The sequence below is a fragment of the Helicobacter heilmannii genome, assembly GCF_001283065.1.
GTDB classification, from domain to species: Bacteria; Campylobacterota; Campylobacteria; order Campylobacterales; family Helicobacteraceae; genus Helicobacter; species Helicobacter heilmannii.
Genome location: NZ_CDMK01000001.1, coordinates 1 through 55447 on the forward strand (window position 1 = coordinate 1; position 55447 = coordinate 55447).

At 48.2% G+C, this 55447-nt stretch carries 63 protein-coding genes and 4 tRNA genes (1 of these 67 cut by a window edge); 42 read left to right on the forward strand and 25 right to left on the reverse strand.

Annotated elements, in window-relative coordinates:
* Positions 1 to 40: 40 nt before the first annotated feature.
* From AOG36_RS00005 to AOG36_RS08095, 4 genes are read left to right on the forward strand one after another with little or no spacing between them, the layout of a single operon-like run.
* Positions 41 to 235 carry a hypothetical protein gene (locus AOG36_RS00005; protein ID WP_015107473.1) on the forward strand — a complete coding sequence of 65 codons (195 nt, stop codon included), beginning with the start codon at positions 41 to 43 and terminating at the stop codon, positions 233 to 235.
* Between the two features lie 5 nt (positions 236 to 240).
* The gene (locus AOG36_RS00010; RefSeq protein WP_015107474.1) at positions 241 to 1140 is read left to right on the forward strand and encodes a hypothetical protein; all 900 of its coding nucleotides are present in this window, start codon (positions 241 to 243) and stop codon (positions 1138 to 1140) included.
* A complete protein-coding gene (locus AOG36_RS00015) occupies positions 1140 to 2255 on the forward strand; it encodes a hypothetical protein (RefSeq protein WP_015107475.1) in 1116 nt (371 codons plus the stop codon). Before AOG36_RS00010 ends, AOG36_RS00015 begins: the two co-directional genes overlap by 1 nt.
* The gene (locus AOG36_RS08095; RefSeq protein ID WP_084815775.1) at positions 2236 to 2817 is read left to right on the forward strand and encodes a non-canonical purine NTP pyrophosphatase; all 582 of its coding nucleotides are present in this window, start codon (positions 2236 to 2238) and stop codon (positions 2815 to 2817) included. Before AOG36_RS00015 ends, AOG36_RS08095 begins: the two co-directional genes overlap by 20 nt.
* Before the next feature lie 157 nt (positions 2818 to 2974).
* Here AOG36_RS08095 and AOG36_RS00025 read toward each other — a convergent pair.
* A tRNA-Ser gene (locus AOG36_RS00025) sits at positions 2975 to 3065 on the reverse strand.
* A gap of 86 nt (positions 3066 to 3151) precedes the next feature.
* Between AOG36_RS00025 and AOG36_RS00030 the strand changes: the two genes are divergently transcribed.
* The 3 genes from AOG36_RS00030 to ffh all read left to right on the forward strand — a co-directional run bounded on the left by AOG36_RS00030 (position 3152) and on the right by ffh (position 7930).
* Positions 3152 to 3859 carry a 5'-methylthioadenosine/adenosylhomocysteine nucleosidase gene (locus AOG36_RS00030; protein WP_053825315.1) on the forward strand — a complete coding sequence of 236 codons (708 nt, stop codon included), beginning with the start codon at positions 3152 to 3154 and terminating at the stop codon, positions 3857 to 3859.
* A gap of 136 nt (positions 3860 to 3995) precedes the next feature.
* Positions 3996 to 6590, forward strand: a complete 2595-nt coding sequence (locus AOG36_RS00035) for a valine--tRNA ligase (RefSeq protein WP_053825316.1) — start codon at positions 3996 to 3998, stop codon at positions 6588 to 6590.
* A gap of 2 nt (positions 6591 to 6592) precedes the next feature.
* A complete protein-coding gene (gene ffh / locus AOG36_RS00040) occupies positions 6593 to 7930 on the forward strand; it encodes a signal recognition particle protein (RefSeq protein ID WP_053825317.1) in 1338 nt (445 codons plus the stop codon).
* A 229-nt stretch (positions 7931 to 8159) separates the two neighbouring features.
* On the opposite strand, the gene AOG36_RS00045 is transcribed toward ffh, so the two are convergent.
* Positions 8160 to 8603 carry a hypothetical protein gene (locus AOG36_RS00045; RefSeq protein WP_015107483.1) on the reverse strand — a complete coding sequence of 148 codons (444 nt, stop codon included), beginning with the start codon at positions 8601 to 8603 and terminating at the stop codon, positions 8160 to 8162.
* 88 nt (positions 8604 to 8691) lie between these two features.
* Between AOG36_RS00045 and AOG36_RS00050 the strand changes: the two genes are divergently transcribed.
* From AOG36_RS00050 to rimO, 3 genes are read left to right on the forward strand one after another with little or no spacing between them, the layout of a single operon-like run.
* On the forward strand, positions 8692 to 9828 hold the full coding sequence (locus AOG36_RS00050) for a pyridoxal-phosphate-dependent aminotransferase family protein (RefSeq protein WP_015107484.1): 1137 nt from the start codon (positions 8692 to 8694) through the stop codon (positions 9826 to 9828).
* Positions 9828 to 10292, forward strand: a complete 465-nt coding sequence (locus tag AOG36_RS00055) for a phosphoribosyltransferase (protein ID WP_015107485.1) — start codon at positions 9828 to 9830, stop codon at positions 10290 to 10292. The genes AOG36_RS00050 and AOG36_RS00055 overlap by 1 nt, the downstream gene beginning before the upstream one ends.
* Entirely contained in the window at positions 10285 to 11580 is a 1296-nt protein-coding gene (gene rimO / locus AOG36_RS00060; protein WP_015107486.1) for a 30S ribosomal protein S12 methylthiotransferase RimO, read from the forward strand. The genes AOG36_RS00055 and rimO overlap by 8 nt, the downstream gene beginning before the upstream one ends.
* Here the strand turns inward: rimO and AOG36_RS09185 are convergent.
* Genes AOG36_RS09185 through AOG36_RS00095 form a run of 7 tightly spaced genes read right to left on the reverse strand, consistent with a single transcriptional unit; the run spans position 11577 to position 18193 of the window.
* Positions 11577 to 12887, reverse strand: a complete 1311-nt coding sequence (locus AOG36_RS09185) for a glycosyltransferase family 4 protein (RefSeq protein WP_274377866.1) — start codon at positions 12885 to 12887, stop codon at positions 11577 to 11579. The genes rimO and AOG36_RS09185 overlap by 4 nt on opposite strands.
* On the reverse strand, positions 12887 to 13342 hold the full coding sequence (gene bcp, locus AOG36_RS00070) for a thioredoxin-dependent thiol peroxidase (protein ID WP_015107488.1): 456 nt from the start codon (positions 13340 to 13342) through the stop codon (positions 12887 to 12889). Before bcp ends, AOG36_RS09185 begins: the two co-directional genes overlap by 1 nt.
* A gap of 9 nt (positions 13343 to 13351) precedes the next feature.
* Positions 13352 to 13993, reverse strand: a complete 642-nt coding sequence (locus AOG36_RS00075) for a LutC/YkgG family protein (RefSeq protein WP_053825319.1) — start codon at positions 13991 to 13993, stop codon at positions 13352 to 13354.
* Positions 13986 to 15431 (reverse strand): LutB/LldF family L-lactate oxidation iron-sulfur protein, encoded by a 1446-nt coding sequence (locus tag AOG36_RS00080; protein WP_015107491.1) that lies wholly within the window; start codon positions 15429 to 15431, stop codon positions 13986 to 13988. The genes AOG36_RS00075 and AOG36_RS00080 overlap by 8 nt, the downstream gene beginning before the upstream one ends.
* A 1-nt stretch (position 15432) precedes the next feature.
* Positions 15433 to 16164 carry a (Fe-S)-binding protein gene (locus AOG36_RS00085; protein ID WP_015107492.1) on the reverse strand — a complete coding sequence of 244 codons (732 nt, stop codon included), beginning with the start codon at positions 16162 to 16164 and terminating at the stop codon, positions 15433 to 15435.
* Between the two features lie 44 nt (positions 16165 to 16208).
* Positions 16209 to 17330 carry a DNA type IV secretion system protein ComB10 gene (locus AOG36_RS00090; protein ID WP_053825320.1) on the reverse strand — a complete coding sequence of 374 codons (1122 nt, stop codon included), beginning with the start codon at positions 17328 to 17330 and terminating at the stop codon, positions 16209 to 16211.
* Positions 17327 to 18193: a TrbG/VirB9 family P-type conjugative transfer protein gene (locus tag AOG36_RS00095; RefSeq protein WP_015107495.1), complete on the reverse strand. Its 867-nt coding sequence runs from the start codon at positions 18191 to 18193 to the stop codon at positions 17327 to 17329. Before AOG36_RS00095 ends, AOG36_RS00090 begins: the two co-directional genes overlap by 4 nt.
* A gap of 183 nt (positions 18194 to 18376) precedes the next feature.
* Here AOG36_RS00095 and AOG36_RS00100 point away from each other — a divergent pair, with 183 nt between their 5' ends.
* The 8 genes from AOG36_RS00100 to AOG36_RS00135 all read left to right on the forward strand — a co-directional run bounded on the left by AOG36_RS00100 (position 18377) and on the right by AOG36_RS00135 (position 26015).
* Positions 18377 to 19372: a flagellar basal body P-ring protein FlgI gene (locus AOG36_RS00100; RefSeq protein ID WP_015107496.1), complete on the forward strand. Its 996-nt coding sequence runs from the start codon at positions 18377 to 18379 to the stop codon at positions 19370 to 19372.
* Positions 19369 to 19689, forward strand: a complete 321-nt coding sequence (locus AOG36_RS00105) for a hypothetical protein (protein WP_015107497.1) — start codon at positions 19369 to 19371, stop codon at positions 19687 to 19689. Before AOG36_RS00100 ends, AOG36_RS00105 begins: the two co-directional genes overlap by 4 nt.
* Positions 19686 to 20702, forward strand: a complete 1017-nt coding sequence (locus tag AOG36_RS00110; RefSeq protein WP_015107498.1) for a sensor histidine kinase — start codon at positions 19686 to 19688, stop codon at positions 20700 to 20702. Before AOG36_RS00105 ends, AOG36_RS00110 begins: the two co-directional genes overlap by 4 nt.
* Positions 20703 to 20824: 122 nt before the next feature.
* A complete protein-coding gene (gene metG, locus AOG36_RS00115; RefSeq protein ID WP_015107499.1) occupies positions 20825 to 22699 on the forward strand; it encodes a methionine--tRNA ligase in 1875 nt (624 codons plus the stop codon).
* Entirely contained in the window at positions 22699 to 23655 is a 957-nt protein-coding gene (locus AOG36_RS00120) for a hypothetical protein (RefSeq protein WP_015107500.1), read from the forward strand. Before metG ends, AOG36_RS00120 begins: the two co-directional genes overlap by 1 nt.
* Positions 23656 to 23683: 28 nt before the next feature.
* Entirely contained in the window at positions 23684 to 24448 is a 765-nt protein-coding gene (gene cmoB / locus AOG36_RS00125; RefSeq protein ID WP_173380421.1) for a tRNA 5-methoxyuridine(34)/uridine 5-oxyacetic acid(34) synthase CmoB, read from the forward strand.
* Positions 24449 to 24465: 17 nt separating this feature from the next.
* Positions 24466 to 24885, forward strand: a complete 420-nt coding sequence (locus AOG36_RS00130) for a hotdog fold domain-containing protein (RefSeq protein WP_015107502.1) — start codon at positions 24466 to 24468, stop codon at positions 24883 to 24885.
* Positions 24882 to 26015: a glycosyltransferase gene (locus tag AOG36_RS00135; protein WP_053825323.1), complete on the forward strand. Its 1134-nt coding sequence runs from the start codon at positions 24882 to 24884 to the stop codon at positions 26013 to 26015. Before AOG36_RS00130 ends, AOG36_RS00135 begins: the two co-directional genes overlap by 4 nt.
* 28 nt (positions 26016 to 26043) lie before the next feature.
* Here AOG36_RS00135 and AOG36_RS00140 read toward each other — a convergent pair whose 3' ends face one another.
* From AOG36_RS00140 to pyrF, 3 genes are read right to left on the reverse strand one after another with little or no spacing between them, the layout of a single operon-like run.
* Complete coding sequence (locus AOG36_RS00140; protein WP_015107504.1) at positions 26044 to 27003, reverse strand: hypothetical protein; 960 nt, start codon at positions 27001 to 27003, stop codon at positions 26044 to 26046.
* A 1-nt stretch (position 27004) separates the two neighbouring features.
* A complete protein-coding gene (panC, locus tag AOG36_RS00145) occupies positions 27005 to 27817 on the reverse strand; it encodes a pantoate--beta-alanine ligase (protein WP_053825324.1) in 813 nt (270 codons plus the stop codon).
* A complete protein-coding gene (gene pyrF / locus AOG36_RS00150; protein WP_053825325.1) occupies positions 27804 to 28496 on the reverse strand; it encodes an orotidine-5'-phosphate decarboxylase in 693 nt (230 codons plus the stop codon). Before pyrF ends, panC begins: the two co-directional genes overlap by 14 nt.
* Positions 28497 to 28561: 65 nt before the next feature.
* Here pyrF and kdsA point away from each other — a divergent pair, with 65 nt between their 5' ends.
* From kdsA to nusB, 3 genes are read left to right on the forward strand one after another with little or no spacing between them, the layout of a single operon-like run.
* Complete coding sequence (gene kdsA / locus AOG36_RS00155; protein ID WP_053825326.1) at positions 28562 to 29392, forward strand: 3-deoxy-8-phosphooctulonate synthase; 831 nt, start codon at positions 28562 to 28564, stop codon at positions 29390 to 29392.
* 10 nt (positions 29393 to 29402) lie between these two features.
* The gene (ribH, locus tag AOG36_RS00160) at positions 29403 to 29870 is read left to right on the forward strand and encodes a 6,7-dimethyl-8-ribityllumazine synthase (protein ID WP_015107507.1); all 468 of its coding nucleotides are present in this window, start codon (positions 29403 to 29405) and stop codon (positions 29868 to 29870) included.
* Positions 29870 to 30271: a transcription antitermination factor NusB gene (nusB, locus tag AOG36_RS00165; RefSeq protein ID WP_015107508.1), complete on the forward strand. Its 402-nt coding sequence runs from the start codon at positions 29870 to 29872 to the stop codon at positions 30269 to 30271. The genes ribH and nusB overlap by 1 nt, the downstream gene beginning before the upstream one ends.
* On the opposite strand, the gene AOG36_RS00170 is transcribed toward nusB, so the two are convergent.
* From AOG36_RS00170 to AOG36_RS09190, 9 genes are all read right to left on the reverse strand, one after another.
* The gene (locus AOG36_RS00170; RefSeq protein WP_015107509.1) at positions 30268 to 31107 is read right to left on the reverse strand and encodes a YihY family inner membrane protein; all 840 of its coding nucleotides are present in this window, start codon (positions 31105 to 31107) and stop codon (positions 30268 to 30270) included. The genes nusB and AOG36_RS00170 overlap by 4 nt on opposite strands.
* The gene (locus AOG36_RS00175) at positions 31100 to 31942 is read right to left on the reverse strand and encodes a biotin synthase (RefSeq protein ID WP_015107510.1); all 843 of its coding nucleotides are present in this window, start codon (positions 31940 to 31942) and stop codon (positions 31100 to 31102) included. Before AOG36_RS00175 ends, AOG36_RS00170 begins: the two co-directional genes overlap by 8 nt.
* Positions 31943 to 31957: 15 nt before the next feature.
* Positions 31958 to 32056, reverse strand: a tRNA-Sec gene (locus AOG36_RS08445).
* A gap of 73 nt (positions 32057 to 32129) precedes the next feature.
* Complete coding sequence (locus AOG36_RS00180; protein ID WP_015107511.1) at positions 32130 to 33023, reverse strand: outer membrane protein; 894 nt, start codon at positions 33021 to 33023, stop codon at positions 32130 to 32132.
* 153 nt (positions 33024 to 33176) lie between these two features.
* A complete protein-coding gene (rplT, locus tag AOG36_RS00185; RefSeq protein WP_015107512.1) occupies positions 33177 to 33527 on the reverse strand; it encodes a 50S ribosomal protein L20 in 351 nt (116 codons plus the stop codon).
* An 86-nt stretch (positions 33528 to 33613) separates the two neighbouring features.
* A complete protein-coding gene (gene rpmI, locus AOG36_RS00190; protein WP_015107513.1) occupies positions 33614 to 33805 on the reverse strand; it encodes a 50S ribosomal protein L35 in 192 nt (63 codons plus the stop codon).
* Between the two features lie 19 nt (positions 33806 to 33824).
* Positions 33825 to 34337: a translation initiation factor IF-3 gene (gene infC, locus AOG36_RS00195; protein ID WP_053825327.1), complete on the reverse strand. Its 513-nt coding sequence runs from the start codon at positions 34335 to 34337 to the stop codon at positions 33825 to 33827.
* Complete coding sequence (gene thrS, locus AOG36_RS00200) at positions 34334 to 36139, reverse strand: threonine--tRNA ligase (protein ID WP_015107515.1); 1806 nt, start codon at positions 36137 to 36139, stop codon at positions 34334 to 34336. The genes infC and thrS overlap by 4 nt, the downstream gene beginning before the upstream one ends.
* A 12-nt stretch (positions 36140 to 36151) precedes the next feature.
* Positions 36152 to 36277 (reverse strand): beta/alpha barrel domain-containing protein, encoded by a 126-nt coding sequence (locus AOG36_RS09190; RefSeq protein ID WP_015107516.1) that lies wholly within the window; start codon positions 36275 to 36277, stop codon positions 36152 to 36154.
* Between the two features lie 134 nt (positions 36278 to 36411).
* Between AOG36_RS09190 and recA the strand changes: the two genes are divergently transcribed.
* Genes recA through AOG36_RS00225 form a run of 5 tightly spaced genes read left to right on the forward strand, consistent with a single transcriptional unit; the run spans position 36412 to position 40848 of the window.
* Positions 36412 to 37476 (forward strand): recombinase RecA, encoded by a 1065-nt coding sequence (gene recA, locus AOG36_RS00205; RefSeq protein WP_269431078.1) that lies wholly within the window; start codon positions 36412 to 36414, stop codon positions 37474 to 37476.
* Between the two features lie 8 nt (positions 37477 to 37484).
* The gene (locus tag AOG36_RS00210; RefSeq protein WP_015107518.1) at positions 37485 to 37730 is read left to right on the forward strand and encodes a hypothetical protein; all 246 of its coding nucleotides are present in this window, start codon (positions 37485 to 37487) and stop codon (positions 37728 to 37730) included.
* A complete protein-coding gene (locus AOG36_RS00215) occupies positions 37730 to 38314 on the forward strand; it encodes an AMIN domain-containing protein (RefSeq protein ID WP_015107519.1) in 585 nt (194 codons plus the stop codon). The genes AOG36_RS00210 and AOG36_RS00215 overlap by 1 nt, the downstream gene beginning before the upstream one ends.
* A 21-nt stretch (positions 38315 to 38335) precedes the next feature.
* Positions 38336 to 39970, forward strand: a complete 1635-nt coding sequence (gene pyrG, locus AOG36_RS00220; RefSeq protein WP_015107520.1) for a CTP synthase — start codon at positions 38336 to 38338, stop codon at positions 39968 to 39970.
* Positions 39970 to 40848 carry a pseudouridine synthase family protein gene (locus tag AOG36_RS00225; protein ID WP_015107522.1) on the forward strand — a complete coding sequence of 293 codons (879 nt, stop codon included), beginning with the start codon at positions 39970 to 39972 and terminating at the stop codon, positions 40846 to 40848. The genes pyrG and AOG36_RS00225 overlap by 1 nt, the downstream gene beginning before the upstream one ends.
* Here the strand turns inward: AOG36_RS00225 and AOG36_RS00230 are convergent.
* Positions 40840 to 41832, reverse strand: a complete 993-nt coding sequence (locus tag AOG36_RS00230) for a HoxN/HupN/NixA family nickel/cobalt transporter (protein ID WP_015107523.1) — start codon at positions 41830 to 41832, stop codon at positions 40840 to 40842. The genes AOG36_RS00225 and AOG36_RS00230 overlap by 9 nt on opposite strands.
* Before the next feature lie 117 nt (positions 41833 to 41949).
* Here AOG36_RS00230 and AOG36_RS00235 point away from each other — a divergent pair.
* Together AOG36_RS00235 and AOG36_RS00240 are read left to right on the forward strand one after the other, a co-directional pair.
* Positions 41950 to 42026 (forward strand) — tRNA-Ile (locus AOG36_RS00235).
* A 13-nt stretch (positions 42027 to 42039) separates the two neighbouring features.
* Positions 42040 to 42115, forward strand: a tRNA-Ala gene (locus AOG36_RS00240).
* Positions 42116 to 42120: 5 nt separating this feature from the next.
* Here the strand turns inward: AOG36_RS00240 and ruvB are convergent.
* Positions 42121 to 43128 carry a Holliday junction branch migration DNA helicase RuvB gene (gene ruvB / locus AOG36_RS00245; RefSeq protein WP_053825328.1) on the reverse strand — a complete coding sequence of 336 codons (1008 nt, stop codon included), beginning with the start codon at positions 43126 to 43128 and terminating at the stop codon, positions 42121 to 42123.
* A complete protein-coding gene (gene panB, locus AOG36_RS00250; protein WP_053825329.1) occupies positions 43128 to 43934 on the reverse strand; it encodes a 3-methyl-2-oxobutanoate hydroxymethyltransferase in 807 nt (268 codons plus the stop codon). Before panB ends, ruvB begins: the two co-directional genes overlap by 1 nt.
* 55 nt (positions 43935 to 43989) lie before the next feature.
* Between panB and AOG36_RS00255 the strand changes: the two genes are divergently transcribed.
* The 12 genes from AOG36_RS00255 to rimP are packed head-to-tail and all read left to right on the forward strand — an operon-like array spanning position 43990 to position 54583.
* Positions 43990 to 44730 (forward strand): hypothetical protein, encoded by a 741-nt coding sequence (locus AOG36_RS00255; protein ID WP_231630338.1) that lies wholly within the window; start codon positions 43990 to 43992, stop codon positions 44728 to 44730.
* Positions 44705 to 45385, forward strand: coding sequence for an outer membrane beta-barrel protein (locus tag AOG36_RS00260; protein WP_053825330.1), 681 nt, complete (start codon positions 44705 to 44707; stop codon positions 45383 to 45385). Before AOG36_RS00255 ends, AOG36_RS00260 begins: the two co-directional genes overlap by 26 nt.
* A gap of 8 nt (positions 45386 to 45393) precedes the next feature.
* Positions 45394 to 46572, forward strand: coding sequence for an outer membrane beta-barrel protein (locus tag AOG36_RS00265; RefSeq protein WP_053825331.1), 1179 nt, complete (start codon positions 45394 to 45396; stop codon positions 46570 to 46572).
* 9 nt (positions 46573 to 46581) lie between these two features.
* The gene (locus AOG36_RS00270) at positions 46582 to 47919 is read left to right on the forward strand and encodes a M23 family metallopeptidase (RefSeq protein WP_015107530.1); all 1338 of its coding nucleotides are present in this window, start codon (positions 46582 to 46584) and stop codon (positions 47917 to 47919) included.
* Between the two features lie 4 nt (positions 47920 to 47923).
* Entirely contained in the window at positions 47924 to 48526 is a 603-nt protein-coding gene (locus tag AOG36_RS00275) for a septum site-determining protein MinC (protein WP_015107531.1), read from the forward strand.
* Positions 48523 to 49431, forward strand: a complete 909-nt coding sequence (gene lpxC / locus AOG36_RS00280) for a UDP-3-O-acyl-N-acetylglucosamine deacetylase (protein ID WP_015107532.1) — start codon at positions 48523 to 48525, stop codon at positions 49429 to 49431. Before AOG36_RS00275 ends, lpxC begins: the two co-directional genes overlap by 4 nt.
* A gap of 46 nt (positions 49432 to 49477) precedes the next feature.
* Entirely contained in the window at positions 49478 to 49924 is a 447-nt protein-coding gene (locus tag AOG36_RS00285) for a hypothetical protein (protein WP_015107533.1), read from the forward strand.
* 47 nt (positions 49925 to 49971) lie between these two features.
* A complete protein-coding gene (thrB, locus tag AOG36_RS00290; RefSeq protein ID WP_053825332.1) occupies positions 49972 to 50862 on the forward strand; it encodes a homoserine kinase in 891 nt (296 codons plus the stop codon).
* On the forward strand, positions 50852 to 51112 hold the full coding sequence (locus AOG36_RS00295; RefSeq protein WP_015107535.1) for a YlxR family protein: 261 nt from the start codon (positions 50852 to 50854) through the stop codon (positions 51110 to 51112). Before thrB ends, AOG36_RS00295 begins: the two co-directional genes overlap by 11 nt.
* Complete coding sequence (infB, locus tag AOG36_RS00300) at positions 51109 to 53772, forward strand: translation initiation factor IF-2 (RefSeq protein WP_053825333.1); 2664 nt, start codon at positions 51109 to 51111, stop codon at positions 53770 to 53772. The genes AOG36_RS00295 and infB overlap by 4 nt, the downstream gene beginning before the upstream one ends.
* Positions 53772 to 54116, forward strand: coding sequence for a 30S ribosome-binding factor RbfA (gene rbfA / locus AOG36_RS00305; protein WP_015107537.1), 345 nt, complete (start codon positions 53772 to 53774; stop codon positions 54114 to 54116). Before infB ends, rbfA begins: the two co-directional genes overlap by 1 nt.
* Positions 54116 to 54583 carry a ribosome maturation factor RimP gene (rimP, locus tag AOG36_RS00310; protein WP_015107538.1) on the forward strand — a complete coding sequence of 156 codons (468 nt, stop codon included), beginning with the start codon at positions 54116 to 54118 and terminating at the stop codon, positions 54581 to 54583. The genes rbfA and rimP overlap by 1 nt, the downstream gene beginning before the upstream one ends.
* 67 nt (positions 54584 to 54650) lie before the next feature.
* Here the strand turns inward: rimP and AOG36_RS00315 are convergent, their stop codons facing one another.
* Positions 54651 to 54863, reverse strand: a complete 213-nt coding sequence (locus tag AOG36_RS00315; RefSeq protein WP_015107539.1) for a tautomerase family protein — start codon at positions 54861 to 54863, stop codon at positions 54651 to 54653.
* Positions 54864 to 54964: 101 nt separating this feature from the next.
* Here AOG36_RS00315 and rpmE point away from each other — a divergent pair, with 101 nt between their 5' ends.
* Positions 54965 to 55168 (forward strand): 50S ribosomal protein L31, encoded by a 204-nt coding sequence (gene rpmE / locus AOG36_RS00320; RefSeq protein ID WP_006017939.1) that lies wholly within the window; start codon positions 54965 to 54967, stop codon positions 55166 to 55168.
* A 2-nt stretch (positions 55169 to 55170) separates the two neighbouring features.
* Positions 55171 to 55447: the 5' portion of a 16S rRNA (cytidine(1402)-2'-O)-methyltransferase gene (gene rsmI, locus AOG36_RS00325; RefSeq protein WP_015107540.1), read on the forward strand. The gene runs 563 nt beyond the window's last position; 277 of the gene's 840 nt are visible here — the first part of the coding sequence; its start codon is at positions 55171 to 55173; its stop codon lies beyond the right edge, outside the window.

Here is a 55447-nt window from a genome sequence, read left to right on the forward strand (position 1 = left end):
ATATGGCTTTTTGCGCTAAAATGCGGTTTTAAGGAATGCCATGCGCTATCTGCTTTTGATGATCTATACGATCTTGGTCGGGTGTTCTTATCAAAAAACACTCTCCAAAACCACCCCTAAGCCTGCCTTGATCAAAACACTCACAAGCCTACAGCAGACCCTGCAAATAGCCAAACAAGAAGTCTTTAAAGCCCTACGCAAAATAAAGAAGAGATACCCTATAGCGCCTATTTAAGTGCCTTGCAAGATAGCTTAGATCAAGACAAAATATCCAAACTAGCGCGCACAGCTCTAGATCAAGTGCCCTTGTTTCAAACATTTAAAGCCACTAACAAGCACCAAAGAGATTTTTTAGAACAGGTTAAAATATTTGAGAGCATGCACTTACTGAGCATGATGAGCGATGCCCCAGCCTCTCAGATCGCTACAAACTTCTTAGAGTTTCTCAACTTTTTTTACAAGCCTCTTTTTGAGGCCATAAAAGGAGGTTTAAAGATTGATGCCTACTTGCGCCATCTTCAAAAAAATTTAGTGTGCAAGCGTGCCTATAAGGATTGCTACTATGTGCTCGAAAATTATGCTTCTAGCATGGAATATTACGCCTCTTTTAACCCTGGGGGTATTTCTAAGGACTTGATACGCGATGTTAATGATCTCTATGAGGTTTCTAGTGATTTTTTATCTATCTCTGTTACGTGGCTTAAAGTGTATATCGCCTCTATGTTAGATGATGATGCGGGGCGCATGCAAGAGAGGGGAGATTTTAAAAAAGACCTCTTCAACCAAGCCCCACTTGCTCCCCTTAAAGACATTCTCTATCTCTATACGGCGCGCATCTTGCAGGTGATTAAAGACATTGATGCCTATGTAGATTTGCAAGACATCACGCCTGAAATTCTGCAACAACGCCCCACGATTTGCCTTAACCCCAACTATCTAAACCCTGCACTCCAAAAAGAATGCCAAACCCTGTTAGCAAAACCTCAACCTGCGCTTAAGGCACAGCTAGAAGTCTTGAGGGCTTTTTTCATGGATAATTCCCCCTGCGTGGCTTTAGATGCTAACCAGCAACCCCTATTTTTCCACACTAAAGACGCTTTTTGCCAAGCCTTACAAACTAATCTAAAAAAGGAATTTTAATGCGTTTTCTTGTTATTGCCCTCTTGCTAGGGACTTTATTAAGGGCCACAACCCCGCCCGCTTTGCTAGAGATTGCTAAAAAGTTGCACAATACGATGGCAACTGTCATCAATCAGAGTAACACAGACCTTACTAGGAATAATGCCGCCATCGATTCTCTTCTAGTGATTCAAAAGCTCGCCGAGCAGTTTTTTAACCAAGTCCCGCTTTTGCAACGCTTCAAACCCCGCAATGCGCAAGAAAAACGCTTTATAAGCGCGCTAAAACAATTTGAAATGCTCCATCTCTTCGCCTTGATGAACGGTTATATCAATGTGGAGAGACGCAGGCCACCCTTTGCCCAAGTCATTAGCGATTATTTAAAAGTGTTGGACTTTATTTACGCCCCCCTGTTACAAGCACACCAAGAAGGTTTAGATTTAAACAGCTACACGCAAGCCCTAAGCGCACTCCAAAGCGATCCAGCAGACTGGGATAAAATGGTGCAGTATTTCATTGACAACCAACAAATTAGCCCTAAGCCCATGTTGCCTGTCCAAGCCTTTTTTAAGGATTTTAAAATCGTAGAATTGGCTTACCGCTTGATTAGGGGGGAGGATCAGCAAGACCTCTTTGCCCTTTTAGGCGAGTCGCAAGATTGGGAGTATGCCGATCTCTATGCGGCCAAAAAGCTAGGCATCGGCCAAGATAGTGATATTGATGTTATCGTGGGGACGGATGACTATTACGATCGTTATGCCCCTTTTTACGCCCAATACAGCACACGGCTCGTCGAGTTTCTCTATGAGAGCTATTACTATACCTTCGATGACCCTCTCTCTAGCCCGCAGTTAGATATACCCACCTTGCAACAACACCCCCAGCTTTGCTTCAAGCCCCAATACTTACGCCAAAAATTCAAACAAGCCTGTTTAGACATCTTGAAGGGCACTTATAAAACCCAAGCCCTAGAAAACTATTTAAAGACTATCCCCCTTGTCAGCGTGGAAAATACAGCGTGTTTAGCCCGCAATGCGCAGGGCAAAATCCAAAAATTCACATCTCAAAACCCCTTTTGTTTGGCATTGCAGAACTCTTTAAACAACAGAGGCGTACATGCACATCATTCTCTCTAGCAATAACCCCAAAAAAATACAAGAATTGCAAGCCATTTTAGAGGGCATGGAAGTAAAGAGCTACCGCGCTTATTTAAAGAGCGTAGAAATTGAGGAAAATGGAGTAAGTTTTGAGCAAAATGCGCGCCTCAAAGCCCAAAGAATTTACCAGCTCTTAGACATGCAGGGGGATTTTTGCGTCCTGGCTGATGATAGCGGGCTTTGTGTGTCCGCTCTAAAGGGGATGCCTGGCATTCATAGCGCGCGCTTTGCCTCCATTCAAGAGGGGACTAGAGACATCGCTCAAGGGCGCTTTCAAACCCCGCAAACCTCTTGTAATGACACGCAAAATAACCTAAAACTGCTTGTCTGCTACCACACACAAGAAAAATCTGACCCCAATGCTAGCCTCTATGACATCAAGGAGTTTTTTAGCGGGCGCGACGCTAAGGGCAAACTCAAGCCCGCGAGCAAGGCTAAAGATGCGCATTACAAAATGCTCTATGCCCAGCTTAAAGAGGTGCTAGGGGCCTTAGCCCAAGCATTGCAACCAAAGGTGTATCAATATGGCTTTTTGCGCTAAAAAGCTGAAGGCTTTTTTACAAGGTTTTAAGCACATTAAATGCCCTTAAAACAAGCCTCTTAACCCAATAAGAGGAGGGGGTTATGGGATTGGAGCACTAAGGGTGAAAGGACACCCACGAAAAACACAAAAAGGAGAAAACTAAACCCTAAGAAAGTGGCGGACAGGGAGGGATTCGAACCCTCGGTAACCTTGCGGCTACGCATCCTTAGCAGGGATGTGGTTTCAGCCAACTCACCCACCTGTCCACAAGCATAAAGATTAATCCTAACCAAAAACAACTAAGCCCTAGCTTAATATGCTAAAATAAACAAATTTTAAACAAAGGACACACATGCCCACTTTTCAAACCATCGGGGTGATGGGCGCGATGGCAGAAGAAATCGCCCCCATCTTAAAGAAATTCCCCACGCACACAAGCGAAAACATTGGCAACAACACCTACTACCACCTACAGCTAGAGGGTTTAAACATCGTTTTGGCCTACAGCAAAATAGGCAAGGTGCACGCCGCCACCACGGCCAGCACTTTGATCTTGCACCACAAGGTCCAAGCTTTGATCTTTAGTGGCGTGGCAGGAGGCCTAGCCCCTAATTTGGCCATCAACGACCTGCTTCTAGCCACCAAGCTGTGTCAAGCCGACATCGACCTCACCTCTTTTAACCACCCTTTAGGCTTCATCCCTGAAAGCAGTGTATTTGTAGAGAGCGACCCACAGCTCAACGCCCTAGCTAAAAGCGTGGCGCAAAATTTAAATCTCCCACTTAAGGAGGGCATCATCGCCACTTGTGATCAGTTCGTAAGCGATCTTAAACGCAAACAAACCTTTGTTCAGCACTTTGGGGCGAGTGTGGTGGAGATGGAGGGGGCGAGTTTAGGCTTTGTGTGCCGCGATTTCAACATCCCTTTTTGCGTGCTAAGGAGTGTGAGCGACACAGCCGATGGCACTGCTCCCGCGGACTTTGATGCATTCTTGCACCAAAGCGCGCAAATCAGTGCAGACTTTGTCTATGCCATGCTTTGGGCATTGGCGCAAAACTAAGTAAAAAGCGTGGGGGCGCGCCCTATTTTTTAAATCTTCACGGCCATCGCGCGCATTGCGCAAGCCTTCTTAAGTTCCACCCTCCTTTTTAAGCCACTTCAAGCTAGAATAAGCCAAAAAACTCCCAAGGATTTTCATGGATTTTCCCCCCTTTGATAACGCCCTAGAAAAACGCTTTTACCAAATTTGGCAAGAGCGGGGGCATTTTGAGGTGAGCGAAGACAACACTAAACCTCCCTTTTGCATCATGATGCCCCCGCCCAATGTCACCGGCAGGTTGCACATGGGGCATGCGCTCACGCTCAGCCTTCAAGATATTTTGGTGCGCTTTAAGCGCATGGACGGCTACCGGGTGCTTTACCAACCGGGGCTAGATCACGCCGGCATCGCCACGCAAAATGTCGTGGAAAAGCAACTTTTAGCGCAAGGGGTAAGAAAGGAACAACTCGGGCGTGAGGCGTTTATTAAAAAAGTGTGGGCGTGGAAAGAGGCTTGCGGGGGGCAGATTTTAGAGCAGATGCAAGAGCTTGGAGTGAGTTGTGCGTGGAGTCGCCTGCGCTTTAGCATGGACGCGGGACTAGAAAAAGCCGTAAAAAGCGCATTTAAAGCGTGGTTTGACAAGGGGCTAATCGTGCAAGACACCTACATGATCAACTGGTGTTGCAAGGATGGGGCACTCGCGGATATTGAGGTGGAGTATAAAGAGGAGCTAGGCAAGCTTTACTATCTAAGCTATCCTTTAGAGGGCGGGGGGGAGGTTGTGGTGGCGACCACGCGCCCTGAAACTTTCTTTGGGGATGTCGCCCTAATGGTGCATCCTGAAGATGAGCGCTATCAACACCTCATCGGGCAAAAGGCCCTATTGCCCTTGACACATCGCCCACTCCCCATCATTGCCGACAGCTATGTGGATCCGAGCTTTGGGAGTGGGTGCGTGAAGGTTACCCCCGCGCACGATCCCAATGACTACGCCGTGGGTAAAAGGCATCATCTCACGCCCTTAGTGATTTTTAACGAGCAGGGGGTATTAAACGCGCATGCCGGGGTGTTTGCGGGGCTAGATCGCCTAGAAGCCCGCCCCAAAATCGTAGAAGCCCTGCAACAAGGTGGCTATATTAAAGAAATCAAGGAGCACAGCCACCAAGTGGGGGTGTGTTACCGCTGTTCTAGTCTCATTGAGCCCTATATCTCTAAGCAGTGGTTTGTCAAGCAAGAAGTCGCCAAAGGCTCGATAGAAAAAATGGCGCAAGGCTTAGCACAATTTTACCCCCCCCATTGGCGCAATAACTACAATGCATGGATGCAAGAGTTGCGCCCGTGGTGTATCAGTCGGCAACTTTGGTGGGGGCATCAAATCCCCGTTTTCACCTGCACTAACAAACACCAGTTCGTGCCCCTAGAAACCCCCACGCACTGCCCCACTTGCAAAGACACCCACCTAGAGCAAGACCCTGATGTGCTCGACACTTGGTTTAGCTCTGGGCTGTGGGCGTTTAGCACCCTAGGGTTTGCCCAAGAGGGGCTACAAGACTTTGAGGGCGTGAAGTTTCAAGCCAACGATTTAAACGACTTTTATCCTAATAGCGTGCTGGTTACGGGCTTTGATATTTTGTTCTTTTGGGTGGCTAGAATGCTCTTTAGCGGGGAGAGTTTGCTAGGTGCACTGCCCTTTAAACACATTTACCTACACGCTTTGGTGCGGGATGAAAAGGGCGAAAAAATGAGTAAATCTAAGGGCAATGTGATCGATCCCTTAGAGCTTATTAAAACCTATGGGAGCGACTCGGTGCGTTTTGCGCTGGCGATGTTGTGTGTGCAAGGGCGGGATTTATGCCTAAACCCCAAAGTCCTGGAGCAAGCCAAGCACTTTAGCCACAAACTCTACAACGCTGCCCTTTTCTTAAGCGCACAGACCGCCACAAAAGCCACAAGTTTTAAAACAAGCTTAGGGGCTTATGCCAAATCCCGCTTAAACGCCACGACCAAAGAAGTCCGCCACGCTTTAGAGCTTTATCGCTTTAATGACGCTGCCACTGCGCTTTATCGCTTCTTTTGGGGGGAGTTTTGCGACTGGGTGCTGGAGTTTTCTAAGGCTTACAAAAACAGCCAAGAAGCCCCTTTCGTCTTTGGCGAGCTTATTGCCGTGTTTCAAGAGGGTTTAAAACTCTTGCACCCCTTCATGCCCTTTATCAGCGAGTATTTGCACCAAAGCCTAGATAAGAGTGCGCTAGAAAACAGCCCGTCTATCATGTTAAGCCCCTACCCCAAAGACACCACGCAAAACGCCACATTAGAAGCGCGCTTTAATCTAATGAAAGAGAGCATCACGGCGTTAAGGCGGCTTAAAATCTTGCTAAACGCTCCCATTGAATCCGCCACCATTGAGAGCCCCACCCCCCTAGAGACGGAGGACTTGCAATGCGTGGCTAAACTTAGCAAAATCCCCAATATCTCTACCTCTTCAGGCAAACCGCCTAAAGCCATCAGCGATCGCGGGGAGCTGGGCGTGGTGCATGTCAGTTTAGAGGGGGTGGATGTGAGCGGACTTGTCAAACGCTTAAAGGCACAATTAGAGAAATTACAAAAAGAGCAAGCAAAGTTAAACCTAGACAATCCGCAATTTTTGGCAAAAGCCCCTAAAGCCCTCCTAGAGAGCTTGCAAGAGCGCAACAAGACCTTATTAGAGAAACAAGCCCAAGTGCAAAAAGAACTTTCAATGCTAGAAGGATAAACATGTTTGACACCCTAACCCAATCTTTTAAAAACGCTTTAGGCAAAATCCGTTTTCAAGACGATTTAAAAGCCCTTGAAAAAGCCCTAGATGAGCTGAAAAAGGCGTTATTGCGTAATGATGTGCATCACAAAGTCGCCAAAGAACTCGTTAAAAATATAGAGGCAAAGACCAAGGCTAAGGGGATCGGCAAACAGCAATTCTTAGACGCACTGCAAGAGAGTTTGCTAGAGATTTTGAGTGTGCCGGGAGCTTCTAGTGGCTTCGTTTACGCTTCCACACCACCCACAATTGTGTTGATGTGTGGTTTGCAAGGGGGGGGTAAGACCACGACCTGCGCCAAGCTGGCAAATTATCTAAAGACCCGCAATAAAAAGGTGTTGTTGGTGGCGTGCGATTTGGAGAGGTTAGCCGCGATCGAGCAATTACAAGTGTTGGGGGCGCAAATCGGGGTGGAGGTGTTCCACAAAGAGGGGAGTGTGCTAGACATTGCTAAGGGGGCGTTAGAGCGGGCCAAAGAGGGGCAGTTTGATGTGGTGCTTGTGGATAGTGCGGGGCGTTTGGCGATCGACAAGCCTTTAATGGACGAGCTTAAAGCCCTAAAAAATCTCTTAAATCCTCTGGAAACCTTTTATGTGGCAGACGCTTTAAGCGGACAAGACGGGGTGCGCTCGGCCCAGACTTTCCACACCGAGATAGGCATTAGCGGTGTGATTTTAAGCAAGTTTGACAGCGACAGCAAGGGGGGCGTGGCGTTAGGCATCGCCCACCAATTGCAAATCCCCTTGCGCTTCATCGGGCATGGGGAGAAAATCCCCGATTTAGATATTTTCGTGCCCGAGAGAATTGCCAACCGCCTCATGGGGGCGGGCGACATTGCAAGCTTGGTGGAGAAAACCAGCAGCGTGATCGACCCCAAAGAGGCAAAAAACATTTCTAAAAAGCTCAAAAAGGGGCAATTTGGCTTCACCGACTTTTTGGAGCAATTAGAAAAAGTCAAAAAGCTAGGCTCGATCAGCTCTTTGGTGTCGATGATCCCCGGGCTTAGTGGGGTAGCGGGGGCACTCAAAGGCACGGATTTAGAAAACTCCGCAGAGATCAAAAAAATCAAGGCGATGGTCGCCTCCATGACGGCTAAAGAGAGGGACAACCCCACAATCCTTAATGGCAGCCGTAAAAAACGCATTGCGCTAGGCTCGGGACTTGAAGTCGCCGAGATCAACAGGATTTTAAAGAGATTTGATCAAGCCAGCCAACTGGCTAAAAAGCTCAGCTCTAAGGGGGGCGTGGCAAACCTCTTACAAATGTTGCAACAAGCCCAACCCCCCCAAAGGGGCTAACACCAAAACACCCCTCGCTTTAAGGGGCTTCATCTGCTTCAAGCTGTGGGCTCAATTTTGCTCTCGGGCGCGCTTTAAGCAGGCTGAAAGGGCTAATGCAAGGGGGCTTTAGGTGGTGTTTAAGCAATGCCAAATTGCCTAAGGTGCAAAGGGGGGCGGCAACTTCAAGGGCACCTAGGGATTCAACTTGTGCCCCACTGGCTATAAGAATGGCAAAAGGGCTTTAAGTTTAATCGTTAAGCAGGGTGTTGAGTTTATGTTCTAACTTTGCCATGGTCTGCAGTTGGTGCACGATTTCGTGTAGGAGAGGGATTAGGGGGGCTAGATGGGGGACTTGCAGGACTTCTTTTAAAATAGCGTTGTAGCCTTCAAAGAGCCCTCTTGAATAGTCAAACAAGACCGAGTCTTTGCTGTAGTAGTCTTGCAAGACTTGATAGAGCATGGTACTTTCTTTGAGCAGGTCGGCTTCTTTGCGGGTTTCTGTGTCTTGGTCTTTGTGGATTTTAGCAATGGCGCGGTTGAGTTGGTCGTTGAAAAGCGCGATGTCTTCGCGCACGCTCACTTGATAAATCGCCATTTCACGCACGGCATCGTCCACCGCCTGCAGGGAAAACTCTGCAAAGAGCGGGGGGGCAAAAAGGGTACACAACGCTAAATGCAAGCACAAACGCATATAAATCCTTTAACCCAAATTATACACCAAAACCCGTAGGTTTATGTTATACTGACGCTTTGCACTGCCAAGAACAAAAAGAGGACACTTGAAACCCACGCAAACCCTACTCTTCACCCCCGGGCCCACCCCCATTCACCCCGCCATTAGCAACACCCTAAGCCAACCCATCCCCCACCACCGCACGCCAGAGTTTGAAGCGATCTTTGGCTCTGTGCGCCAAAAACTTAAAGAGATGGTAGGACTGGCTGAGGTCTTGACCTTGGTGAGCAGCGGCACAGGGGCGATGGAGGCGGCAATCTCACAATTTGTACGCCCCAGCCCAGAGCCCGCCTTATTGGTGCTGAATAATGGCAAATTTGGCGAACGCTTTGGCAAAATCGCTAGGGCGCACGGCCTTAGTGTTGTGGAGCTTAAGAGCGCGTGGGACACGCCCATTAGCCCCGCTCAAGTGCTAGAGGCATTGCAAAAGAACCCAAGCATCCAAGCGATCGCCCTGCAGGTGTGCGACTCTTCGGGGGGACTGCGTTTAGACTTTGAGGGCATCAGCAAAGCGGCCAAAGAGCATAACCCCAAGATCATCACAGTCATTGACGCGATCACCGCTTTGGGAGTCGAGCCTTTAGACACCACGCATGTCGATGTGCTGATTGGGGGCAGCCAAAAGGCATTCATGTTACCAGTAGGGCTTGGCTTTTTGGCCTTAAGCGATTTTGCGCTCTCAAGGCTGGAGGATCGTGGCTATTACTTTAACCTTAAGCTAGAGCTCAAAAACCAACAAAAGAACACCACCGCCTTCACGGCAGGCATTTCGCACATTTTAGGACTACAAACCTACTTTGCACTCGTGCAAGAGTTGGGTGGGTTAGAGGTGCTCTACACCGCCACGAAAAGAAGAGCAGAAAGTAGCAATAAAGCCCTTGAGGCTCTAGGGCTAAAAATCTACCCCAAAGCCCCGGCTCTGTGTATGTCTGTGATCTACCACGAGCAGGCTAAAGACATTAGAAAGCACCTAAATACGAAATATGGCGTGCTTGTGGCAGGTGGGCAGGACGGCTTAAAAGACTATTTGCTACGCATCAACCACATGGGAATCATTGAAGTTTACCAAAGCGCATGGGTGCTGAGTGCCCTAGAGCAAAGCTTGGTGGATTTAGGGCTAAAAGCTCAATTTGAGGGCGTGGCGATCAAGGCGTTTATGCAACACCATTACAAGGAGATTTAATGCACCTTTACTACAGCTACAACGAGTTTAGAAAGGATGTTGTCGCGTTGGCTCAAATGGTTGAAGCCGACTTCAAACCCCAAGCGATCGTGTCTATTTTAAGGGGTGGGATGACTTTGGCGCACTTTTTAGGGCTGTATTGGGACACTAAGGAGGTGTATGCGATCAACGCGAGCTCTTATGGCATAGATCGCAAACAAGGTGAGCTTGTCATCGACAATGTCCCCAAACTCAAACCCACCCACCAAGAAATTTTAGTCGTGGATGAGATCGTGGATAGTGGCCGTAGCTTTTTGGGCGTGATGCAGGTGTTAAAAGAGCATTACCCCAACGCCCACTTTAAAAGCGCGGTGCTCTTCGCACATAAGAGCGCGCATTTTCAAGCGGATTATACCCTAAAAGAGGCGACTTCGTGGATCGACTTCTTTTGGGAGGTGGATACACAGGGAGATCACATTGCCTAAATTACATTTGATCTCTTTGGGGTGCTCCAAAAATTTAGTCGATAGCGAGGTGATGCTAGGCAAACTCGCCCACTACGAGCTCACCAACGATTTAGGCACAGCCGATGCCATCATTGTCAACACTTGCGGATTTATAAAGTCCGCCAAAGAAGAGAGCATTCGAGTCTTGCTAGAAGCCATTGAAGGGCGCAAAAAGGGGGCTTTAGTCGTGGTAAGCGGGTGTTTGAGCGCCCGTTATCAAGAGGAGCTGGCCAAAGAATTGCCCGAAATTGACATTTTTACGGGAGTGGGCGATTACGACAAAATAGACATGCTCTTAGAGCAAAGACAAAGCCAATTTTCTAAACGCGTCTTTTTAGCCAGCCAACACGCCCGCACGATCATCGGCTCCTCTGTGCATGCCTATGTCAAATTGTCCGAGGGCTGTAACCAAAATTGCAGTTTCTGTGCGATCCCTAGTTTTAAAGGGCGTTTGCAAAGCAAGAGCATAGAAAGCATTTTAAGCGAAGTGGAGGAGCTTGCCAAAAGGGGCTATGTAGATATAAGTTTTATCGCCCAAGATTCTAGCTCTTACTTGCAAGATCAGGGCAATAAAGAGGGGCTGGTGCAGCTCATTAAAGCGATCGATAAACAGGGGGCGATCAAAAGTGCTCGAATTTTTTATCTCTACCCCACCAGCACCACACACCAGCTCATAGAGGCGATCGCCAGCTCGTCCATTTTTGCCAATTACTTTGACATGCCCATCCAGCACATCACAGACTCCATGCTCAAAACCATGCGCCGCAACTCTACAAAATCCAAGCATTTAGAGCTCTTAAAAGCCATGCGTGCCGTGCCGGGAAGTTTTTTGCGCTCTACCCTGCTTCTAGGCCACCCGCACGAGCAAGAGAGCGACATAGACGAATTGGAGGCGTTTTTACAAGAGTTTAGATTCGATCGCTTAAATCTCTTTGCCTTCAGTGCTGAAGAGGGCACAAAGGCTTATGGCATGCCCCAAATTGCGAGCAAACTTGTCAATGAGAGGCTTGATCGCATCAACGCTCTCGTGCAAGAGCAGGTCAAAGCTTCCATGCAAAGTTTGGTGGGGCAGACTTTAGAGGTGATCGTGGAGGGAGCTAGCGAGGACAATCTTTTTTTGCGTGCGCGCGACAAGCGCTGGGGCTTAGAAATTGATGGGGAGATTCTCATCAATGAAAGTATGCTAGAGCACACCCCCCCGGGACACTACAAGGCCCACTGCCACAGCTTTGAAGAGGGGATACTCCTGGGCAGGGTGGTGGCTTAAAACGCCAAGAGTTTCTTTATGATTTCTTCATAGGCGAAATTTTGGATGCGTTGGTGCAAAGCGGTGGAGATGTGGTGATAATATTTAGGGTCGCCAAGCAGAGCGTTGATTTTAACCGCCATTTGGGGGATGTCTTGTACCACTAACTCGGGTGCGAGCTCTCTAGCGTTACCCACAGGCGTACAAATAAAGGGGGTGGCAAATTGCATGCTTTCTAAAAGCACCATGGGGAAGGATTCGTAATTACCTGTACTTGCGTGCAAAAATAAGGTGGCGTGTTTGGCAAGTTTCAACACCTCATCCCGCCCAATGCCATAAAAAAAGAACACTTCTTTAAAGCCATGCACCCCGTCCTCATGGGTCTTAAGGGCTTTGAGGCGATCGAGGGTGTGCCCTCTATTGAGTGAGCCTACAAAAACTAAGGGCATTTGCGCGTGGCTGGCGTAATACGCCTTAAGCACCATCTCTTGCCCTTTTTCAGCATAGTAATTAGACACATTTAAGATGAAAGGGTTTTGGCAAAGTTGCTCTAAAAGTGCGTGGGGGCTTAGTTGATGTGGGTCTAGGCGGCTTTCTGGGGGGGGGGGGGGGGGGGATTTTGGGGGGGGGGGGGGGGGGGGGGGTAGGAATTTGGGCGGACAAATGTCCTTAGCAAAAACCCCATTGGGTAAAATGTCTAAATTTAAGTCCGCTTCTTGGCCCAAGTGTTGGTAAAAGGCGCTGTTCTTATGCAAGAAAAGGATTTTATCATATTGCCTTAATTGCATTTTAAGGGTCTCTAGGGGGTCTAGGGGGTGTTTGATGCCCCTTGACTTGTGGTAGATTGTTTTAAGAAGTTGGGTTAGTTTAGATTGTGGGGGTTTTTTGGCGGGTTTTTTGGCAATGTTTGGCATTTCTGTGTGGTTTCTTAAAAACTTCTTCTTTGCCTTGCAGGTGGCTAAGTGGGGCAACAGCACATCGCAATTCCAAGTAAAAAAGGAAGAATTGACAAGCAAATCGCAAGCAAAATTCTTGGCAAAATCGAGGTAAGTCTCTAGCTCCCCTTGCCACTCTTGGCCATCGTGAAAGATATGAAACTCTAAAACCCATAAATTTGGTGCAATCTCTAAAGCCCTGTGTCCTTGCACCTCGCAAGCTTTCCCCTGCCTTTTGATGTCTATTGTGATTCCCGCATGGTTAAAAACATCGCTTGTGAGGACATAGACTTTATGCCCGTCTTGAGCTAATGCCTTACTTAAGCCATAGTCGGCGGTGGCGGTGCCGGTTTGCAAGGGGTGGTATTGTTCGGTAGCATAAAGAATCACCATTACAATAATCCTAACACTTTCTTAGCATGATCTTTGGCGCGGACATTGTAAAGGGCATGGGCGATTTTGCCCTCTTGGTTAATGACAAAAGTGGAGCGAATCAGCCCCACGCTCACCTTACCATACAAATTTTTCTCGCCATAAGCCCCGTAAGCTTTTGCCACTTCGTGGTTAGGGTCGCTGAGTAATTCAATGCCTAAACTTTCACTCTCGATAAAATGGCAATGGCTTTTGGCATCGTCCGCACTCACGCCTAAAATCACCGCTCCCTTCGCCCCAAACTCTGCTTTTAACTTGGTGAAATCTTGCGCCTCAAGGGTGCACCCCGGGGTGTTGTCCTTGGGGTAAAAGTAAAGCACCACAACTTTGCCTAAAAAGTCTTTAAGGCTAACACTCTGCCCTGTGGCATTGTTTAAAGTGAAGGCGGGAGCTACGCTCCCTTTTTCTAAACGCATGTTTGCTCCTTAGTATAAGATGACATGGGTCGCCATAGGTCCGTGCACGCCAAAGACGGTTTTTAGCTCAATGTCTGCCGTACGGCTAGGCCCGCCAATAAAAAGCATATTTGTGGGCAAACGCCCCTCGCCAGCGTTTTTAAGAGCCTCGAGCCCTTGGGCTAAATTCTGCACGATTTTAGACTTTTCTAGCAAAATCACGCATTTAAGGGTGATGAGCGAAGTTAGGCGGGGGGCAAATTTTGAAGACGCGATGCCGACAATGCCTAAGTTTGCCACGCCACAAGTTGCCTCTAAAATCGCCGTGTCGATGTTGAAAATCTCTTGTTTGAAGTCCTCCACGGGTTTATCGTAGGGGATTTTGGTGTAGAGATTTTGCGGGTCTAACTCCTCTAAAGAGCAGGGTAAATTCGTGGCACACAAGAGTTTTTGGGTTTCAAAGCCCTTTAGTGCCTCTTGAATAGCGGTGGCTAAGTCCTCTTTGGCACATTCGCTAAGCTCAGAGCGGTTGAGCTCTTGGAGGTGTTTGTATTGTTCGATCAAGTCTGCTTTTGCATCTGTGATCATATTCTTGTAGGGTAAATCCTCATGGGCGATTGGGTGCTGTTTTAGGGCGTTTTGGATGCGTTCAATGACCACTTGCTTACTCATAAATCACCCCCGTTAATTTTTTCACCTCAGCGTGCAAATTGCCATGGATTGTCGGCATTTCTCGATAACGAAGCCACTTTTTCAACACCGGCGTGTAATGCCCGAAAACCTTGCCTAAAGGGGCGAAAACGCCGCTCATGGCCATGACCACCCGCCACGCCGTGCCATTGCTGGCGATCTTGGCAAACGCCTTCATGCCTAGCTCTTCTAATTTGCTGTGCTTGGTGTCTTTATAGCCCCGCACCACACCCCGCCCCTCGTGGCTCTTTTCGGCGCGCAAATCTCTAATGAGTTCAGGCAAAGGGATTTTGACCGGGCACACCTCCCCGCACCGCCCACAAAGGCTACATAAATTGGCGATGTGGGCGTAATTGTCTAGCCCAAACAGCTGGGGGGTGATGACAACGCCGATAGGCCCGGGGTAGGTCGCCAAGTAGGCGTGTCCGCCAATTTTGTCATACACGGGGCAGTGGTTTAGACAAGTCCCACAGCGGATACAGCTTAGGGCTCTGTAGTATTTTTCGTCTGCTAAAATGTTACTGCGGTTGTGATCTAATAAAATGATGTGTGCCTCTTTAGGCCCGTCTAGCTCGCCCTCTTGGCGCGGACCCGTGATGATGTTTTGATAGCAGGTGATTTGCACGCCCACGGCACTAGGGCAAAGCAAGTTGTTTAAGATCGAAGCATCTTCAAAGCTTTCGACCATTTTTTCAATCCCACAAATGGCGACATGGATATCGCAGGCCGTGGTGCACATGCGCCCATTGCCCTCGTTCTCCACAAGCCAAATCGCCCCTTCATTGGCAATGGCAAAATTCACCCCAGAAATCCCCATTTTAAAGCCCTCAAACTCGCCTCTCATGTGTTTTCTCGCAATGCCATTTAATTTTTCAGGCTCGCTTTCAAGGGGGGCACCTAGCTTTTCTTGGAAAATCTTACCCACTTGGTGGCGGTTTTTGTGGATGGCGGGCACCACGATATGCACAGGGTGTTCGTCAATGAGCTGGATGATGAGCTCGCCCAAATCCGTTTCTTTAGCGACAATCCCCTTTTCCTTCATATACCGGTTGAGCTCGATTTCCTCGCTGGCCATCGACTTGCCCTTTAAAATGCGCTCCACGCCCCGCTCTTTGGCTAGGTTGTAGATGATCTCATTGGCATCTTTTGCCGTGCTAGCGTAATGCACCACAAAGCCGTTTTTGGTGGCGTTCTCCTCAAATCGTTGGACATAGGTGTCTAGTTGGGCTAAGACTTTTAATTTCGCATTTTGCCCCATCGTGCGTAATTGTTCCCACTCAGGGTAACGATCTTCTAGTAGGTCTTTGCGTTTGTGGATTAAAGTGTCCATTGCTGAGCGCAAGTTGGTGCGTAATTGCGCATCGTTTAACTTCTCGCCGATGACTTGTTCGTAATCGTGGTCGCTGTGTGTGTGTGTCATGTTAAGCTCCTAAGCCCACTCTTTGGGCTAAAAAGTCGTAAAAGTGCATAGATTTAGTCTTGCTTCTCATCTTTGCCATCGCTCCGCTGATGTTGAGCAAACAACCCGCATCGGCTGAAAGGATATACTCCACTTGGCGGCTCTCGATGTCGTGGATTTTCTCTTGCACCATGGCGTTGGAAATCTCTGGTTCTTTCACCGCAAAAGTTCCCCCAAACCCGCAACACTCCTCCTCTCTTTGCAAAGGCACCAGCTCAACATTAGACAGCTGGGCGATGATTTTTTTCGCGCTTTCAATCACTTTAGACACCCTTAAAGCGTGGCAATTAGAATGCCAAGTAACTTTAATGGGTGCGCCTAGGTCGGTGTAGCGCACCTCTAGTTTTTTATCCAAAAACTCAGCCAGCTCAAAGACCCTAAGAGAGAAGTTTTTCACCTCCTCGTATTCCTTATGCCCCTCAAACAGCTCTAAATAATCGTGCGCCATCATCCCCACGCAAGAACCGCTAGGCACAACCACGGGATAATCCTCCTTGAATAGGCGGACATTGTGGAGCACAACCTCACGGGTTTGATCGTAGTAGCCGGAGTTGTAGCTAGGCTGCCCGCAACAGGTTTGATCTTTTTTGAAGATGACCTCCACTCCCTCTCTTTGCAAAAGTTTAATGCAATTTAGTGCCGTTTGGCTAAACACCGCCCCCCCTAGACAAGTGGCAAAAAAATAGACTTTCATAGGTAACCCTCTAGTTAAAATCAAAACTTCACATTATAACGCATTTAATGCAATGCTTGGTGTGTGAAAAACTTTGCCATAACTTCGCCCTCTGTGGGCGTGGGGAAAAAGATGTCTAAATTCGGCGAGATAAACACCCGTGAGCCCTCCCTAATGATGATAATAGGCTTTAAGTTGCTCTTGTCCTTTAAGATTTGGGCGATGATTTGGTTTAAGCCCAAGCCCGTTTGGCGGGTGAGTTGCATGAGTAAAAAATCACCAAAGAGATTGTTCTTGCCCGTTTTGTTGGCAAGGGCTGAAGTTAAGCCGATCAAAAGCCCGTTGGAGAGAGTCGACACGAGCAAGGGCATGCCGTAGCGTTGGAAGTTGTGTGTGATCATTTGCCCCACGAGTCCGCTATAACCCTTGACATCTGCCCCTTTAGCGTTGGTGAGTGTGATGTTCACGCCCTGCGGGGTGATGATGCGGCTCCACACAATGTCTAGGCGGTATTCCCCGATTTTATTGTTATTGCTGTAATAGCCGATGACTTTTGAGCCTTTGGGGATTAAAATCGCCCGCCCCATGTTGGCGAAAATGTCGCTCTCTACCTGTGCCACGACTTTACCGGCCAGCTGGGAGCTAATGGGCGTTACTAGGAATGCGGGGATCATTTTATCTGCAGTGATGGTGCGCAGTAAGCGGTTTTCATGCGTGGCCAAATCGTGGGTTTTTAAATTTTCAAAGTGGCTCGCCCCGTAGTCGATCTCCTCCTCTTGGGGTTCTTCAAAGCCCTGTATACGCCCGTTTAAAGCGTCTTCCATGTCTAGCTCCTCTTGGGTGGGTTCAGCAGGCTCGGGTTCTATTTCTTGCTCTTGTGGGGGCTCAACTTCTGGCTCTTGCACCTGTGGTGGCGGAGGGGATTTCTTCGCCTCTTCTAATTGTGCCTTGAGCTTGGCGATTTCTTTAGCGTTTTCTTGCAAGAGCTCTTGCAAATGAGCTAGATCGGAGTTTTCTTTGGATGGGGGTGGGGTTTTGGGGATAAAAAGGTAGTCAGCTAGGGGGTAGTTGGTGTCTTGCAACTCTAAGATTTCTTGCTTTTTGGGGCGGTGCAAAATTAAAGAAGTGGTAAAAACCACAGCCATAGCACCCCCAAAAATCAAGGCTTTTTTGACAAAGGGTTTCATGGGGTTTTGCTAACTTTACGCACACAGGCATGCACCTTACCCTCTCTTAGCGTCCATTTAGGGGCGATGTCCTCGGCGATGAGGTAATCCCCCACAATACGGGTGTTGATGGGGTTGTCGTAGCCATCGACCACTTTGTAAGCCACAGGGAATTTTACGCCCGATCTTTGGCTGTCAAACTTAAAGTAAGTGAAATGCTTGTCGTTAAAAATATCTAGGGGTTTGATTTGCGCCTTAAAAGCGACTTTGCATAACCACAGACAAAACCACGCCCGCCTTTTGCCCCCAAGCACCCGATAACCCCGCTGCATTTGGCTTTTATCCACTAAAAGCACATTGCCCCCCGTGCCGATTTTCAAAAATTGCGTGGGTATGGTGGGGGTTTGGAGTTTGTTTTCAAGCGTGGCTAAAGGCTGGTTTAACGCCCCCTTGTCTTTAAAAAAGTGCTGACTGGAGACATAGACATTTAAAATCGGGTTTTTGGGGCTAGTGAAAGTCGTGGAGAAAATGTAAAAGGCATAGATTTTGCCGCTCGCCCCAATCACATTTAAATTTGAATCGATGCCCACTTCTAGGGGCTTGATTAAGAGCACATTGCGCCCTAGGGTTTTAGTGCTAAAGCCAATGTCGTCACCCAGCACCACCTCAGCGATGGGTTCGCTAAAAACAAGGGTCGTAACCATGGCATAACGCAGGCGCAACTTTGGCATTTGCCCGAGTTTGTAGTCAATAAACAAAGTGTTGTCTAGGGCGTTGTGCTCTTTGTTAAAAAAGCTGTTTTGGATGGCGTGCAAATCTTGGATGGTGTGTTCTTGTGGGGACTCTTTGGGATCTTTGTCTTCTAGGATCTGAGCCAAGCACACACAAGGAAGCATAACACACATTAAAAACCGAAGAAATCCCCACATAGGTGGCATTATAACAGACAAAAACCACGCCTTTTTCTACAAAGCTTCAGGGCTTAGATTTTTTAAAGATATTTGGGTAGAATTTAAACTATGTTCAAAAAATGTGCTTGGGTTTTATGTTTGTGTGGAGCGTTAAATATGTCCTTGCACGCCGAAAAGATTGAAGATGTGGCGAGTATCGTGGGTGTGCGCGACAACCAGCTGATCGGCTATGGTTTGGTGATTGGGCTTAATGGCACGGGGGATAAATCGGGCTCAAAATTCACCATGCAATCCATCGCCAACATGCTAGAGAGTGTGAATGTCAAGGTGTCGCCCGATGATATTAAATCTAAAAATGTCGCCGCTGTGATGATCACCGCCACCCTGCCCTCCTTTGCTAGACAGGGCGATAAAATCGATGTGCAGATCTCCTCAATCGGGGATGCCAAGTCCATAGACCATGGCGTGTTGGTGATGACTCCTTTAACGGCAATCGATGGCAATATCTACGCAATCGCGCAGGGGAGTGTCAGTTTAGGCAATTCTAAAAACCTGCTCTCGGGCACGATCGTCAATGGCGCGACCATTGAAAGGGAAATTGCCTACGATTTGGCGCATAAAAATGGCATGACTTTAAGCCTAAAACGCCCCGATTTTAAAAACGCCGTGAAAATCCAAGAAGCCCTAAATGAGGCCTTTAAAGAGCCCGTGGCCCTAGCCATCGATCCTAAAACGATCAAGCTCAAAAAACCCGAAAAGCTCACTATGGTGGAGTTTTTGGCTTTAATCCAGGAAGTCAATATTGACTACAGCAACCAAAATAAAATCATCATTGACGAGAAGTCGGGCACGGTGGTGGCGGGTGTGGATATTGAGGTGCATCCAGTGGTTGTTACTAGCGGGGACATCACAATTAAAATCACCCCAGAGCCCCTAGAGCCCAAAAAGGGCAAGGCAAAAAAGGACATTGCCAAACTAGGCCCTAACACCGCCCTAGACACAAAAGAAAACATTTTAAGCACCCCCAAGGCCACGATCGCTAGTGTGGTGAAGGCATTGCAAAAAATCGGGGTGGGGGCTAAAAGCATTGTGTCGATCTTAGAGGCCATGAAAAAAAGCGGCGCGATCAGCGCAGATATGGAGATCATATGATTAAGAACAACCTAGACATTTACAACAACTACCTAGCCAACAAGCTAGACGCAAACAAGCTCAAACACACCAAGGGGGGCAAGTTGGAGGATCAACAACTCAAAGTCCAAACCGATGCCTTTGAGTCCTTACTTTTAAAGTTTATGTTAGACACTGCCTTGAAGCTAGACAACCCGCTTTATCCTAAACAAGCGGGCAGTGAGATTTACCAGTCCATGTATAAGGAGTCGCTCTCTAATGAGCTGAGCGGGCATTTTGGCTATAGCGAATTGCTGTTTAACTTCTTAAAAGACCAAGAGGCGCAGAAAAAAGGGTGAGTGCTCTTGTGGATCAAAACATCTTAGACAACATAGGCGGACAAGACAGACAAGAACTCTTGCGCCTGCTGAATGAATTTATCCTACAAAGCTATAAAGTTGAAAAAGAGTTTAAGGACTACAAAGCCCTTTACGAGTGGGTGATTGAGATTTTGCCCCAAGCCATTTGGGTGATCAACGAGAACAAAAGTTTTTTTTACAAGAACAGCAAGGCGATCGAAAGCCAAGAAGTCTTTGAAAAGGCCAAGGCTTTAGGTTTTAACACCGAGATCGAGCACGAGGGCAAGAACTACCTTTTCCAAAACAATAAAATCCAAGGCAAGGAAATCATCACCGCCACGGACATCACCAAACAAAAACGCCAAGAACGCCTAGTGTCTATGGGGAAAATCTCCGCCCACTTAGCACACGAGATTAGAAACCCCGTGGGCTCTATCTCGCTTTTAACTTCGGTGCTCCTTAAAAAAGTAGACGACAAAACCAAGCCCATTGTCTTTGAGTTGCAACGCTCTTTATGGCGGGTGGAGCGCATCATCAAAGCGACCCTTTTATTCTCTAAGGGCGTGCATGCCAATAAAGTCCCCCAAAGTTTGGGGCTTTTAGAGGACGAAATCAAAGAAGCCCTAAACCAATACAGCTACACTAAAGACATCAGTCTTAAAACCGACATTGCGTCCATCAGTGCCTCTTACGACTTAAGCCTGCTCTCTATCGCCTTACAAAACTTCCTTTACAACGCCATAGACGCGATCGAAGAGGGGCCGTGCGAAGAGGGGCACATTGAGGTGTGCGCCTTTGAAGAGGAGGAGTGGGTGGTGTTTCACATTAAAGACGATGGCAAGGAAGTTTTAGATAAGGATTTGCTCTTTGAGCCCTTTGAAACCACGAAATTAAAGGGTAATGGGCTAGGTTTGGCTTTATCCTTGCAAGTCGTGCAAGCGCATGGGGGCAAAATCACCCTACTAGACACCAAAGAAAAAACCTTTGAAATCCGCATTTTAAAAGATTTATAGGGGTTTTGGCGCGCTAATTTGCGCTTTTGTGCTATGATACAGGTTTATCTTTAGCTAAGGCGTGCCCTTAGCCGGTGGTGTGGCGTTGTTGGGGGTTTAAAAAGATTTAAAAAAGGCTTTGTATGCAAAAAATATTGATCACAACCCCGATTTATTATGTCAATGACAGCCCACATTTAGGGCATGCCTACACAACTTTTATCGCCGACATGCTGAAAAAACACCACAGCCTGCAGGGCAGGGAAGTCTTTTTTCTCACGGGCACGGACGAGCACGGGCAAAAAATCGCTTTAAGCGCGGCCGAGCACGGCTTAAGCCCCTTAGAGTACGCCACTAAAATTAGCCAAATCTTTAAAAACGAATGGGATTTTTTAAAGATTGATTACGACCATTTTGTGCGTACCACCGACAAGGCACACGAGCAAGCCGTGCAACACGCCTTCGACTTCATGCTGCAAAAAGGCGATATTTACAAGGGGGTTTATGAGGGGGATTATTGCGTGAGTTGCGAGAGTTTTGCCACCAATAGTGTCACCTGCCCGGATTGCAACCGCCCCACCACCAAAGTTGCCGAAGAGAGCTATTTTTTTAAACTGAGCCGCTACCAAGACAAACTATTAGACTTTTACGAAAAGCACCCCAACGCTATTTTGCCTCTATCTAGGCGCAATGAGGTGCTAAGCTTTATCAAGCAAGGGCTATACGATTTATCCATCACCCGCACAAGCTTTTCTTGGGGCATTGCTCTGCCTAAACGCTTAAACGAGCCTAAGCATGTCGTGTATGTGTGGCTGGACGCGCTCTTAAACTATGTCAGCAGCCTAGGCTATGGAGCAGATAACGCCAAAATGGGCTATTTTGGACACGCGATCCACATTGTCGGCAAGGACATTTTACGCTTCCACGCCATTTATTGGGTTGCCTTTTTAATGAGCCTAGACTTGCCCCTATTTAAGCAACTTTGCGTGCATGGGTGGTGGACGATCGAAGGCGTGAAAATGAGCAAGAGCATCGGCAATGTGCTAAATGCCAAGGATTTAGCCAACACCTATGGCATCGAAGCTCTGCGTTACTTTCTCTTAAGGGAAGCCCCACTAGGCCAAGATGGGGATTTTAGCGTGCAGGCTTTGGTGCGTCGCTTTAATGCCGACTTAAGCAACACTTTAGGCAACTTAGTGCAGCGCCTCTTTGGGTTACTAAAACCCTTTGGGGGCAAGATTGATAGCCACCACACACTAGAGTTTTACGCCCCCTTGTATGAAGAATGGCAGGCCAAACTAGAGAACCTAGAGCCGTATTTGATGGATTTACAACTGCACCGCCATTTAGAGGAGCTGTGGAAAGTGTTTGAGGCTTGCAACGCCACCATTGCCAAAGAACAGCCATGGGTACTTGCCAAAACCAACCCCAAGAAAGCCCAGGCACTGCTTGCCCTTGTGGCGACCTTTTTAGCTAAAAGCGTGTTTTATCTCTACCCCGTGTTGCCTGAAAGTGCCACCAAGTTAGCCCAGTGGCTAGGCATCACCTTAAGCCCTAAAAACTTTAAAGCGTGCATGCAAAAGGATTATTTACTCCCCGCTTTAGAGCTTGCTTCCATAGAGGCCCTGTATCCAAAACTTGAAGAAGTGCAAGCCACGCCTAAAGAAAGCCCAAAAGAGACCCAAAAAAGGGCAGACACGATTGGCGTAGAGGACTTTGCCAAACTAGACATACGGGTAGGCACGGTGATTAAGGTTGAGAGGGTGGCTAAGAGCGATAAACTCTTGTGTTTGCAAATAGATTTTGGCACACAGGTGTGCCAAATTTTATCCGGCATTGCCAAGCACTACGCCCCAGAGGATTTAGAGAATAAACAGGTGTGCGCTCTGCTCAATCTACCCCCCCGTAAAATGCTAGGACTGGTGAGTGAGGGCATGGTGCTTAGTGCGAGCGGCAAAGAGGGGCTAAAGCTCATCACCCCCTTAAGCCCAACCGACAATGGGGCGAAAATCGGCTAGTGGATGTCTGTGAAGTGGTGGCGGTTACTAGGGGGTTTTTAGAGAGCGAACCTTTTGTGCGTGCCTTTACCAACGCCACTTCGAGGCTGGAGCGGGTGAAAAAGGGCAGTTTGTTTGCCGCCTTTAACCCCGCTTGCATTGAAGAGGCGGTGCGGCTTGGGGCTTATGGGGTGTTGTTTGAAAAACAAGCCCAAATCAGCGACCCTGAAATTGCGTGGATTTGCGTAGAAAACCTGCAAGAGGCGGTGTTTAAACTCCTGTATTACAAGTTTTTAGACGCGCCCATCACCCCCTACCAACTCTCCAGCCTAGAGCTTGAAATGTTTCATAAGCTCACAAAAGCCCCCGGGGTGTGCGCCTTTGAGGGGGAGCTCTTGGAGTTGCTGAACTTGGATTTAAGCGGGGTGCAAACCTTGCTGCTCACCAACCCCCCACCCAAATTAGCCACTAAAGACATTGCAAGCACCCCCCCCTTCACGCTCTTAAACGCCCAGCTCTTTTCTATGGCTCTGCATTACAAGGGGCAAAGGCATGATTTAAAAATCTCAGGGCTGTATGCCCCTGAATTGGCAAGGGTGCTAAATCTTTGTGAAGATTTGAGGCTAGAGGCCAATTTAAGCCATTTAGGCACGCTAAGTGGCATGCAAGCGCATTACACCAACAAACGCCTAGAGTTGTGCGCCTTCGGGCAGAGCGAGCGGGTGTTGATTTATGAAAAATCCGCCACCCAGCTGCCACGCATATTAGATTTTATTCAAAAAATCGCCCCCTACCATAAGGTGGTGCTCTTTAGCCAAGAGCCCTTAGAGCTGGAGCACATGTGCTATAAAGACTCGCAAGATCTGCAAAATCTCTTATGCGCTGCAGACTACACCCTAGGCTTGGTACTCGGCAGTGTGCCCTTACAAGAGCTGTGGCATAAACCCACTTCAAGGAGCTTGTTTGACCCGCTGTAAGGGTACACATAGGGGCGTGCGCGTCCCATTGCCCACTCATCTCTCTTTAGAGCAAGTCTATCGCGAGGCTTGGGCACTAAGGCCGTGGCGCAAGGGACCCTTCTGCTTTTTGCAAGGGGATAGAGGCTTTTGCATTGAGAGCGAATGGCAAAGCTACATGAAATGGGATTTAATCAAGGGGGCAATCAACCTAGAGGGGCTAGAAGTCGCCGACATTGGTTGCAACAATGGCTACTACCTTTTTTGCATGCAAGAGCAGTGCCCTAAGAGCCTAGTAGGCTTTGACCCAAGTGCGCTTTTTAAAAAACAATTTCACTGGCTCAATGGCTTTTTACAAACCTCGATCGCCTACGAAGAACTAAGCGTGGAGAATTTACGCACCTACCCTAAGTGCTTTGATGTGCTCTTTTGTTTAGGTGTGCTCTACCACCGAAAAGACCCCCACAACACGCTAAAAGCCCTTTTCATGGGCTTAAAACCTAGCGGGGTGCTGGTGCTGGATACCTTGATTTTTGAAAGCCCCCTAGAGGTCGCGCTCTGCCCCACCACTTACGCCAAAATGTCTAATGTCTATTTTATCCCCAGTGTGAAAGCCTTGCAAAACTGGGCTTTTAAGGCAGGTTTTAAAGAGTGTGCCCCCCTTGCTTTTAAACCCACCACCACCGTCGAGCAGCATAAAACCCCTTGGATTGAGGGCTTAAGTTTAGAGTCTTTTTTAGACCCAAAGGATAGCAGCAAAAGCATTGAGGGCTACCCAGCCCCCCTTAGAGGGTATTTTATGTTGCGTAAATAAGAACGAAAGGATGGAACATGGAAACGCCGATTGAAGAGGGCTTGCTGGTTTGCTCTAAATTGGATCAAACCCTTTGTGCCGATTTGGTGTCCTTTGGGAACAACAAAGCCACGGTGTGCTTCACTCCCAAAGAGTTTATGCTCTGTGAGGAAGATGTGGTGCATGCGGGCTTCATCGTGAGCGCGGCGAGCTTTGCGGCTTTGTGTGCACTCAATAAAAAGAACAGCTTGATTTCTTCGATCAAGTTAGGGTTGCTCGCGCCCATTGAGCTCAAGCAAGAGGTGTTTTTTAATGCCGTGGTGGTGCATGCCAGCTCCAAAAAGTGCGCCGTGCATGTGGAGGGGGAGTTTATGGAGATTAAAGTCTTTGAGGGGGATTTTGAGATTTTAGTCTTTGAAAAACGCCCCTTCAAGTTTAATTTTAAGGAAGATCAGTGATTGTTGCCTTAGTGGTGGATAGTTTTGAAGACAAGAGCAACGGGACTTCTATGACATGTTACCGTTTTTACCAAGCTTTGAAGGCAAGGGGGCATGAGGTGCGGGTTGTGGCACCCTTCGTGCAAGGCGAGGGTTTTTATGGCCTGCAAGAGCGCTATATCCCCCTTGTTACCGAGATTTCACAGAAACAGCACATGATTTTTGGCAAGCCCGATAAAGAGATTTTAGCCCAAGCCTTTGAGGGTGTGGATATTGTGCATGTATTTTTGCCTTTTCAATTGGAAAAAGCCGCAGTTGAGGTGGCTAAAAAATTAAAAATCCCCTTTGTGGGGGCGTTTCATCTGCAACCCGAGCACATCACTTATAATGTCAAGTTGCAAAATTTGGGCTGGCTCAACCGCTTGATCTTTTGGTGGTTCAAGCACAACTACTACAAGCACATCCACCACATCCACTGCCCCTCTCCCCTCATTAAAGCCGAGCTAGAGAGGCATGGCTATGCGGGTAAAAAGTATGTAATCTCTAATGGCTTTGACCCCCTTTATACCAAACGCCCCCACAACACCAAGACGGATCACCTGCACCATCTCATCATGATCGGGCGTTACTCCAATGAAAAAAACCAGCAGGTGTTAATAGAGGCGGTGCGCTTAAGCCGCTATGCCGAGAATATCAAGCTCCACTTAAAGGGCATAGGACCCAATCTTGCTAAGCTGCAAAAATGCGCTGATGGGCTCGCCCATCCTGTGGATTTTGGCTTTTTAGAGCCCAGGGACTTATTGGCTCTGCTGTATCAGTGCGATTTATACATCCACACCGCCGATGTAGAGGGCGAGGCGATCGCCTGTTTAGAGGCGATGAGCTGCGGGATCGTGCCCATCATCTCGGATAGTAAAATCAGCGCAACCAACCAATTTGCCCTAGATAACCGCTCTTTATTCAAATCCAATGACCCTAAAAACCTCGCCCAAAAGATCGACTATTGGCTTGAACACCCCCAAGAGCGCAAAGAGGCCGAAAATGCCTACGCTGCCAGTGCACAAAACTACACCCTAGAGGACTCCATTAACAAAGCCCTTGCGATGTATGAAGAGGTGATCGCGGATTTTAAAAGCATTTATGGGGCTTAGGCGGGCTTTATTGGTTGTGTAGTGCCCTTTAGTGGAGAGTGGGGAAATTGGAGGGGAGGGGGTCAAACTCCTTTTGGTAGCGTTCGGGGTTGTCGATGTCGTAGTCGGTAACGCTTTTAAGGAAGCTTTCAAAATTGGGGTTGCGTGTGGCGAGTTTGGCTAGGGTGGGGTAGTCTAGGTTTTCCTTTTCTTTAGCGTTTAATAAAATAGCGTTTTGCGTGGGGCTTTGGATATCTAGGGTGATGACCCCGATCCCAAAACTTTGGTTGAGTTGTTTGAGCAAGTCCATCAATTCTTGATTGTCTCTATCCAATTTCCCCGCCACTAAGTAGCCCGCATGTGCCCACGAGCTGTTGCTGATCGCCTGAAAATACGCTTCCCTGCAATTACCCACCATAAGTTTTCTTTTCAGCTCAAAGCTCACGAGTTTAACGGGCAAGGTGTCAAATTTCTTAATAAAATTGCGTACATTAGGGGATTTAAAGTCCTGATAGGTAAAACTCACCCCCACCATGTCGGGGTAAATCCACTGATCCAAACCTTTTGTGTTTTTTGTACTCTTTTCGTGGTGAATGGTCTTGGTATAAATCCCCCATTGGTGGTGGGCGATGTAGGTCAAAAGGGGGTGTAAATCCCGCTCCTTTATCTGCTCCTTGGGCGGTTCTTTAAAAGCGGTTTGTTTGGGGTGCACTCCGTTGGTCTCTTTGGGGATTTGCTCTAAAGGGAGCTTAGGTTTGTCTTTTAGGGTGATTAAAAGGGGCTTGTCCCGTACCCTGATAAAGGGGAGCTTGTCTGGGGTTTTTGCTATAGCTGTGTAAATGGCTGCACTGCAGCTTAGATTTGGGGTTTTACTTGTGTAGGCAAATGTCTTAGAGATTTTGCCCGCTTTATAAAGTTCTTGGGCCTTAGCATAAATGTGGCTAGGGTTTATGGGTTCTTGGATAACTTCAAGCACTTCTAGCACAATGTCTATATACTCTTGTTTCATCTCACAGCCATAAATTGTCTAAAAGCCTTGTGTTGCCGACTTTGACGGCGGTTAAGATGAGGCTATTGCCCGGCTCAACGCGCTCTAGGGGCAGCAGTTGGCGATCAACCAGACTCAAATACTGCACTTCAAGCGGGCTTAGCACCTCTTGGCCCAAAGTTAAAAGGCTTGTTTTTTGCGTGATACCCGCCTCATAGGCTTCTTTCATGGTACTTAGGGCTTTGGGGATTTTAAGCGCAAGTTGCCTCTGCTCTCGGCTTAAATAGGCATTTCGCGAGCTTAAAGCCAAACCATCGCTATCGCGCAAGGTGGGGCAGGCGATCACCTCAACGGGCAAGAACAAATCTTGCACCATGCGCTGGAGGATCAACAGCTGTTGCGCGTCCTTTTGCCCGAAGTAGGCCTTTGTCGGACGCACAAGGTTAAAGAGTTTTAAAACCACTTGCAACACCCCGCTAAAATGCCCGGGGCGCAAATCTGCTTCAAAGCCCAGCAAATCTTTAGGGGGGGTTAGACTAATTGCGTCTTTAAAAGGATAAAGGGTTTCTACCTTTGGGGTGAAGACGGCATGCACGCCGGCTTTGGCGCACAGCTCTAGGTCTTTTTCTAAAGGGCGGGGGTATTGGCCAAAGTCCTCGTTTGCACCAAATTGTGTGGGGTTGACAAAGATGGACACCACCACAAAGGCGTTTTCGGCTTTAGCGCGCTCAATCAGGCTTAAATGCCCCGCGTGCAGTGCTCCCATTGTGGGGACAAAACCGATGCTTGGAGCACTAAGGGCTCTTAAATCCTTTGGGTTTTTACAAATTTGCATTTTCTAGGCTCTCTAGGATTTTTGCGGTGGTGGCAGCGGGGTCTTTGGCTTGGTAAATGGGCCTGCCGATTACAATAAAATCCGCCTTAGCGGCTTTAGCGTCTTGCAAAGAGCCCACGCGCTTTTGATCCTGCACTTCTTGCAAGTTGGGGCGTACACCCGGGGTCAAAGTCAAAAAATGGGGGTTTGTGGCTTGTTTTATGGCTAAACTCTCATGGATGGAACAAACCACACCATCAAGCCCGCTCTCAAAGCACAACTTGGCTAGGTGCAGGGCGTGTTGCTCTAAGGGAGCGTTGTATAGACTTTGGCTTTGGGCTTCATCTAGGCTTGTTAGCATTGTAACGCCTAAGAGTTTGGGGCACTGTTTTAAGCCCTGTATTTGCTCCATGACCGCTAAAAGGGCGGGCTTACCACTACTTGCGTGCAAAGTCAGCATGTCCACTCCCAAATGAGCGCACTCTAAGACAGTGCTTGCCATGGTGTTGGGGATATCGTGCAGTTTTAAATCCAAGAAAACCCTAAAACCCATGTTGTGGATTTCATGGATAAAACCGGGGCCTTCACGCACAAACGCCCTCAAACCCACCTTCACAAGCAACTTCAGACCTCTTACACTTTCTAATAAATCTAAACACGCTCGCTTGGATTCTAAGTCCAAAGCCAAACAAAGTTGCATAGCACCCTTTCAGCCAAATATTAAAACAAAACGCTATTATAACACACTCCAAACAAGGGTTGTATTTGAAAAAAAGCGTTTTAATTGCCGGTCCATGCGTGATTGAGAGCATGGAAGTCCTAGAAGAGATCGCCTTAAAACTGCGTCCCATCGCCCTAGACCCCAAGGTGGATTTTTATTTTAAAGCCAGCTTTGACAAGGCAAACCGCACGAGCCTAGAGAGTTACAGAGGTCCCGGGCTTATGAAGGGGTTAGAAATGTTGGCGGGCATTAAATCCAAATTTGGCTATAAAATCTTAACCGACATACACGAGAGCCATCAAGCCGCTCCTGTGGCTGAGGTTGCCGATGTCTTGCAAATCCCCGCCTTCTTGTGCCGCCAAACGGATTTAATCGTGGCGGCTGCCAAGAGCAGGAGCGCATTGAACATCAAAAAGGGGCAATTCATGCACCCAAAGGACATGCAATACAGTGCCTTAAAAGCTCTAAACACGCGGGCTAAAAACAAGCATGAAAAAGCCACTTACCAAGCGTGCTTAGAACATGGGATTTATTTATGTGAGCGGGGGGCGAGCTTTGGGTATGGCAATTTGGTGGTGGATATGCGCTCTTTAGTGGTGATGCGCGCCTTTGCACCTGTGATTTTTGATGCCACCCACAGCGTGCAAATGCCCGGGGGGGCAGGGGGCAAGAGCGGGGGAGAGCGGGGCTTTGTGCCTTATTTGGCCAAGGCAAGCGCAGTTGTGGGCGTGGATGGGTTTTTTATGGAGACACACATTAACCCAGAGGGGGCACTTAGCGATGGACCCAATATGATCCCTATCTCTTCTCTCTTGCCCTTAGTGCAGGATTTATTGGTTTTGCAAGAAATCAACGCTTCATTAAACAACGCATAAAGGATATTCAATGCACCAAGTCTTAGAAGGGCAACTTGTCTTAAAGGGGAGTGAAAAGGTGGCTGTTTTAGTGGCGCGCTTTAACCACTTAATCACGGATCGCCTCGTGGAGGGTGCGCTAGATAGTTTTAGGCGGCATGGGGGAGATTTAAAAAATCTCACATTGGTGAAAGTCCCCGGGGCATATGAGTTGCCCTTTGTATTAGACAAACTCTTAAACGCACAAAAATACGATGGAGTCTGTGTGTTGGGAGCCGTGATTCGAGGCAGCACGCCGCATTTTGATTATGTGAGCGCGGAGGCGACTAAGGGCATTGCCAATACGACACTAAAATACGGCTTGCCTGTGAGTTTTGGGTTGCTCACCACAGACAACATAGAGCAAGCACTTGAAAGGGCAGGCACGAAGGCGGGCAATAAAGGGGTAGCGGCGATGGACACACTCATCGAACTTCTTAGCCTTTACAGCGCGTTTTAATGGCAACGAGAAGCCAAGCTAGGGAGGCGGTGGCGGGCATGCTCTATGCCTTTGATAGCGGCAATACAGAGATATTCAAAGCCGCCCCCACACTCTTAGAAGAAAAGAAAATTAGAAATGCTCAACAATGCTTTGCCCTAGAGCTTTTAGGCGGGGTTTTAGAGCGGATGCACGCCCTAGATGCCGCCTTGCAACCGCTCTTAAAAGATTGGGATTTAAAGCGCATCGGGCGCATGGAGCGCGCGATCTTGCGCTTAGGAGCGTTCGAGATTTTATACACCAAAACCAAGCCTGCGGTGGTGATCAATGAGGCGATTGAGCTTGCCAAAGCCTATGGAGAAGACAACGCCCCAAGACTCGTCAATGCCGTGCTCGATCACTTAGCCAAACATGCCCGTTAGTGCAGTTCATCGCTCAAATTGCAGGCATACATGCCAAAGAGCAAGAGCAGCCACGACACATAGATATAGGACATTAAAAACCATAGGATCGACACCGAGCCATACAACTCATGGTAGGTGCGGTTAAACAAGACATAATAGACAAAGCCCCACTTCATTAAGTTCCAGCACACGCTCGTAACAAAGCTCCAAAATAGGGGGGTTAAAGGGCGTTTAAAGGTCTTATTTGTGGGGATGATGAAGAGCAGGTAAAAGAACAACCAAATGCCCAGCCAGTGCAAGAGCGAGAGCAACCAACCCTTGGTGAGGTTTTGCACCTGCAGGTCGTAAAACAAAATCAGGGGTAACACCAAGATGAACACAATGCCCGTACCAAAGCCCCAAAAGACAAAAATACGTCTGCTTTTAAAGTTGAAGTAATCTCTAGGTTCGGCATTGAAAATCTTAGAGGCGATGTAGCGGTAATTCTCACAGAAGAGAAAGAAGGCGATGGCGATGGAGGCAATTTCTATAAAGCCCAAAGTACGGTCGTTTTGCGTGAAAGATTTTAAAAACGAGCGCGTCATTTTCATAAAATCGGGGCTGTCGGGCAAAAAGAGCTTTTCTACAAAAAAGGTTTGGGCAAAGGGGCTCACAAACACTAGAGCGATAAACAATAAAATGGGTGAGAGGGATAGAATCGTGTAAAAGCTAAGCGAGGAGGCGTAGTAAAAAACCACTGCCATTTCTTCAAAACGGTGCTTCAAGCGGGGACTGATGAGGTTTTCGCACGCATAGATAAAGCCCAAAACTCCCTCCAATATCTGCACTAAAACTTCTAAAAACCTTTTAAACATCGCAACTTGTGGCGATGGCAAACCCGTAGTTGGCAAGCATTTCTAAGTCTTTTTTAGGCGCGTCCCCCTTGGCGGTTAGATAATCGCCCAGCACGATCGCATCCACCCCGCAATCAAAGATTTCTCTTTGCTTTTCGCCAAAGACCACTTCCCGCCCCCCAGCGACCATAAGCTTGGTTTTAGGTAAAAACTCTTTGGCAAGAGCCAAGCACTCTAGGGCTTCTTCTGCGCCCATGATTTTTTCTTTAATGGGCAAAGTGGGGCTTGGGATAAAAAAGTTAACGGGTGTGGTGGCGGGGGTCAAGGATTGCAGGGTGCGTAAGAGATCAATGCGATCATTAAAACTCTCGCCCAGCCCAAAAATCCCACCCGAACATAAGAGCAAGCCCGCTCTTAGGGCATTTTCGCAGGTTTCAAAGCGCTCTTCCCATGTGTGGGTGGTGCAAATGTTAGGAAAAAATTTTTGGGAGGTTTCTAAATTATGATTATAGCTATCCACCCCGTGTTGTTTGAGGTGCTTTAGGCTCTCAATGTCTGCCCGGCCACAGCAGGCAATCAGATGTAAATGGGGCACTTCTTTTTTAATGCTTTGGGCAAGATTGGCGATGTATGCGCATTTTTGATCATCTAGCCCCCGCCCAGAGGTGACCAAACAAAAACCCAAAGCCCCCAAAGAGTGCAAATACTTCGCCTCTTCTAGGACCTCTTCGGATTTTTTGTATTTATAACGGCGGATTTTACCCTGATGGTGACCACTTTGCGTACAATAGGCACAATCTTCAGGGCAATCCCCACTGCTGACATTGGATATGGAACATAAAAAAATTTCTCGCATAGATGACCTTTGTAATGGCGAGAGAGCCAAAGAATCGAACTTTGCAGCGCCTAGAACACCTAAACGCTCTGTGGGTTTGAAGCCCAAGGCACACACCAGTATTGCTTGCTCTCCGCAAGCTCCCTAAAAGAGCTCCCCCTAGTGGGCATGAAAGGGGGATTATTGCAAAAAGAGGGTTAAAGGCGGATTAAAAGCTCACCAAATAGCGCCAGTAGAACACAAAGTTTCTTTGCAAGGTGGCTTTGTAGGGCAGACCAGCGGGGGTATGTATGGAGGTGTAGTAATTGGTCGTGATGGTGGGAATTTTGATCCCGACTTCAAAGCCATTGTGTTTCGTGCCAAAGCGGATCCCGCCATTGACAAAGACATTGAAGCTAGAGACCCGCAAATGCCCGGCGTAGTCGTGGATGAGGCTTCTATAATAGGCATTCATCGGACCAAAAGATGACCCGCCGATGGCCAGACCGGCAAAAAAGCCGAAGTGGAAGTTTTCTTTGTTGAATCTTTTGGGGTTAAAGAGCACATCTGTACCCACACCATAAGCGAAGATGTTGGTGGGTTTATAAATGCTTTGGTTCCAAGTCCCAGCGTTGTCGATGCTCTTAAAGTAGCGGTAATCCGTACCCGCATAGTCAAAGAAGCCATAGTAGCGCAGACCAAACTCAGGCAGTTTTTTAAAGAAGTGCTTGTAACCCACCATGATGCCAAAGCCATTTGTTACATGAGAGCGGCTGTTGAGCGCACCTCTAAAGCTGTGATCGCCCATGTTGCCCCAGTCGGTAGTGCCGGCCCCAGTCCCTGCATAACATTGCGCATTGGATGTACAAGTCTGCTCAGTGGAGGTCATCATGCCCAGTTGGTAATCCACACCCATAAAAAAGGCATTCCTTTCCCCACGCGGCGCAACACCTATATGCACCCTAGCAGGGATGGTTTTTTGGGCGGTGGGGGTGAGGGGCTTTTGCGCTTGCAGTGTTTGTTGGGTGGGGGCGGGAGCGGGGGCACTCTGCACCGGCTTGGGCTCTTCTGCTGCACCTAGTAGGGCTGTCGCTAAGGGGATAGCCACGATCGTTCGTTTCATTTAGATTCCTTGCAATTTTAATAGATTTACAGAGTCATTATTTTAGCATAATGGCGTTAATAAAAAACATAAAAACACAAAAAATAGACTAAACAAGTAATGTTATAAAGGCAATTTTGGTAGCAATGGCTTTAACGCCATCGCTGGAGTTTGCTAGAGGTGGGCTTTGACCTGTTCAAACAGCGCGTCAAAGGCGGCCGCATCGTTCATCGCCATGTCGGCTAAGATTTTGCGGTCCAGCTCAATATTCGCGCTTTTTAAGGCGTGCATGAACTTCGAATAGCTCGTGTTGTGCATGCGACAAGCAGCGTTGATACGCACGATCCAAAGGCTTCTAAACTCGCGTTTTTTCTGCTTGCGGTCCCTAAAGGCGTAGCATAAACTGCGCTCTAACTGCTCTTTGGCTTTTCTAAAATGCTTCCTGCGCCCGCTGTAAAAACCCCGCGCTAATTTTAAAATTTTCTTGTGGCGGCGGCGGCGCACCACACCGGTTTTAACTCTCATGAATGTCCTTTTCTCTTTGACCTATTTAGGTGTTTTATGAAACTTGCCCTTTTTGGCATAAGCCTTGAAGGGGGAAAACTTAAGGGCTACTGGCACAAAAGCCCAGCCACTGAGCGCATATTGGTGCTATGCACATAGTGGGGGGCGTTTAAATTCGCTTTTCTCTGGGGGCTTTTTTTGGTTAAAATGTGGCTTTTAAACGCACTGCCCCGCTTGATGAGATTTTTTTTCACCTTGAAGCGTTTAGCCGCTCCGCGGTTGGTTTTCATCTTTGGCATATTTCTCCTTTCTTAAAATTTACTTCTTTTGGGGGACAAACAGCCACATGACAAAACGCCCTTCCATTTTGGGCTCTTTGTCGGCGTTGGCGATGTCGCTCATCATCTCGCCCACTTTTTGCAAAACGGCTAGTCCTGCTTTAGGGTCGTTGTTCTCCCGCCCCCTAAGCACGACCTTAAACTTCACATGCTTGCCCGCCTCGATGAACTCTCGAGCGTGCTTGACTTTGTAATTGATGTCGTTTTGGGCGATCTGTGTGGAGAGTTTGATCTCTTTAATTTCAATTTGCTTTTGCTTTTTTTTCGCCTCTTTTTGCTTCTTCTCGCTTTGGTAGCAAAACTTGCCATAGTCCATGACTTTACACACGGGAGGTTTTGCGCTCGCAGAGATCAGCACCAAATCCAGCCCTCTGCTATGCGCGATTTTTAAAGCTTCCGCTGAAGAGATGATCCCAAATTGCTCGCCACCATCGCCCACACAGCGCACTTCTTTAAAGTGGATCGCCTCGTTTAACAGCGCATCTTTACTCAAAAACTGACCTCTTGCATTTTAGCCTCCATTTGTTGTTTAAATTCTGCCTTGCTTAGGCTGTATTGTTGCCCTAAAGCGCGATCGCGCACCGCCACGCTCTCTTGCGCCACCTCTTGTTGTCCCAACACCACAATGAAGGGGACTTTCTGCTTCTCAAGGGTGCGGACGCGTTTACTCAAGGTTTCGTTTTTATCCGCAACCTGCACGAAAAACCCCAATTCCACTAATTCTTTTTGCAAGGCTTTGGTGTAGTCTAGCTGATCAGCGGACACGGGCACTAAAGCGATCTGCACGGGGGCGATGAAGAAAGGGTAATTGCCCCCATAGTGTTCGGTTAAAATGGCGATAAAGCGCTCAAAAGAGCCCAAGATCGCGCGGTGGATCATCACGGGCCTTTCCTCTTGGTCTTGCTCGTTGGCATAACTCAAGTTAAAGCGCTCGGGCAAGTTCATATCCACCTGCACGGTGCCACATTGCCATTTGCGCTTGATCGCATCGGTGATCTTAATGTCGATTTTAGGCCCGTAAAATGCCCCCCCGCCCTCATCGATGCCAAAGGGGATATTCTGCTCCTCTAGGGCTTCTTTTAGGGCGTTTGTGGCTTGCTCCCAAATGTACGCCTCCCCGATGTGCTTTTCTGGCTTGGTCGAAAGCTCCATTTCATAGCTAAAACCAAAGACCTCCATGACTTTTTTTGTAAATTCTAAAATCGCCAGCACTTCCGTCTTGATTTGGCTAAAACGGCAAAAGATATGTGCATCGTCTTGCGTAAATTCGCGCACCCTTAAAAGCCCGTGCAAGACCCCGCTTTTTTCGTGGCGGTGTACCACGCCGTATTCATAAAAGCGCAAGGGCAAGTCTTTATAAGAACGCGGGGCGTGTTCATAGACTTTAATGTGCCCCACGCAGTTCATGGGTTTAATGCCATACTCCACTCCATCAATCGTGGTGAAGTACATATTTTCTTTGTAGTTTTGGTAATGTCCGCTGGTTTGCCACAAAGAGCTTTTTAAAATCTCGGGTCCCCTTACAGGCTCATAGCCATATTTTAAAAGGGCTTTGCTCAGTAGGTTCTCAATTCTTTGACGCAAACGCATGCCATTGGGGAGCCAAATGGGTAGCCCCGCTCCCAAATCCTCGTTAAAGCAAAACAGCCCCAACTCTTGCCCTAATTTGCGGTGATCCCTCTTTTTCGCCTCTTCTAATTGAAACAAATATTCTTTTAAGGCTTCTTTGCTCGCAAAGGCGATGCCATAAATCCTTTGCAACATTTCAGCATTCTCATCGCCCCCTAGGTAAGCCCCGGCTAGTTTGGTGAGTTTAAAGTGCTGGAGTAATCCCGTGTGGGGCAAGTGCGGACCTCTGCATAAATCCTCAAATTCACCCTGAGCATAGACGCTAAAGCTATCCCCCTCAATCCTTGACATGACGGCGTGCTTTAAAGGGTCGTCTTTAAACTTCTCTAAAGCTTCTTTACGGGTCATGGTGCTTTTGGTGATGGGGTGCTTATTTTTAGCGATGGCACGCATGCGCTCTTCAATACGCTCCAAATCCTCTTCGCTAATTTTAGAAGAGGTTTTAAAATCATAGTAAAAGCCCTCAGCCACCACGGGACCCACGAAAAATTGCGCATCGGGGTAGAGCTGTTTAATGGCTTGTGCCAGCAAGTGGGCGCAGGAGTGGCGGATGATCTCTAGAGCCGGATCGTTGTCGCCAAAATAAATCGCCTCGCCCTCGTGGGTTGCCAAAGTCTGTAAATCATAAATCCCCCCCTCTTTCTTAACGCCTATCTGTTCTGCCAAACCAATCCTTACCTAGCATCCGCTCGAGCCAAACCCGCATTGCACTTGGCGATCCACCTTCTCGGCCTCTGGACCCTTCATGGGTTGCAGGCACCCCGCTAAATACAATGCAAAAATCAAGCTCAACAAAGCGCGCATATCTGCCTAAATTTTTACAAAAAACTATTCTAATTTTGCCACACTAAATATAAACCTTTGTTTAAATCCAGCCCCCACTCTAAGTTGATTTTAGCCATTGTTTTGTTAGAATTTGGGCTAAATTTTTAGAAGGGGTGTTGATGGACGAGCAAAAACAAAAAGCGATTGAATCTGCCATTAAACAGATTGACAAAGCCTTTGGCAAGGGAGCTTTGATGCGTCTAGGCGATCGCGAAGTCGAGCACATTGAGGGCATTTCTACGGGCTCTTTGGGGCTGGATGTGGCTTTGGGGATCGGGGGCGTACCTAAGGGGCGCATTGTGGAGATTTATGGGCCTGAATCTAGCGGTAAAACGACTTTAACCCTGCATATCGTGGCGCAGACGCAAAAAAACGGGGGGGCGTGCGCCTTCATTGACGCTGAGCATGCTTTGGATGTGCAATACGCCAAAAAACTAGGCGTGGACACCGATAATCTTTTGATCTCTCAGCCAGACACTGGCGAGGAAGCCCTAGAGATTTTAGAGACTTTGGCGCGCACAGGGGCGGTGGATGTGATCGTGGTCGATTCGGTGGCCGCGCTCACCCCTAGAGCTGAAATTGAGGGGGACATGGGTGACCAGCATGTGGGCTTGCAAGCCCGCTTGATGAGCCAAGCCTTGCGTAAAATCACGGGCATTTTGCACAAGATGAACACGACTCTAATTTTTATCAATCAGATCCGCATGAAAATCGGTACGATGGGCTATGGCAGTCCAGAAACCACCACGGGAGGCAATGCTTTAAAATTCTACGCCAGTGTCCGTATCGACATTCGGCGCATCGCCACGCTCAAACAAAATGAACAGCCCATTGGCAATCGGGTACGGGTGAAGGTGGTGAAAAACAAGGTTGCCCCGCCCTTTAAGGAAGCCGAGTTTGATGTGATGTATGGCAGCGGGATCAGCTTTGAGGGCGAGCTCATCGACTATGGCGTGAAGTTGGACTTTGTGGAAAAATCGGGGGCGTGGTTTAGCTACCAAGACCGCAAATTAGGGCAAGGCAAAGAGGCGGCCAAACTCACACTTAAAAACGAGCCAGAGCTAGCCCAAGAGATTGCCAAGAAAATTAAGGATAAACTCTTTGAGCGCCCGGCTTTGGCCGAGCCTAGCGCACCTGAAAGTCCAGAGCCTCAACAACCCTCTAGTGAAGTGGATTAAGGGTTTTAGTGTGGCAAGTGTGGTGGGCCTATCGGGGGCTCTTTGTGATTTTTGGACTGGTCGTGGCTTTGGGAGTGTATATGGGGTGTTTGCTCTTTGGAGATAATTCTTACGAGGTGCTGGCAAATCTTAAGGTCCGGCAAGCCAAGCTATATGAAAGGGTACAGAACTTGCAGTACGAGAACGCCAAATTGCAAAAACAGCTGTTTGAGCTCAAAGAGTTAGAACCCCCGAAAAACGATGGGCGGTTTTGATGTCTAAGTGGTGGGTGTTTTTGTTGCTCGGAGCTTTGGTGGCTCGAGAAGACCCCTTTGAGTCCTCCAAGAGCATGGGGCGTATGGGACTGGGCGATGAGGTCCCCGATTACTTCCGCTACATTAATGTCAATTTACCCAGCACAGCACGGGTACTCACCAAGGTGACCCTAACCTACAAAAGCATCGATGCATCTGTGCACTCCCAAAGTGTGGACATCGACCAACGCATCGATTGGCACTACCCCATCAAGGTGACCCAACAGGCTGCAATCTTAGGGGTGGAGGACAATATTTATCGTGTTGGGGACTTTGATTTTTGGATCCATGGCAACAAACTCTACCTACACACCTCTGATAAAATCCAACGCTCCTTTGTGCTCATCGACCCCTACCGCCTCATCATCGACATCGATCGGGGAGAAAGGGCTTTACAAGACCATAAGGAAATCCATAAAAAATATGTGAACAGCGTTGCCCTAGAAACCCACGACAATTTTTACCGCTTTTCTATTGTCCTAGACGGGCAATACCAATACAAGATCGAGCAAAAAAACAACTACTTAGTGATCGATCTGCGCTAATTTTTACAAGGATTACACCAAATGTCTGTTGCGACTAAATTTGTTTTTATTACGGGTGGGGTGCTTAGTTCCCTAGGCAAGGGCGTGGCTTCGAGCTCTTTGGCGCATTTATTGAAACTCTGTCATTTTAAAGTAGACATGTTGAAGATCGACCCTTACATCAACATCGACCCGGGTACGCTTAGCCCCTTTGAGCATGGCGAGGTCTTTGTCACCGCCGATGGGAGTGAAACAGATCTAGACATCGGGCACTATGAGCGCTTTTTGAATAAAGACTTTTCTAAAGAAAACAACTTCACCACCGGGCAGATTTATCTAAGCGTGATTGAAAAAGAGCGCGAGGGTAAATATTTAGGCAAAACAATTCAGGTGATCCCCCACATTGTGGAGGAAATCAAAGAGCGGATTTTAAAACTGGGTGCGGACAAGGACTTTGTGATCGTGGAAGTGGGTGGCACGGTGGGCGACATCGAGGGCATGGTCTATTTAGAGGCCATAAGAGAACTTAAAAACGCGCTGGGTTCTAAACAAGTCGCCAACATCCATGTAACCCTAGTGCCCTACATCGCCACTAGCCAAGAGCTCAAAACCAAACCCACGCAGCACTCCATCATTGAGTTACGCCGCTTGGGTGTGAGCGCGAATATCATTTTAGCCCGTTGCAGCCAAGACTTGGGGGCGGATTTAAAAGCCAAGATCGCGAGCAGTTGCGATGTACCCGTGCAAAATGTCATCCAAGCCAAAGACGCACCCACCATCTACGCCTGCCCCACCAACTACTTACAAGAAGGGCTTTTAGAGGCGTTGTTTAAATATTTTGGCATCCAAGCCACGCTAGACAAACGGCAGCTGGATTTGTGGGCGGGGCTCGTGCATAACATTTTAACCCCCCAAAAGACCATCAAAATCGCCTTTGTGGGTAAATATGTGCATTTGAGCGAGTCGTATAAAAGCCACTTGGAGAGTATGGTTTGCGTGGGGGCGCATTTAAAAGTCAAAGTCGAGCCCATCCTCATCGACAGCGAGGAGCTTGAACTCAAAGAGGGCGAAAGCCAGACTACATTGAAGGCTAGGGTGGCGCATTGCTTGCAGGACATGGATGGCATTTTAGTGCCCGGGGGCTTTGGCTCAAGGGGCATTGAAGGCATGATCAACGCCATCACTTACGCCAGAGAGCATAAAAAGCCTTTCTTTGGGGTGTGCTTGGGGGCGCAGGTGATGGTGATCGAATTTGCCCGCCATGTTTTGGGCTTAAAAGGGGCGCACTCGAGCGAATTTGACGAACACGCCCCACATAAGGTGATTGACCTTTTAGCAAGCCAAGCCAACACCACCCACAAGGGCTCGAGCATGCGCCTTGGCACGCATAAAATCAGCTTAAAAGAGGGCTCGCTCATTGCCAAGGCTTACAATGTTCTAGAGGTGTATGAACGCCACCGCCACCGCTACACCATCAACCCCAACTACCTCAACGACTACGCTAAAGCTGGGCTAGAGGTGGTCGCCACCAGCTGTGATCACAGCCAAAACCTCACCGAGGGGATGGCTTTAAAAGATTACCCCTTCTTTGTGGGTGTGCAATACCACCCCGAATTCACCTCTCGTTTAATTGCCCCAAACCCGCTCTTTAAGGCGTTCGTGCAAGCCTGTATGTGATGCCCTTTGTCGCCGAGATTTTCACCCCAACAGCCCCCATCAAGGCGGCAAAATTTGTCTCTGAGATTTTAGCTTGCAGCCTAAGGCAAGCCCAAAGCTATATTGATCGGGGGCGTTTAACCACCCTAAGCGGACAAAGGCTTAAAAAGGCGCAAATCTTAAACGAACCCGTGCGCCTGCTCTTTTTTAAACCCACCTCCACCCCCAAGTTTGCTCCCATTTTTGCCACCCCCTATTTTGCCCTCTACTACAAGCCCAAAAACCTCTATAGCCACCCCAAAAACTACAGCACCCATAGCTTATATGAAAGCATTTACGCCAACAACCCTAAAGCCCGCTTAATCCACCGCCTAGACTATGAAACCAGTGGCCTGATTTTAGTAAGCCAAGCCAAGGCGCATGAAAACGCGTTAAGGGAGTTGTTCAGCTCTAGGCATATCCAAAAAACTTACTATGCTCGCGTGGTGGGGGATTTACGCGCCTATGCCAAAGGGGCGTTTAGCGTGGTGTTGCCTATCCTTGAGCCCTCCAGCATTAGGGGGGATTTAGGCGTGCGCTCCAAAATCGACCCACAGGGCAAATTCAGCACCACCACCATAGAGATTACAAGCTACAACCCTAAGACAAACCAAACCCATTTAAAAATCATGCCCCTAACCGGGCGCACCCACCAAATTCGCTTACACCTAAGCGCGTTGGGCTATCCTATCGTGGGCGAACCGCTCTACATTGAAGACAACCACGCAAGGGCGTATTTGGACGCAAAAAAGGCAGACTTCTTAGGTGCGCTTGGGCGTTATCAAACCCATTTAGCCCTAGAGGCGGTGGGTTTAGAATTTAGTCTATATGGTCTGCGCTACGCCCTAAGCTTAATCTAGACGCTCTTGCTTTTCTAGCCCGCTTAAATGCCAAATGCCAAAAGACACCCCCCACACCAGCACAAATAAACCCACCAAGTAAAAGCCCAAATCCCCAAAATCTAAATGCTGCAAATAACCTAAAAACCCGCCAAGCTCCCAGTGCAATTTTTCACTAAGCACTTGAAACAGCTCGATGAGCCCAATGAGAAGTGCCACCAGCACGCCTAAACTTGTGATGGTGATGTTGTAGTAAATCTTACGCAAAGGGGTTTTAAACGCCCAGTCATAAGCCTTCACCATAAACACTCCATCGCAGGTGTCAAACAAGCTCATGCCCGCCGCGAATAAAATAGGCAGGGAGAGCATGCCAAGAAAACTCACCTTAATGGCACTGCTAGAGAGGGCGAGTAGGGCGATTTCGCTTGCTGTGTCAAAACCTAACCCAAATAACAGCCCAATGGGGTAGATGTGCCAGCTTTTGGAGATGAAGGCAAAGAGGGGCTTAAAAAAGCGGTTTAAGAGTCCGCGCTCTTGCAAGAGTTTTTCTAGGGCTTCTTGGTCGTGGTGGGCGTTGTGGCGAGTATGTTTAAAGACTTTAAATAAGTCAATTAAAATCACGCCATTTAACACCCCCACCACCAATAAGAAAAAGCCAGACACCAAAGTCCCCACCACGCCCCCGATTTGGGCGAGCATGGGCGTGTGCTCTTTCGCCCAATGCAAAGCCAAAGCCGTAACGATCGTCATCACAATCACCACGCTAGAGTGCCCCATAGAGAAGTAAAAGCCCACACCCATAGGGTTTTGTCTTTGTTGGGAGAGTTTGCGGATGGTGTTGTCGATGCAAGCAATATGGTCGGCATCAAAGGCGTGCTTCGTGCCTAGGAGGTAAGCCGTGATGGCTGCGCCATAAAAGACAGGGTTATGTGCTAAAACCAGCAACACCAGCCCCAAAATGTGTAAAAATAAAACCGCTAATGCATAGGGTAGCCATAAACGCATTTTTAACCTTATTTTTCTAGTTTAAATAATATCGCATTCTAACATTAATGCTCTGTGTTTCAGCTAATTTTTAGGAAATCTAAGATAGAATGTATGTTTTTAAGTTGAAGGACTTAAGGGCTTATAGCTCAGGTGGTTAGAGCGCACCCCTGATAAGGGTGAGGTCAGAGGTTCAAGTCCTCTTAAGCCCACCATGTACTCCACCTTGGGGGATTAGCTCAGCTGGGAGAGCGCCTGCTTTGCACGCAGGAGGCCAGCGGTTCGAGCCCGCTATCCTCCACCATTCCATCAATCAAACAAAAAGTGTTTTATCGGTTTTAACTTCAAAACTTCGTAAGTCTTAGGTGTGGCGATACGCCCTTTAGCCGTGCGCTCTAAATAGCCATTAGCCAGCAAAAAGGGCTCGATCACCTCTTCAAGCGTGCTTTCATCCTCGTGCATGCTCGCTGCCAAGGTGTTTAACCCTAGTGGTCGCCCCTTAGCCCCCACAAGTAGGTTTAAATAGCGTAAATCTAAGCTGTCTAGTCCGTGTGCATCCACACCCAAAGCTTCTAGGGCGTGCTGGGTGGTTTTTAAATTAATTTGCGCTTCACTAAAGCTGTCCGCAAAGTCGCGCACCCGCTTTAAGAGGCGCAGGGCAATGCGCGGCGTGCCCCTGCAGCGCTTGGCAATCTCTAAACTCGCTGGGGTTTCAATGGGTTTGTTTAGCTTCAAGCTGGCTTGGGTGATGATGGCCTGCAGTTCTTCAATGCTGTAAAATTCCATGCGAAAATGCATGCCAAAGCGATCCCTTAAGGGGTTGCTTAGCATCCCCGCCCTCGTGGTCGCGCCGATGAGCGTGAAGGGGGCTAGGTCGATCTTGATGGTCTGTGCGGCCGCCTTGGAGCCGATGATGATGTCTAGCCTAAAATCCTCCATTGCCGGGTAGAGCACCTCTTCAATGGCCGGGCTTAGGCGGTGGATTTCATCGATGAATAAAATTTCTTGGGGCTTTAGGTTGGTGAGCAGGGCAGCTAAATCGCCTGTTTTTTCAATCATAGGGGCGGTGGTGACCTTGATCGGGGTGTTGAGTTCCTTAGCGATGATGTGGCTTAAAGTGGTTTTGCCCAGACCGGGGGGACCAAAAAATAAGATGTGATCTAAAGTGTCGCCGCGCTTTTTGGTAGCATTGATGGAGACTTGTAAGAGCTTTTTTAAGGGTTCTTGCCCGATGTATTCTTGCCATAAATGCGGTCTTAGGCTTAAGCTCTCCTGTTCTTCAAACTCCAGCTTTTCTAAATCCACCACCCGGTCCATTAATAACTCTCTTCATGGCTAGGAAAATTGCCCGCTTGGATATCGGCAACATAGCGTGTTAGGGCTTCTTGGATTAAATTTGCTCCCTCTAAATAGGTGCGTACAAACTTAGGCTTAAAAGCACTAAATAGCCCTAGCATGTCGCTAAAGACCAAAATCTGCCCATCGCAACCCGCCCCACTGCCTATGCCGATGGTGGGGATTTCTAATTTTGCACTAATTTCTTGTGCCACGCGCGCCACCACGCCCTCTAAGACGACTAAGCTAGCCCCTGCCTCTTGCACGGCTAAAGCGTCCTCAAGCACTTTTTGTGCGCTTTGCGCGTTTTTACCCACGATCTTATAGCCCCCCACGCCCCGCACACTTTGGGGCAATAGCCCCACATGCCCGATGACTGCCACGCCTTCATCAACCAAGGCTTTAATGATGGGAGCCTTTTTGACTCCCCCCTCTAATTTCACGGCATCGGCTAGGCTCTCTTGATAAAAGCATAGGGCGTTTTTCACGGCTTGTTTTGTTGTGGTGTAGCTGCCATAGGGCATGTCTGCCACGATAAATGCCCGCTTCGCCCCATTGCACACCGCTTTGGTGTGGTAAAGCATTAAATCCATGTTCGCGCTTAGGGTGTCTAACTTGCCATTAAAGCTCATGTTTAAACTATCGCCCACTAAAATAAAATCAATGATGGGATCAAAAATGGAAGCAAAAAGGGCATCGTAAGCCGTGATTGCGCTGATTTTGCTGGCTGGATTGCCCTCTTTGGGGTGTTTTTTGGCATGCAAGGCATTTAGGGTGATTTTTTTCATAGATAGCCTAGTTTTTAGGACATTTTACCTTTAAAATGCTATGATAAGGCTAAAGATGCATGCATGCCTTGTAGCTGTTTGGAGTGATGAATTGAGAATCAATAGCGGGGTTTTTGCCCCCTTTTTGCTTTTGCCACTTTTTTTATGGGGGTCAGACCAAATTGATTATGAGCACTTAGACCCTAGGTATTACAAATACATCAAGTTTTACGAAGCCTACACTGATAAACGGGTGAAACAACTCATCACCGACATCCAAGATGCCGAGAAAAAAACAGGATTGATGATCGGGCTTAGCACGGGGTTTTTTTACAATAACCAAATCAGGGAGCGCACGGGCAGTGCCACCATCACGGGCAATAATCTCAACTACCTATGGGCAATTGGGGTGCGCTTTGGCTACCAGACCTTCCGCCCCTCTTTGTTTGCCAAGACCTTCCGCCCCAATGTGGTGGGCCGGCGCATTTACATTGAATACATCGGGGGCGTACCCAAACAATCGCGTTTTGGGCGCGTCGCTTACCAAAGTGCGATGATCAACGCAGATTTGATGATCGATCCGGTGTTGCCCTTTGTGGGGCGGTATTTGTCGGTGGGCTTCATTTTGGGTGTGGGTGTGGGTGTGGTTGCACAGGGGATTAGCACCAACTCATTTTTTGGAATGATGGCCAATACGGGCGTGGCGTTTAACTTTTTTGGGCATAACCGCGTGGAGTTGGAGTTTAAACTGCTCGCCAATAAGGACATTTCGTGGTGGGGAGGGATTGTGCATGTGGGCTACCAATATGTCTTTTAAGCCCCTTGTTTTGTGTGCTTGTGTGGTTTGTGTGCTGAGTGCCAGGTCTGCCATCCAAGAAAGGCAATTCGAGATTTACATGCTCAAAGGGCAGCTTTATGAAGCCGAACAAGCCAAGTTAGACCAAAAAATGGCAAAGAAAAAGAGTGGGTTGTTTTTGGGAGCTGTGCTAGCAGAAACAAGTTTAAAGGTCAATGGGATCACCAACAAGGGTTTTCCCTTGATCTATGGCGTGCGTGTGGGCTACCAAAAGTATTTGGGCCGTAGCGAAGTGGCAGGGTTGCGCCTATATGGGGAGTATCTAGGTGGGGTGGCACAAAGTGTGCTACAAGCAGGGCAAACCAGTACCTACCAAATCGCTACGATGGACTTAGACCTCGTGATGGACAAGCCCGTAGATAAATACAAAAAATACGCTGTGGGGGTCTTTGGCGGACTTGGCGTGGGCTGGAGTGGGTATAAGGACTACGCAAGTGCTAAGAACAACCCAAATGGCTTTGGACTTATCATCAACTTGGGCGTGGCTCTTACTTTAAACACGCGCCACCGCATCGAGCTGGCCCTGAAAATCCCGCCGATCAAGTACAGCCACGCCTTTTCGTACTCGTTTGCGGGCGGAAATATCTATTACATCAGCTATAACTTTCTACTCTAAGGGATTTAATGAGAACTTTTTTGGCAATGGGTCTTGTGTGGGCTTGGATGCAAGCCCAGCCTTTGCCCGCTTTAGTGGCTGTTTCTGACATGCTTGAAGAAGATCCAAGCATGGGTGGCCCTACAGACAATCTACAGCCCTATTTATTGCCCGAAGGGGAGTTGCAACGACCTAAGCCCCAACCCCAAAGCCCCCAAATCGCCCCTCATAAATCCCCAAGCAAGCCCACACAGACCATCGAAGACGATTTGCATGTCCTGCCCTCCAAAGTCCAAGAAGACACAAAAGTCCAAGACTTTCAAAACCCCAATCGTCTGCGCAATCTCGATGAGCAAATCCAAAACCTCAAAGAGCAAATCAAGGACATGGGGGTTGTGCCCCAAACCCAATATAAATCCTCTAAATCCCCTAAAAACACCCATGCAAAATATACCAGAAAAGATAAGCGGGCAAGGAAGGCACTCAACCGCCAAATCGGCAAAGACAAAAGCGGATTTTTCTTAGGCGGAGGCTATGGCTGGGGGCTCATCACTGAGTCTTACAACAGCCAACAAGCCAAAAGTGTGGTTTTAGGGACTCCAGAACAACAAGAGATGTTTAGCACCTTGCCCAATTTGAGCGGGGCGGCCAACATGATGAATGTGGAGCTGGGCTACCAGCAGTATTTTAACCCCTACTTTGGCACCCGTATTTATGGGGATTTGCTCTTCATCCCCGGGTTTGGCAAATACACCACGCTCAATGGCAACACGACTCCTAGGGGCTTTGGGGGATTTTTTTATGGGCTGGGTTCTTTAAACATGGACATGCTCTTTGACGCGCCCCTTGAAAGGCAGAAAAAGCATTTTATCGGGGCGTATGCGGGCTTTGGCGTGGGGCTGATGGTACTTAAAGATAAACGCTACAATGCCTTTAGCCAAGTGGTGCAAGCTGGTTTTAGCAGTCCAGACACCCTGTGGCACACCTTGGTACAGGTGGATTACACGATCAATCTTGGCGTGGCGTTCACTTACAACCGCCATTTGCGCTTTGAAGTGGGGACAAAAATCCCAATCACCTACTTGCGGCTGGGTTTTGAAACCCCCGCCATTTACACTAGCAAGAGCAACAGCCAACAGCTCATTAGTGAAGATACGGGCTTTAAGCGCAGTAGCTTGCTTGTGATGAACATTTTATATGCCTTCTAAGGGGGTTTTGTGTTGTGGCGCATCGTTTTAACGGCTTTGTTGGTGACGGGGGGTTATTTAAGTTACAACTACACCATCACCAAAGAAAATACGGCCCATGTTTCTCTAACCATGCATGTGGCTGCACCACGGCCCAGCGTCATAGAAAACCCCACGCATTGGAATTTAAAATCCAATATCCAAGTAAATCTAGCCACCCCAGCTAAAATCCGCTCTTACCACATTAAAACCACCACCAATAACCACTTGGTTGTGTATGAGAAGGACCAAATCGTCCTAGACGAGCCCACGAGTTTAAGTTTTGAGTTGCCCAAGCCCACCATCCAGCTGGGCGACCAAACCCTCTTGCGTTATGAAATCCAGGTGAGGGACTGGAGTTACGCCAATTTTTTCAATGGTAACACCAGTACGAAGGTTTTTGATTTGGTTCTAGACACCACCCCCCCTAAAATCCAAACGATTGCCCAGTCGCGTCGCATCACCTATGGAGGAAGTGCACTTGTGGTCTTTAAGGTACAAGAGGACGCGCTCGATCGGGTGTGGTTCAACAACGGCTTTGAGGACTTCAAAGTGTTTTCTTTCATGAAGGATGGCTACTATATCGTGATCTTCCCTTGGTCTTTGCTCCACCGTACTTTTGATGGGGAAATTTTTGCGAGGGACAAGGCCTATAACCTCACCAGTCTGCCTCTAAGATTGATCAAAAATACCAAAGTATCTATCCGTGCATACACCACAGACTTGAGCAAGGACTACAAAAGCAAACAAGCCGCCCTAGAGAGTCTAAAACATTTGCCCGCTCTCAACCGCTTGGATGCAAGGTTGGGCATCCAGCAGACCATCCAAGAAGATTTAAAGAAGGTCTTGGCTTACGAACCCATTGCCCTAAACCCTTTCAGACCCTTGGGCAATAAACCACGGATTTTAGCCACTTTTGGTACCCGCAAAATCTACACCTTCGGCAAGGAGAGAGTGGGTGAGTTCACCCACTACGGCGTGGATTTCTTTGGACGGCACTCTAAAATTGTGGCGAGCAACCTGGGGAGGGTAGTGCTAGAAGAGGAGATCGAAAGTTATGGCAAGAGTGTGCTCATCTCGCACGGTCTAGGGGTGTATGCGATGTATGGGAGCTTATCGGACTTCTTGGTCAACAAGGGAGACACCCTAGAGCCAAATAGCGTGCTGGGTTATAGTGGCAAGAACAGAACCAGCAAGTATGACCATGTGCACTTCAATATTTTGATCCAAGGGGTGCCGGTTTATCCCAATGAGTGGATGGATGCCCATTTCATCAACAGCCTGAACGACACCATCCAAGAAGCACAACACAAAATCCAGGAGAAATAAAACGATGCTAAGGACACGACAAAAGCAAATCCGTTGTTTTGAACTGGAGGGGGCTGAAAGCCAAGAGTACTTAAACTTCATTGACAAAAACGCCCCTTTGCTCAAAAATTATTTGCTCTTGTTTAAAACCCCCATCCCCCCTGAAGTACAACAAAGCTTACAAAAATACGAACTTGCCTACAGCTTTAGTCCCCAAGAACTCCATGGCAAAATAAGCAGCAATACCATGCTTTACGAAGCCTTAGACCTTAAAGAGCAAGAACCACCAAAGCTCCAAGAAAATCCCAAAAACCCCCAAGTGCAAATCTATGAGCGGCACATCCGTAGCGGGGAGGAGATCGACAGCCCTTGCAGTCTAGTGATTCTAGGTAATGTCAACCATGGAGCGAAGATTTACACCGAGCAAAACATCAATATTTACGGTAAATGTGAGGGGATCATCATTTGCATGGGTGCATATATGGTGCTTCAAAATGTCTCCTCCCCACATATTGTCTTTCAAGGTGAAATCCTAAGCCAAGTACATTTAGATCTCATTAATGAGAACACAAAATTAAAACTGATTACTAAAAATGGCGATATAGTCAACATAAAGGACATTGCATGAAACAGAGAACAATTGCTAAACAAGTGGAGTTAGTCGGCATCGGTCTACATAAGGGTGTGCCGGTCAAAATGATTTTAGAGCCCATGCCAGCGGGTGGTGGGATTGTTTTTAAGCGATCGGATTTAGGTGTAGACATCACCTTAGAACGCACCAATGTGATCGACACCACGATGGCGACCACTCTAGGTAGCCACACTAACCCACAAGCTAAAATCTCCACGGTTGAACACCTGCTCTCTGCTATCAGTGCTTACGGAATCGACAATCTAAAAATCTCTGTAGATAATGAAGAGATTCCCATCATGGACGGCTCCGCCATCGCCCATTGCATGCTCTTGGATGAAGCGGGCATTGCTGAACTCGAAACCCCAAAGCCCTTCATGCGCATCACACGAGAGGTCAAAGTGCAAGAGGGTCCCAAGTTTGTTAAAATTGGCCCAGCCCCCCTGCTCTCTTTTGATTTTAGCATTGACTTTGCCCACCCGGCGATTAGCAAACAGCATTACAACTTTACCTTCTCCAAACACGCCTACAAGGAACAGATCGCCAAGGCTAGGACATTTGGCTTTTTGCAAGAGGTGAATTACTTGCGCTCCATTGGGTTAGCCAAGGGGGGCAATTTAAATAATTGTATTGTGTTAGACGAGCATGGTATTGTAAATAAGGAGGGCTTGCGCTATGAAGATGAGTTTGTGCGCCATAAAATCCTAGACGCGATGGGCGATCTTACCTTTTTAGGCATGAGCGTAGTCGGGGCTTACCAAGCTTGCATGGGCAGCCACAAACTCAACGCCCAACTTGTGCAAAAGGTGCTTGAAACCAAGGCTTATGAGATCGTGCATTTGAATTTAACCCCAAGCTTGCAACAAGTCAAATCTATGGAAATGGTGCACGCCTACCATTAAACCACTTAGCAACGCAACTAAAGGTTGTCAAGTCCTGATCCTTTCTTTGCAAGAACCCACCCAAGTCGGGGTTTACGCCTTGGATGGGCGGTTCTTGCATGCTTTCAACTCAAACGAACGCACCAACACTGCCTTAATCCAAATCTTTGAAGCCATGTTAAAATGGCTGGAAATGCGGCGTTTAAGCATCCAAGCCCTTTGCTATGTGAGGGGGCCGGGCAGTTTCATGGCGATGAAACTCACGCACATTTTTGTGCATGCATGGGTGCTCTTAAACCCCACCCCATTACGCTCTGCCCTAGGTTTTGCCTTCAACGAGAACAGCCCCATTAAAGCCTTTGGTAAGTCCTTTTATGTGTATGAGGGCGATCAGGTGGTGCTTAAAACCTTTGAGAGTCCACCCCCATGCCAAGAAATGCGCTTACCCCCCACTTTAGATCCGCTTTTATTTAGCACAACCAACGAACCGCTGTATTTTTTACCCCCCGTTTAAGGAATTTAGGTATAATGGAGAGCATATATTGAAAATCAGGAAGTGGATTGGTCGTTAGTGTACCTGCTACGAGTGCAAACTTAGGGCCCGGTTTTGATTGCTTGGGCTTAGGTCTGTCGCTTAGAAACCGCTTTAGTGTGATTCCCGCCACCTTTACCAGCATCAGAATCCAAGGCGAGGGCGAGGGGTTTTCTAAATTCTTGGTGGATAATATTTTTGTCAAGATTTTTAAGGAATCGTTGGCCAAGCGGGGGATCAACGAGAATTTTGAGTTTTCTTTTTATAGCTCCATCCCCATTTCTCGGGGACTTGGGAGTAGTTCGGCGATCATTGTAGGGGCTTTGGGGGCTCTTAGCTATCATTTGCACAGAAAGCTAGACAAAGAGGCGATTTTAGAGGAAAGCTTGGTGTATGAGAACCACCCCGACAATGTTACGCCCGCCATTTTTGGGGGTTTTAATGTGGCGACGGTGGAGAAGATCAATGGACGGCTTAAGGCCTACCACCTGCGCACCAAAGTCCCTGACTACCTTAAGGCGGTGGTGGTGATCCCCACGTACTCGATCTCTACGAAGTTTGCTAGACATGCTCTGCCTAAACGCTACAGCAATACCGATGCGATCTACAATCTCTCCCGCTCGAGTCTAATGGCGATGATTTTTATGCAAGAAAAGTGGGAGCTGTTGCGCGTGGCTTCTAAGGACCGCTTGCATCAAGATAGGCGCATGCGCCTTTATCCTGTGCTCTATGGGGTGCAAAAGCTCGCCTTAGAGAACGGGGCACTGATGAGTACACTCTCTGGCAGTGGATCGTCCTTTTTTAATCTCTGTTATGCTGAAGATGCGCCTGATTTACAAGCAAGATTACAAAAAAAGTATTATAACTTTAAGGTGATGGTTTTAGATTTTGACAATGAAGGAGTGCAGGTTGAGGATTAGTGCCTTTTGTTCTAAAAATGCCATGCGTACTTGTGTGTGTTGCCGCCGGAGTTTTTCACAGGCGGTCTTGTTGCGCTTTAGCGTGCAAGAGGGGCGCATTCTACCCTTTAGCGGTGTGGGGCGTAGTTTTTATTTGTGCCGTGCGTGTTTGGACAATAAAAACCTTTTAAAACAAGTGTTGAGAACCAAAAATACCCCCAAAGACAAACAATATTTGCAAAGCTGGCTAGAGGAGATCAGGACAAAATGAGCGACATTACCTTAAAAGACTTTGCCCTAGAGTTGGGGCGCACCGATGTGAAAATGGTGATCGAAGAGGCGAAAGAAATGGGCCTTAGCCTGAAAACCAATTCTAAATTAGACGCAGAAACCGCCGGCAAGCTCTATGACTTCATCACCAACAAGAACGCTCCTCGTGCACCAAAAGTCGCCCCCAAACAAGAGGCAGCTAAAGAAGAGAACACGCCCAAAAAAGAGCCCGCCAAAGCCGCGCCTAAAAAGCCCCAAGTACAAAAAAAGCGCAGCATTGAGATCGTGAGCACCGGCGAAAAACCTAAACCTACCCCCAGGAGTGCCACCCCTAAAGACGCGCCTAAAAAGGTACAGGCAGAGGCAAAGGTGGAACCAAAGGCAGAAAAAGTAGAGATACTAGAAAAGATAGAAACTCTAGAGCCAAAAGCTCCAGAGGCCACCCCGACCCCCCCACCTCCACCCACAACCGAGCCACTCTTAAGGCGCACAAGGGGCATTCGCATCGTCAAACGCACGGATCAGGAGGAAGCCACGCTTGCTAGAGCCGCTGCGCGAGCGAGCGCGCTTAGCACCAAGCCCAAAGAACAGATCAAACCTAAGAAATCTACCAAGCCCGCCAAAAGCACCGCTAAACCGGGCGCAAAGAGCCGGGCGCATAAGCTGGACTTCTCTCAAGATAGGGGTTTTAACGATCTTTACGAGGACGAGCAAGATGAGGTCATGCTCTTTGACTTCCATGTCAAGGATTTAGAGGAAGAGGAAGCTCCTGAAGAGGCCACCCCGCGCCCCCTAGCCGATCGGGTTAAAATCCAGCGTAAAAACCCATGGATGAGCGAGGGGGGCATCCGCCGCTCCACAAAAAAAAGGCGAGTTTATCGCCCCGACAACACGCAAAAAGGCGTGCAGGGGAGCATCACGATCTCGGAGGAAGTGCGGGTTTATGAGTTTGCCGAGAGTGCTAATTTAAACCTCGCCGATGTGATCAAAACCCTGTTTAGCCTTGGCATGATGGTTACCAAAAACGACTTCTTGGATAGAGATGCCATTGAGATTTTAGCGGCAGAATTTGGGCTAGAGGTGGTGATGGAAAGCACGCAGGTGTTCGTAGAAGAGGCCACACAAGCCGAGGCGAGCGAGGAGGATTTGAGCGAGCGCGCGCCCGTGGTTACGATCATGGGGCATGTGGATCACGGCAAAACCTCGCTTTTGGATAAAATCCGCAACCAGCGCGTAGCAGGCAGTGAGGCTGGGGGGATCACCCAGCACATCGGGGCTTATATGGTGCAAAAGGGGGGCAAAGAGATCGCCTTTATCGACACTCCCGGGCACGAGGCCTTTAGCCAAATGCGTAAGAGGGGAGCGCAGGTTACCGACATTGCCATTATTGTGATCGCCGCAGACGATGGGGTCAAGCCCCAAACGATCGAGGCACTCAAGCAAGCCAAAGAGGCGGGCGTGCAGATCATCGTAGCGATGAATAAGATCGATAAAGAAAACGCCAATGTGGATAAGCTCAAGGCAGAATGCGCTGAGCTGGGCTTCAACCCCAGGGATTGGGGCGGGGAGCACGAGTTTATCCCTATTTCGGCTAAAACAGGCGAGGGTATCGACAATCTCTTGGAAACGATTTTGATCCAAGCCGAGATCATGGAGCTCAAGGCATCGCCCAGTGCCACGGCTAAGGCGGTGGTGTTGGAGGGGAGCGTGGAGAAGGGCCGGGGGGCGGTGGCGACTGTGATCGTGCAAAATGGTACGCTGAAAGTGGGCGACCCGGTGGTTGCCGATGTCGCCTTTGGTAAGGTGCGCGCCATGACAGACGATCAGGGCAAGGTCATTAAAGCCCTAGGCCCTTCACATGTGGCACTCATCACAGGGCTTAGCGAAGTGCCCATGGCGGGCTCGGTCTTGGTGGTGGTCGATAGCGAAAACACCGCTAGGAGTTTGGCGCATAAAAAGGCGACTTACTTGCGCCAAAAGGCTTTAAGCAAGAGCACCAAGGTGCATTTAGACGAGCTCGCTTCGATGGTCGCCAATAAAGAATTGCAAAATATCCCCATTGTGCTTAAAGCCGACACCCAAGGCAGCCTAGAGGCAATCAAGCATAGCTTGCTCGCCTTAAACAATGAGGAGGTGAGCCTGCAGGTGATTGGCGCAGGGGTGGGCTCGATCAGTGAAAACGATTTGAGTCTTGTTGCCAACAACCACCACGCCTTGGTGTTGGGCTTTAATATCCGTCCCACGGGCAATGTCCGCATTAAGGCTAAAGAATTGTGCGTGGAGATCAAAACCTACAGCGTGATTTACGCCTTGATCGATGACATGAAAGCCCTTGTGAGCGGCTTGATGAGCCCCGTTGTGGAGGAGGAGGACACCGGCCAAGCTGAGGTGAGAGAAACCTTTGTGATCCCCAAAGTAGGTACGATCGCGGGTTGTATGGTGGTCGATGGCGTGATCAACAAGGGCATCAAAGTGCGCTTGATCCGCGATGGCGTGGTGGTACATGTGGGCAAAATCGTGTCCTTAAAACGCTTTAAAGACGATGTGAGCGAAGTGTCTAAGGGCTATGAGTGCGGGATCATGCTCGATCACTACAACGATGTACGGGTGGGCGATGTCTTTGAGAGTTTTAAAGAAATCCACAAAACAAGGGTGCTTTAATGGAAAACATACACGCCAAACGCCTGGATGCGGGGCTTTTAGAGTATTTACAAGAAGCGTTGAGTGCACTCGATGATCCCCGCTTAAGCGGGCTCACCTTAACCAGAGTGCATTGTTCTAAGGGAAAATACCACGCCCAAGCCTACATAGACGGGGTATTTTTAAACCAAGAGGAGCGCACAGAGAGTCTTAAAGCCCTAAAAAAGGCAACCCCCATGCTTAAGGCGCATGTTTTGCAGGTGAGCGGATGGTTTAAATGCCCCAACTTTGTCTTTGCCATTGATGAGAGTCTAGAGGAGCAACAAAGGCTCGATGCCCTCTTTGCGCGTATAAAGGCAAATTGATGGACACTCTCGAATTAGAACAACTCTTGAAAAAAACCCTAGAGGGCATTAACTGCGCCCTTTACGATGTGGCGTTTTTAAAAGAGAACCGAACCGATATTTTAAGAATCAGCATTAAGGCCTTAGATCGCCCCACAAGCCTCGATGTGTGCCAAGAGGCAAGCTTGCTCATCTCTCCGCTTTTAGATGTGCGCATGCCAGGTTTAAAAGACTACACCCTAGAGGTAAGCTCTATGGGGTTAGAGCGCACTCTTAGCAAACCCCGCCATTTTGCCCTATCGATCGGGGAGTTGTTGGAGTGCAAACTTGTTGATAACACCCGTATAAGGGGCGTGCTAGAGAGTGCACAGGGCCAAGAGATTGTGCTAAACATGGAGGGCACACCAACCTCCCTAATACTGGCGCAAATCAAAAAAGCCAAAACGATTTTTGAATTTGGCAAGGCGAAAAACCCCAAGAAGACTTAAGTTTTATGCCTTTAGTGGGGTTTGCTTGCAAGCCCTAAACCGCCCACCCATTTAAGAGGCTTGGGTTTTATTTTTTGGCGTTTTGGCGGATTTCGCACACGCTTTGCCCGCCAATGCCCCAACTATCTGGAGTGAGCTCCTCAATGAGTACCACCGTGGTGGCGCGGTTTTTATTCAACACTTTGACTAATAAATCTGTTGCGCCCTCAATGAGAGCCTTTTTTTGCTCGGGGGTTACGGGGGTTTCTTCCTTGGCAAGTTTGATGTTGATAAGAGGCATGGTTTTCCTTTATTTTGATTTGCCCGCCTATTTTAGCAAAAACCACCCCCAAAAACTAAGCAAAGATAGGCTATAATCGGCGAAAACTTTGAGGAGTTTTAGTGAAAAAAGGCATCCACCCCGAGTATGTACCTTGCAAGGTTACTTGCGTTACCAGTGGTAAAGAGATTGAGGTTTTAAGCACCAAGAGCGAGCTAAGGATCGACATTTCCAGCTTCTGCCACCCCTTTTACACCGGTAGCGACAAAATCGCCGACACTACAGGACGTGTTGAGCGCTTCAAACAAAAATACAAAATGCAATAAACTTGCTCACTCTCAGCGCAACCCCTATTGGCAACCTGAAGGATGTCACTTGGCGGGCTTTAGAAGCCCTGGCCAACTGCGCCGTATGCTTGTGTGAGGATGTACGCGTGGGTAAAAGGCTCTTGTTTTTGCTTAAAAGTCAAGCGTGGGCAACCCCTTTAAAAAACACCGCCCCCAAGCAGTTTTTGCCCTTCCACTCTCACAACCAAGAGGCGTTTTTGCGCCAAACCCCCCCAAGCTTCTTTACAGAGCAGGAAGTCGTGTTTATCAGCGATGCGG

Bases quoted from the DNA above. Each gene is read 5' to 3' on its own strand.
- AOG36_RS08095 (WP_084815775.1), top strand. From the start codon at position 2,236: ATGCACATCATTCTCTCTAGCAATAACCCCAAAAAAATACAAGAATTG.
- AOG36_RS00105 (WP_015107497.1), top strand. From the start codon at position 19,369: ATGATTAAGAACAACCTAGACATTTACAACAACTACCTAGCCAACAAG.
- rbfA (WP_015107537.1), top strand. From the start codon at position 53,772: ATGGAAAACATACACGCCAAACGCCTGGATGCGGGGCTTTTAGAGTAT.
- AOG36_RS00030 (WP_053825315.1), top strand. From the start codon at position 3,152: ATGCCCACTTTTCAAACCATCGGGGTGATGGGCGCGATGGCAGAAGAA.
- AOG36_RS00090 (WP_053825320.1), bottom strand. From the start codon at position 17,330: ATGAAACCCTTTGTCAAAAAAGCCTTGATTTTTGGGGGTGCTATGGCT.
- AOG36_RS00055 (WP_015107485.1), top strand. From the start codon at position 9,828: ATGCACCTTTACTACAGCTACAACGAGTTTAGAAAGGATGTTGTCGCG.
- AOG36_RS00085 (WP_015107492.1), bottom strand. From the start codon at position 16,164: ATGAAAGTCTATTTTTTTGCCACTTGTCTAGGGGGGGCGGTGTTTAGC.
- AOG36_RS00225 (WP_015107522.1), top strand. From the start codon at position 39,970: ATGCCCTTTGTCGCCGAGATTTTCACCCCAACAGCCCCCATCAAGGCG.
- AOG36_RS09185 (WP_274377866.1), bottom strand. From the start codon at position 12,887: ATGGTGATTCTTTATGCTACCGAACAATACCACCCCTTGCAAACCGGC.
- AOG36_RS09190 (WP_015107516.1), bottom strand. From the start codon at position 36,277: ATGCGCGCTTTGTTGAGCTTGATTTTTGCATTGTATTTAGCGGGGTGC.
- bcp (WP_015107488.1), bottom strand. From the start codon at position 13,342: ATGCGTTTAGAAAAAGGGAGCGTAGCTCCCGCCTTCACTTTAAACAAT.
- AOG36_RS00075 (WP_053825319.1), bottom strand. From the start codon at position 13,993: ATGAGTAAGCAAGTGGTCATTGAACGCATCCAAAACGCCCTAAAACAG.
- rplT (WP_015107512.1), bottom strand. From the start codon at position 33,527: ATGAGAGTTAAAACCGGTGTGGTGCGCCGCCGCCGCCACAAGAAAATT.
- infB (WP_053825333.1), top strand. From the start codon at position 51,109: ATGAGCGACATTACCTTAAAAGACTTTGCCCTAGAGTTGGGGCGCACC.
- AOG36_RS00315 (WP_015107539.1), bottom strand. From the start codon at position 54,863: ATGCCTCTTATCAACATCAAACTTGCCAAGGAAGAAACCCCCGTAACC.
- ribH (WP_015107507.1), top strand. From the start codon at position 29,403: ATGCACCAAGTCTTAGAAGGGCAACTTGTCTTAAAGGGGAGTGAAAAG.
- AOG36_RS00130 (WP_015107502.1), top strand. From the start codon at position 24,466: ATGGAAACGCCGATTGAAGAGGGCTTGCTGGTTTGCTCTAAATTGGAT.
- ffh (WP_053825317.1), top strand. From the start codon at position 6,593: ATGTTTGACACCCTAACCCAATCTTTTAAAAACGCTTTAGGCAAAATC.
- panB (WP_053825329.1), bottom strand. From the start codon at position 43,934: ATGAAAAAAATCACCCTAAATGCCTTGCATGCCAAAAAACACCCCAAA.
- ruvB (WP_053825328.1), bottom strand. From the start codon at position 43,128: ATGGACCGGGTGGTGGATTTAGAAAAGCTGGAGTTTGAAGAACAGGAG.
- panC (WP_053825324.1), bottom strand. From the start codon at position 27,817: ATGCAAATTTGTAAAAACCCAAAGGATTTAAGAGCCCTTAGTGCTCCA.
- AOG36_RS00005 (WP_015107473.1), top strand. From the start codon at position 41: ATGCGCTATCTGCTTTTGATGATCTATACGATCTTGGTCGGGTGTTCT.
- AOG36_RS00100 (WP_015107496.1), top strand. From the start codon at position 18,377: ATGTCCTTGCACGCCGAAAAGATTGAAGATGTGGCGAGTATCGTGGGT.
- pyrG (WP_015107520.1), top strand. From the start codon at position 38,336: ATGTCTGTTGCGACTAAATTTGTTTTTATTACGGGTGGGGTGCTTAGT.
- metG (WP_015107499.1), top strand. From the start codon at position 20,825: ATGCAAAAAATATTGATCACAACCCCGATTTATTATGTCAATGACAGC.
- AOG36_RS00140 (WP_015107504.1), bottom strand. From the start codon at position 27,003: ATGAAACAAGAGTATATAGACATTGTGCTAGAAGTGCTTGAAGTTATC.
- AOG36_RS00265 (WP_053825331.1), top strand. From the start codon at position 45,394: ATGAGAACTTTTTTGGCAATGGGTCTTGTGTGGGCTTGGATGCAAGCC.
- AOG36_RS00180 (WP_015107511.1), bottom strand. From the start codon at position 33,023: ATGAAACGAACGATCGTGGCTATCCCCTTAGCGACAGCCCTACTAGGT.
- AOG36_RS00035 (WP_053825316.1), top strand. From the start codon at position 3,996: ATGGATTTTCCCCCCTTTGATAACGCCCTAGAAAAACGCTTTTACCAA.
- AOG36_RS00230 (WP_015107523.1), bottom strand. From the start codon at position 41,832: ATGCGTTTATGGCTACCCTATGCATTAGCGGTTTTATTTTTACACATT.
- AOG36_RS00045 (WP_015107483.1), bottom strand. From the start codon at position 8,603: ATGCGTTTGTGCTTGCATTTAGCGTTGTGTACCCTTTTTGCCCCCCCG.
- AOG36_RS00015 (WP_015107475.1), top strand. From the start codon at position 1,140: ATGCGTTTTCTTGTTATTGCCCTCTTGCTAGGGACTTTATTAAGGGCC.
- AOG36_RS00080 (WP_015107491.1), bottom strand. From the start codon at position 15,431: ATGACACACACACACAGCGACCACGATTACGAACAAGTCATCGGCGAG.
- lpxC (WP_015107532.1), top strand. From the start codon at position 48,523: ATGAAACAGAGAACAATTGCTAAACAAGTGGAGTTAGTCGGCATCGGT.
- rimP (WP_015107538.1), top strand. From the start codon at position 54,116: ATGGACACTCTCGAATTAGAACAACTCTTGAAAAAAACCCTAGAGGGC.
- nusB (WP_015107508.1), top strand. From the start codon at position 29,870: ATGGCAACGAGAAGCCAAGCTAGGGAGGCGGTGGCGGGCATGCTCTAT.
- pyrF (WP_053825325.1), bottom strand. From the start codon at position 28,496: ATGCAACTTTGTTTGGCTTTGGACTTAGAATCCAAGCGAGCGTGTTTA.
- AOG36_RS00260 (WP_053825330.1), top strand. From the start codon at position 44,705: ATGTGGGCTACCAATATGTCTTTTAAGCCCCTTGTTTTGTGTGCTTGT.
- AOG36_RS00170 (WP_015107509.1), bottom strand. From the start codon at position 31,107: ATGTTTAAAAGGTTTTTAGAAGTTTTAGTGCAGATATTGGAGGGAGTT.
- rpmI (WP_015107513.1), bottom strand. From the start codon at position 33,805: ATGCCAAAGATGAAAACCAACCGCGGAGCGGCTAAACGCTTCAAGGTG.
- AOG36_RS00175 (WP_015107510.1), bottom strand. From the start codon at position 31,942: ATGCGAGAAATTTTTTTATGTTCCATATCCAATGTCAGCAGTGGGGAT.
- AOG36_RS00275 (WP_015107531.1), top strand. From the start codon at position 47,924: ATGCTAAGGACACGACAAAAGCAAATCCGTTGTTTTGAACTGGAGGGG.
- AOG36_RS00215 (WP_015107519.1), top strand. From the start codon at position 37,730: ATGTCTAAGTGGTGGGTGTTTTTGTTGCTCGGAGCTTTGGTGGCTCGA.
- AOG36_RS00255 (WP_231630338.1), top strand. From the start codon at position 43,990: ATGCATGCATGCCTTGTAGCTGTTTGGAGTGATGAATTGAGAATCAAT.